Annotated in this window: 52 protein-coding genes, 4 tRNA genes and 1 pseudogene (2 of these 57 cut by a window edge); 29 read left to right on the top strand and 28 right to left on the bottom strand. The window is 61.4% G+C overall.

Features of this window, described 5'->3' with window-relative positions; translation table 11 throughout:
• On the bottom strand, positions 1-608 hold the 5' portion of the coding sequence (locus tag SA496_RS02500) for a type III PLP-dependent enzyme (protein ID WP_120652940.1). It extends 556 nt beyond the left edge of the window; 608 of the gene's 1164 nt are visible here — the first part of the coding sequence; it begins with the start codon at positions 606-608; the stop codon falls past the left edge of the window.
• A 559-nt stretch (positions 609-1167) separates the two neighbouring features.
• On the opposite strand from SA496_RS02500, the gene SA496_RS02495 reads away from it, so the two are divergent.
• Positions 1168-2751: a peptide chain release factor 3 gene (locus SA496_RS02495; RefSeq protein WP_120652941.1), complete on the top strand. Its 1584-nt coding sequence runs from the start codon at positions 1168-1170 to the stop codon at positions 2749-2751.
• Between the two features lie 140 nt (positions 2752-2891).
• Complete coding sequence (locus SA496_RS02490) at positions 2892-3344, top strand: REP-associated tyrosine transposase (RefSeq protein ID WP_330115014.1); 453 nt, start codon at positions 2892-2894, stop codon at positions 3342-3344.
• A gap of 65 nt (positions 3345-3409) precedes the next feature.
• Here SA496_RS02490 and SA496_RS02485 read toward each other — a convergent pair whose 3' ends face one another.
• A complete protein-coding gene (locus SA496_RS02485; protein WP_330115013.1) occupies positions 3410-4423 on the bottom strand; it encodes a succinylglutamate desuccinylase/aspartoacylase domain-containing protein in 1014 nt (337 codons plus the stop codon).
• Positions 4424-4521: 98 nt separating this feature from the next.
• Here SA496_RS02485 and SA496_RS02480 point away from each other — a divergent pair, with 98 nt between their 5' ends.
• Positions 4522-5145: a TetR family transcriptional regulator C-terminal domain-containing protein gene (locus SA496_RS02480; protein ID WP_120652944.1), complete on the top strand. Its 624-nt coding sequence runs from the start codon at positions 4522-4524 to the stop codon at positions 5143-5145.
• Positions 5146-5263: 118 nt separating this feature from the next.
• Here the strand turns inward: SA496_RS02480 and SA496_RS02475 are convergent, their stop codons facing one another.
• The 4 genes from SA496_RS02475 to SA496_RS02460 form a co-directional block, all read right to left on the bottom strand.
• Positions 5264-5959 (bottom strand): ABC transporter permease, encoded by a 696-nt coding sequence (locus tag SA496_RS02475; RefSeq protein WP_120652945.1) that lies wholly within the window; start codon positions 5957-5959, stop codon positions 5264-5266.
• A gap of 13 nt (positions 5960-5972) precedes the next feature.
• Complete coding sequence (locus SA496_RS02470; RefSeq protein WP_153921512.1) at positions 5973-6683, bottom strand: ABC transporter permease; 711 nt, start codon at positions 6681-6683, stop codon at positions 5973-5975.
• Between the two features lie 60 nt (positions 6684-6743).
• Positions 6744-7529: a transporter substrate-binding domain-containing protein gene (locus tag SA496_RS02465; RefSeq protein WP_120652947.1), complete on the bottom strand. Its 786-nt coding sequence runs from the start codon at positions 7527-7529 to the stop codon at positions 6744-6746.
• A gap of 67 nt (positions 7530-7596) precedes the next feature.
• A complete protein-coding gene (locus tag SA496_RS02460; protein ID WP_330115012.1) occupies positions 7597-9600 on the bottom strand; it encodes an aminotransferase class I/II-fold pyridoxal phosphate-dependent enzyme in 2004 nt (667 codons plus the stop codon).
• Between the two features lie 229 nt (positions 9601-9829).
• Here SA496_RS02460 and SA496_RS02455 point away from each other — a divergent pair, with 229 nt between their 5' ends.
• On the top strand, positions 9830-10612 hold the full coding sequence (locus tag SA496_RS02455; protein WP_153921517.1) for a TatD family hydrolase: 783 nt from the start codon (positions 9830-9832) through the stop codon (positions 10610-10612).
• 131 nt (positions 10613-10743) lie between these two features.
• Here the strand turns inward: SA496_RS02455 and SA496_RS29090 are convergent, their stop codons facing one another.
• From SA496_RS29090 to SA496_RS02435, 5 genes and pseudogenes are all read right to left on the bottom strand, one after another.
• Complete coding sequence (locus SA496_RS29090) at positions 10744-11448, bottom strand: methyl-accepting chemotaxis protein (RefSeq protein WP_442965087.1); 705 nt, start codon at positions 11446-11448, stop codon at positions 10744-10746.
• Positions 11449-11601: 153 nt separating this feature from the next.
• Positions 11602-11949 (bottom strand): annotated as a pseudogene (locus tag SA496_RS29085) (HAMP domain-containing protein); the annotation flags it as partial.
• Positions 11950-13024: 1075 nt separating this feature from the next.
• Positions 13025-13861 (bottom strand): regulatory signaling modulator protein AmpE, encoded by an 837-nt coding sequence (gene ampE / locus SA496_RS02445; RefSeq protein ID WP_120652951.1) that lies wholly within the window; start codon positions 13859-13861, stop codon positions 13025-13027.
• A gap of 15 nt (positions 13862-13876) precedes the next feature.
• Positions 13877-14425, bottom strand: a complete 549-nt coding sequence (ampD, locus tag SA496_RS02440; RefSeq protein WP_120652952.1) for a 1,6-anhydro-N-acetylmuramyl-L-alanine amidase AmpD — start codon at positions 14423-14425, stop codon at positions 13877-13879.
• Positions 14426-14765: 340 nt separating this feature from the next.
• Positions 14766-17042 (bottom strand): DUF1631 domain-containing protein, encoded by a 2277-nt coding sequence (locus SA496_RS02435; protein WP_330115010.1) that lies wholly within the window; start codon positions 17040-17042, stop codon positions 14766-14768.
• Positions 17043-17358: 316 nt separating this feature from the next.
• On the opposite strand from SA496_RS02435, the gene nadC reads away from it, so the two are divergent.
• Both nadC and SA496_RS02425 read left to right on the top strand, forming a co-directional pair.
• Positions 17359-18207, top strand: coding sequence for a carboxylating nicotinate-nucleotide diphosphorylase (gene nadC / locus SA496_RS02430; protein ID WP_330115009.1), 849 nt, complete (start codon positions 17359-17361; stop codon positions 18205-18207).
• 402 nt (positions 18208-18609) lie between these two features.
• A complete protein-coding gene (locus SA496_RS02425) occupies positions 18610-18837 on the top strand; it encodes a hypothetical protein (protein WP_330115008.1) in 228 nt (75 codons plus the stop codon).
• An 87-nt stretch (positions 18838-18924) separates the two neighbouring features.
• Here SA496_RS02425 and SA496_RS02420 read toward each other — a convergent pair.
• Positions 18925-19000 (bottom strand) — tRNA-Thr (locus SA496_RS02420).
• Positions 19001-19285: 285 nt separating this feature from the next.
• On the opposite strand from SA496_RS02420, the gene SA496_RS02415 reads away from it, so the two are divergent.
• From SA496_RS02415 to yacG, 6 genes are all read left to right on the top strand, one after another.
• Positions 19286-19738 (top strand): pilin, encoded by a 453-nt coding sequence (locus SA496_RS02415; RefSeq protein WP_330115007.1) that lies wholly within the window; start codon positions 19286-19288, stop codon positions 19736-19738.
• Between the two features lie 117 nt (positions 19739-19855).
• Complete coding sequence (pilB, locus tag SA496_RS02410; RefSeq protein WP_330115006.1) at positions 19856-21562, top strand: type IV-A pilus assembly ATPase PilB; 1707 nt, start codon at positions 19856-19858, stop codon at positions 21560-21562.
• Positions 21563-21564: 2 nt separating this feature from the next.
• On the top strand, positions 21565-22782 hold the full coding sequence (locus SA496_RS02405; protein ID WP_330115005.1) for a type II secretion system F family protein: 1218 nt from the start codon (positions 21565-21567) through the stop codon (positions 22780-22782).
• 3 nt (positions 22783-22785) lie between these two features.
• Entirely contained in the window at positions 22786-23658 is an 873-nt protein-coding gene (locus SA496_RS02400) for a prepilin peptidase (RefSeq protein WP_330115004.1), read from the top strand.
• Positions 23655-24266, top strand: coding sequence for a dephospho-CoA kinase (gene coaE, locus SA496_RS02395; RefSeq protein ID WP_120652962.1), 612 nt, complete (start codon positions 23655-23657; stop codon positions 24264-24266). Before SA496_RS02400 ends, coaE begins: the two co-directional genes overlap by 4 nt.
• Positions 24263-24463, top strand: a complete 201-nt coding sequence (gene yacG, locus SA496_RS02390; protein ID WP_120652963.1) for a DNA gyrase inhibitor YacG — start codon at positions 24263-24265, stop codon at positions 24461-24463. Before coaE ends, yacG begins: the two co-directional genes overlap by 4 nt.
• A gap of 120 nt (positions 24464-24583) precedes the next feature.
• On the opposite strand, the gene SA496_RS02385 is transcribed toward yacG, so the two are convergent.
• The 4 genes from SA496_RS02385 to SA496_RS02370 form a co-directional block, all read right to left on the bottom strand.
• Complete coding sequence (locus SA496_RS02385; RefSeq protein WP_330115003.1) at positions 24584-24799, bottom strand: hypothetical protein; 216 nt, start codon at positions 24797-24799, stop codon at positions 24584-24586.
• Between the two features lie 278 nt (positions 24800-25077).
• The gene (locus SA496_RS02380) at positions 25078-25767 is read right to left on the bottom strand and encodes an energy-coupling factor ABC transporter permease (RefSeq protein ID WP_330115002.1); all 690 of its coding nucleotides are present in this window, start codon (positions 25765-25767) and stop codon (positions 25078-25080) included.
• Positions 25764-26231 (bottom strand): FAD/FMN-containing dehydrogenase, encoded by a 468-nt coding sequence (locus SA496_RS02375; protein WP_153921520.1) that lies wholly within the window; start codon positions 26229-26231, stop codon positions 25764-25766. Before SA496_RS02375 ends, SA496_RS02380 begins: the two co-directional genes overlap by 4 nt.
• 4 nt (positions 26232-26235) lie before the next feature.
• Complete coding sequence (locus SA496_RS02370) at positions 26236-26658, bottom strand: GNAT family N-acetyltransferase (RefSeq protein WP_120652967.1); 423 nt, start codon at positions 26656-26658, stop codon at positions 26236-26238.
• Between the two features lie 135 nt (positions 26659-26793).
• Here SA496_RS02370 and SA496_RS02365 point away from each other — a divergent pair, with 135 nt between their 5' ends.
• From SA496_RS02365 to SA496_RS02355, 3 genes are all read left to right on the top strand, one after another.
• The gene (locus SA496_RS02365) at positions 26794-27420 is read left to right on the top strand and encodes a DUF1780 domain-containing protein (protein WP_120652968.1); all 627 of its coding nucleotides are present in this window, start codon (positions 26794-26796) and stop codon (positions 27418-27420) included.
• An 88-nt stretch (positions 27421-27508) separates the two neighbouring features.
• Positions 27509-27682: a DUF3094 family protein gene (locus SA496_RS02360; protein ID WP_120652969.1), complete on the top strand. Its 174-nt coding sequence runs from the start codon at positions 27509-27511 to the stop codon at positions 27680-27682.
• Between the two features lie 60 nt (positions 27683-27742).
• On the top strand, positions 27743-29041 hold the full coding sequence (locus tag SA496_RS02355) for an NAD(P)/FAD-dependent oxidoreductase (protein WP_330115001.1): 1299 nt from the start codon (positions 27743-27745) through the stop codon (positions 29039-29041).
• A 154-nt stretch (positions 29042-29195) separates the two neighbouring features.
• Here the strand turns inward: SA496_RS02355 and SA496_RS02350 are convergent.
• The 3 genes from SA496_RS02350 to SA496_RS02340 form a co-directional block, all read right to left on the bottom strand.
• Positions 29196-29271, bottom strand: a tRNA-Lys gene (locus tag SA496_RS02350).
• 10 nt (positions 29272-29281) lie between these two features.
• Positions 29282-29358 (bottom strand) — tRNA-Pro (locus SA496_RS02345).
• Between the two features lie 8 nt (positions 29359-29366).
• A tRNA-Asn gene (locus SA496_RS02340) sits at positions 29367-29442 on the bottom strand.
• 205 nt (positions 29443-29647) lie between these two features.
• Between SA496_RS02340 and SA496_RS02335 the strand changes: the two genes are divergently transcribed.
• Both SA496_RS02335 and SA496_RS02330 read left to right on the top strand, forming a co-directional pair.
• Positions 29648-31963, top strand: a complete 2316-nt coding sequence (locus tag SA496_RS02335; RefSeq protein WP_330115000.1) for a DUF1631 domain-containing protein — start codon at positions 29648-29650, stop codon at positions 31961-31963.
• A gap of 19 nt (positions 31964-31982) precedes the next feature.
• Positions 31983-32324 carry a PilZ domain-containing protein gene (locus tag SA496_RS02330; RefSeq protein WP_120652972.1) on the top strand — a complete coding sequence of 114 codons (342 nt, stop codon included), beginning with the start codon at positions 31983-31985 and terminating at the stop codon, positions 32322-32324.
• 57 nt (positions 32325-32381) lie between these two features.
• Here SA496_RS02330 and clpB read toward each other — a convergent pair whose 3' ends face one another.
• The 3 genes from clpB to rluD all read right to left on the bottom strand — a co-directional run bounded on the left by clpB (position 32382) and on the right by rluD (position 36846).
• The gene (gene clpB, locus SA496_RS02325) at positions 32382-34946 is read right to left on the bottom strand and encodes an ATP-dependent chaperone ClpB (RefSeq protein WP_330114999.1); all 2565 of its coding nucleotides are present in this window, start codon (positions 34944-34946) and stop codon (positions 32382-32384) included.
• A gap of 203 nt (positions 34947-35149) precedes the next feature.
• Positions 35150-35875: a peptidoglycan editing factor PgeF gene (pgeF, locus tag SA496_RS02320; RefSeq protein WP_330114998.1), complete on the bottom strand. Its 726-nt coding sequence runs from the start codon at positions 35873-35875 to the stop codon at positions 35150-35152.
• Entirely contained in the window at positions 35872-36846 is a 975-nt protein-coding gene (rluD, locus tag SA496_RS02315) for a 23S rRNA pseudouridine(1911/1915/1917) synthase RluD (protein ID WP_120652975.1), read from the bottom strand. Before rluD ends, pgeF begins: the two co-directional genes overlap by 4 nt.
• A gap of 147 nt (positions 36847-36993) precedes the next feature.
• Between rluD and SA496_RS02310 the strand changes: the two genes are divergently transcribed.
• Positions 36994-38013, top strand: coding sequence for an outer membrane protein assembly factor BamD (locus SA496_RS02310; RefSeq protein ID WP_330114997.1), 1020 nt, complete (start codon positions 36994-36996; stop codon positions 38011-38013).
• Positions 38014-38074: 61 nt separating this feature from the next.
• Here SA496_RS02310 and SA496_RS02305 read toward each other — a convergent pair whose 3' ends face one another.
• The gene (locus tag SA496_RS02305) at positions 38075-39706 is read right to left on the bottom strand and encodes an NAD+ synthase (protein WP_330114996.1); all 1632 of its coding nucleotides are present in this window, start codon (positions 39704-39706) and stop codon (positions 38075-38077) included.
• A gap of 172 nt (positions 39707-39878) precedes the next feature.
• Between SA496_RS02305 and SA496_RS02300 the strand changes: the two genes are divergently transcribed.
• Genes SA496_RS02300 through SA496_RS02290 form a run of 3 tightly spaced genes read left to right on the top strand, consistent with a single transcriptional unit; the run spans position 39879 to position 43046 of the window.
• A complete protein-coding gene (locus SA496_RS02300) occupies positions 39879-40115 on the top strand; it encodes a PP0621 family protein (protein WP_153921621.1) in 237 nt (78 codons plus the stop codon).
• The gene (locus SA496_RS02295; protein WP_330114995.1) at positions 40105-41706 is read left to right on the top strand and encodes a sensor histidine kinase; all 1602 of its coding nucleotides are present in this window, start codon (positions 40105-40107) and stop codon (positions 41704-41706) included. The genes SA496_RS02300 and SA496_RS02295 overlap by 11 nt, the downstream gene beginning before the upstream one ends.
• Positions 41707-41708: 2 nt before the next feature.
• Positions 41709-43046 (top strand): sigma-54-dependent transcriptional regulator, encoded by a 1338-nt coding sequence (locus SA496_RS02290; protein ID WP_330114994.1) that lies wholly within the window; start codon positions 41709-41711, stop codon positions 43044-43046.
• Between the two features lie 125 nt (positions 43047-43171).
• Here SA496_RS02290 and thiO read toward each other — a convergent pair whose 3' ends face one another.
• Complete coding sequence (thiO, locus tag SA496_RS02285; RefSeq protein WP_330114993.1) at positions 43172-44266, bottom strand: glycine oxidase ThiO; 1095 nt, start codon at positions 44264-44266, stop codon at positions 43172-43174.
• A gap of 114 nt (positions 44267-44380) precedes the next feature.
• Between thiO and SA496_RS02280 the strand changes: the two genes are divergently transcribed.
• From SA496_RS02280 to SA496_RS02245, 8 genes are read left to right on the top strand one after another with little or no spacing between them, the layout of a single operon-like run.
• The gene (locus SA496_RS02280; RefSeq protein ID WP_330114992.1) at positions 44381-44893 is read left to right on the top strand and encodes a GspH/FimT family pseudopilin; all 513 of its coding nucleotides are present in this window, start codon (positions 44381-44383) and stop codon (positions 44891-44893) included.
• Entirely contained in the window at positions 44887-45504 is a 618-nt protein-coding gene (locus SA496_RS02275; protein ID WP_330114991.1) for a GspH/FimT family pseudopilin, read from the top strand. Before SA496_RS02280 ends, SA496_RS02275 begins: the two co-directional genes overlap by 7 nt.
• Before the next feature lie 6 nt (positions 45505-45510).
• Positions 45511-46113 carry a type IV pilus modification protein PilV gene (pilV, locus tag SA496_RS02270; protein ID WP_330114990.1) on the top strand — a complete coding sequence of 201 codons (603 nt, stop codon included), beginning with the start codon at positions 45511-45513 and terminating at the stop codon, positions 46111-46113.
• 4 nt (positions 46114-46117) lie between these two features.
• Positions 46118-46927, top strand: a complete 810-nt coding sequence (locus SA496_RS02265; RefSeq protein WP_330114989.1) for a PilW family protein — start codon at positions 46118-46120, stop codon at positions 46925-46927.
• Between the two features lie 9 nt (positions 46928-46936).
• Positions 46937-47434, top strand: coding sequence for a pilus assembly PilX family protein (locus SA496_RS02260; protein ID WP_330114988.1), 498 nt, complete (start codon positions 46937-46939; stop codon positions 47432-47434).
• Positions 47435-47445: 11 nt separating this feature from the next.
• On the top strand, positions 47446-47757 hold the full coding sequence (locus tag SA496_RS02255) for a hypothetical protein (protein ID WP_330114987.1): 312 nt from the start codon (positions 47446-47448) through the stop codon (positions 47755-47757).
• Positions 47758-47769: 12 nt separating this feature from the next.
• On the top strand, positions 47770-52059 hold the full coding sequence (locus SA496_RS02250) for a PilC/PilY family type IV pilus protein (RefSeq protein ID WP_330114986.1): 4290 nt from the start codon (positions 47770-47772) through the stop codon (positions 52057-52059).
• Positions 52056-52496 (top strand): type IV pilin protein, encoded by a 441-nt coding sequence (locus SA496_RS02245; RefSeq protein WP_330114985.1) that lies wholly within the window; start codon positions 52056-52058, stop codon positions 52494-52496. Before SA496_RS02250 ends, SA496_RS02245 begins: the two co-directional genes overlap by 4 nt.
• Before the next feature lie 42 nt (positions 52497-52538).
• Here the strand turns inward: SA496_RS02245 and ispH are convergent, their stop codons facing one another.
• The 4 genes in view from ispH to ileS are tightly spaced (at most 28 nt apart) and all read right to left on the bottom strand, a layout consistent with a single transcriptional unit that may run on beyond the window.
• Complete coding sequence (gene ispH, locus SA496_RS02240) at positions 52539-53483, bottom strand: 4-hydroxy-3-methylbut-2-enyl diphosphate reductase (protein WP_330114984.1); 945 nt, start codon at positions 53481-53483, stop codon at positions 52539-52541.
• 28 nt (positions 53484-53511) lie between these two features.
• Entirely contained in the window at positions 53512-53949 is a 438-nt protein-coding gene (fkpB, locus tag SA496_RS02235; RefSeq protein ID WP_120652994.1) for an FKBP-type peptidyl-prolyl cis-trans isomerase, read from the bottom strand.
• Complete coding sequence (lspA, locus tag SA496_RS02230; protein ID WP_330114983.1) at positions 53942-54445, bottom strand: signal peptidase II; 504 nt, start codon at positions 54443-54445, stop codon at positions 53942-53944. The genes fkpB and lspA overlap by 8 nt, the downstream gene beginning before the upstream one ends.
• On the bottom strand, positions 54438-56753 hold the 3' portion of the coding sequence (ileS, locus tag SA496_RS02225) for an isoleucine--tRNA ligase (RefSeq protein WP_330114982.1). It continues 519 nt past the right edge of the window; only the last 2316 of its 2835 coding nucleotides appear in the window; the start codon falls outside the window, past its right edge; the stop codon is at positions 54438-54440. The genes lspA and ileS overlap by 8 nt, the downstream gene beginning before the upstream one ends.

The raw sequence follows: 56753 nt of genomic DNA, 5'->3' as shown, positions 1-56753 counted from the left end.
TTGGCGATGGCGGCGTCCCAGACGTCGATGTCGCGCTGCTGCGAGCCAACGTGGAAGGACACGCCGTAAGGCACCAGGCCCAGTTGCTTGGCGAGGATCAGCAGGTCGAGGGCCATGTCCGGGTTGCAACCGAATTTGCGCGACAGCGGCCAGTCGGCCGAGGTGGAGCCCTCGGTGAGGATACGGACATAGACCTTGGCGCCCGGAGCGGCCTTGGCGATGTTGCGCAGGTCAGCTTCGGAGTCGGTGGCAAACAGGCGCACACCCTTCTCATAGAAGTAACGGATGTCGCGGGCTTTCTTGATGGTGTTGCCGTAGCTGATGCGTTCCGGGCCAACGCCGGTCTTCATCACCTTGTCCAGCTCATAGATGGAGGCGATGTCGAAGTTGGAACCCTTGTCGCGCAGCAGTTCGGTAATCTCGGTGGCCGGGTTGGCCTTCACCGCGTAGTAGACCTTGGCGAAGGGGAAGCAGCTGACCAACTGATCGTAGGAATCAGAAATGGTCTGCTTGTCGATCACCACGAACGGGGTTTCTTGCTTGTCGGCGAATGCCTTCATGCGCTGGAAAGTTTCGGGCGAGAAATAGTCTTCGACCTTGATCGACATGCGAGGGACTCCATATGGCAAAACAAACGAAAGTTGTTAGGGGTGGCCAGTGTTGCGTTGGACAACAGGCCTGAACGTCTGATCAGTTTCCCCACTTTGGTTCGCCTACTTCCCAAGGCATGTCGCCGAGGATCTTCAGTCGTTTCCGACATCAAACCTCTCGTCGTCAGTACTTGAGCCGGATGGATCGTTGCCAGCATGGACGTTCGGGCGCGAACTTTAGGACCACAGGAAGCGCAGATCAATCAAAAATTGCCGCTTTCTTGCATCCCTTTGTCGCATCACCAGTTGACTGTTTCGAATCTTCAACAAAACGTCATGGAATGCTGCACACATGCGGGTTTCAGGGTGATGACAGGGGGACGGAATCAGGAATGGGACTGCCCCTGTCCAAGCGAATTCATTCGCAAAGGGCTGTTCAGCAGTCCCGTACGATGGCGCAGAGCGAAGCGAAGCCCGACATGCCCGGCGGCGCTGATCGACCGTCCATTTCCGGCTATAATCCCGCGCTTTTCCGGGCCGTCCGCTGCCCGTCACACTTCCAGCCAGGCACGCACCCATGACCATCCAGGCCGCCGAAGTCGCGAAACGCCGCACTTTCGCCATCATTTCCCACCCCGACGCCGGTAAGACCACCATTACCGAAAAGCTGCTGCTGATGGGCAAGGCCATCGCCGTAGCCGGTACCGTGAAGTCGCGTAAATCCGACCGGCACGCCACCTCCGACTGGATGGAGATGGAAAAGCAGCGCGGCATCTCCATCACCACCTCGGTGATGCAGTTCCCTTACCGCGAGCACATGATCAACCTGCTCGACACCCCCGGCCACGAAGACTTCTCCGAAGACACCTACCGCACCCTGACCGCGGTGGACTCGGCACTGATGGTCCTCGACGGCGGTAAAGGCGTAGAGCCGCGCACCATCGCCCTGATGGAAGTCTGCCGCCTGCGTGACACCCCCATTGTCAGCTTCATCAACAAGCTGGACCGCGACATCCGCGACCCCATCGAGCTGCTCGACGAGATCGAAGCGGTATTGAAGATCAAGGCCGCGCCCATCACCTGGCCGATCGGTTGCTACAAGGACTTCAAGGGTGTCTACCACCTGGCCCAGGACAAGGTCATCGTCTACACCCCGGGCCATGGCCACGAGCGCACCGAGATCAAGGTGATCGACAAGCTCGACTCCGACGAGGCCCGCGCCCATCTGGGCGATCTCTACGACAATTTCGTCGAGGAGCTGGAACTGGTGCAGGGCGCCTGCCACGAGTTCGACAAGGAAGCTTTCCTCCAGGGTCATATGACCCCAGTGTTCTTCGGTACCGCCCTGGGCAACTTCGGCGTCGATCAGGTGCTCGACTGCATCGTCGACTGGGCGCCGAAACCGCTTTCCCGCGCCACCCATGAGCGCAGCGTCGAACCCACCGAAGAGAAATTCTCCGGTTTCGTGTTCAAGATCCAGGCAAACATGGACCCGAAACACCGCGACCGTATCGCCTTCATGCGCATCTGCTCGGGCAAGTACGAGAAGGGCATGAAGATGCGCCACGTGCGCCTGGGCAAAGACGTGAAGATCGGCGACGCCCTGACCTTCTTCTCCAGCGAGCGCGAGCAACTGGAGGAGGCTTTTGCCGGCGACATCATCGGCCTGCACAACCACGGCACCATCCAGATCGGCGACACCTTCACCGAAGGCGAAGCGCTCGGTTTCACCGGCATCCCGCACTTCGCCCCGGAACTCTTCCGCCGCGTACGCCTGAAAGACCCGCTGAAGTCCAAGCAGCTTCGCCAGGGCCTGCAGGAGCTGGCTGAGGAAGGTGCCACCCAGGTGTTCTTCCCCGAGCGCAACAACGACATCATCCTCGGCGCCGTGGGCGTGCTGCAGTTCGATGTGGTCGCCAGTCGCCTGAAGGAGGAATACAAGGTCGAGTGTGCCTACGAGGCGATCAACGTCTGGTCGGCACGCTGGATCGAATGCAAGGACGAGAAGAAGCTCAAGGAGTTCCAGGACAAGGCCTTCGAAAACCTTGCCGTGGACGGCGGCGGCCACCTCACTTACCTGGCCCCGACCCGCGTGAACCTCAGCCTGATGGAAGAGCGCTGGCCGGACGTGAAATTCCGCGCCACCCGCGAGCACCACTGAAGATGTAAACCTGTAGGAGCCAGCTTGCTGGCGAATCGGAACATCCCTTTCGCCAGCAAGCTGGCTCCTACATCGGGCTCCCTTGCCCCTCTTGAAGCCCTGAGCAAACCTCCGTGTTTTCTTCGTAGGGAGCGCAATGGATGCGCTATCAAGGAAGGAACCTGCGCAAAGGCCGCTTCTCCGAGCCCGGCCGAATCTACCTGCTGACAACCGTCACTCATGAGCGAACGCCCGTGTTCGCACATTGGAGTTCCGGCTGCCTGGTCGCCCGGGAGATTTATGCCATGCGGAATGGACACTCGCTGGAAACCCTCGCCTGGGTATTGATGCCTGACCATCTACATTGGCTCGTCCAGCTGCAGTCCGGAACCCTGGAACAGCACGTCAGGCGACTGAAGTCCCGCTCGGCGATTGCCTTGAATTCAATGAAGAAAAGTAGCGGGCGTGTGTGGCAGAAGGGTTTTCATGACCATGCCCTTCGCAGAGAGGAAGACGTGCGGACCGTGGCCCGCTATGTCGTTGCCAATCCCTTGCGTGCTGGTCTGGTGGAGAAGTTGGCGGACTATCCGTTCTGGGACGCAATCTGGTTGTAGGAGCGAGCTTGCTCGCGAACCGGAGTCCCTCTTTCGCCAGCAAGCTGGCTCCTACGACAGGGCTGTTACGGGTCGAGGGGGCCTGAGGTCCAGGTGCTCGACGGCAGTAAACCGGTGAACTTGGCCACTATCGCGCCCTCAGGGACCAGCCGGTCGCGATAGCGGGTGACCATCAGGCCCGCCTGGGGCGCCAGCAGCCGGTGTTCGCTGGACGGGTCGCCAGGAATGGCGATGACACGCGCGAAGCACTCACCGGCCTGCACCGCATCACCAAGCTCCCGCTCGAAAACCAGCACCCCGGCGGTCGGCGCGAACACGGTTTCCATATGCCCGATAGGCACTGCCGTACCCTGCCATACCGGTAATTGCGCCGGCTCGGCGACAACGCCGCGGCCACAGAGGAAGGTATAGAGGCCATCGGCATCCTGCTGAGCCAGGGCGTCACTGACATCCCCCTGCCCGCGCAACTCGACGGTGGACACTAGCCGCCCCTCGACACGACCCTCCGCAAGCCAGGGCGCAATCACCATCTCCTCGAAGGCGCCATCTCCGTCTCCCTCCCAGATGATCGCCACCTCGGCCCCAAGGGCTGCCGCAAGGTCCTGCCCTGCTGGCCAGAAGCACTGGTGCAGGTAGACGTATTGCAACGCTTCGTCGTCCGTGTGCAGGTCCAGGACGATGTCGGCATCGGCCGCGAGCCCGGCCAATGCCTTCTGCCAGACCGCCAGGTTGCCAACTGGCCGGGCCTGCGTCGCTGATGCGATGAAGCCGCGATTGAAATTACGACTGCTGGACTCGTGCACCCGACCCAGGATGCGCCCATGACGAAACTGGCCGATGCCTAGGGGATTGGCCTGGGGCACCACGGTCACACAGCCGCGAAGCAGGCCGTTGTCAGCAGCCTGGACCAGGCGCGGCAAGAGTTTGTGCAGCACCAGCATGCCGGCGATCTCGTCGGCATGGACCCCGGCCTGCAAGTGGACCCTGGGGCCCGGCTTGCCGCTGTCCAGGCGCCATGCCGGCACCCGCAGGCGTGCGCCGGAATCCCCTGGAATATTCAGGGAGACATCTTCGATCATGTCCTACCTCCTCTGGGCCGCCGGACGAGTCCGGACGGTTGGTTTGTCGCCGGGCCAGGCGGTACTATCCCGGCCCATCGAGCGAAGGAAATCGCCCCTTGGATACGCCCCGCGAAAGACAGCCACGCACCAACCCCGACGAGCGCCGCGAGCATCTGGTGCGCGCCGCCCTGCGCTGCCTGGTTGCCGAGGGCCACGCCGGTATTTCGGTGCGCCGCATCGCCAAGGAGGCCAACGTCGCCGTTGGCCTGATCAATCACTATTTCGGCAGCATCGATGCGCTGGTCGCGCAGGCCTACGAGACCCTCGCCAGCGAGGTCAACCAGGCCCTGGTGGCTCGCATCGACGCAGCCGGCCCGAAACCTGCCGCGCGTCTCGAAGCCTTCCTGACCGGCTACTTCTCGCCGGTCACCCTGGACCCCGACCTGCTCAGCCCCTGGGTTGTGTTCTGGAGCCTGATCCGCCATTCCCCGCAAGTGAACGAAGCCCACGAACGCACCTACGGCGGCTCGCTGGTACTGCTGGAAAAACTGCTCTCCGAGTTGGCCCGCGAAGAAGGCTTTTCCATCGCCAAGCCGCGCCTGGCGGCCATCGGCCTCTCTGCCATGCTCGATGGCCTATGGCTGGAGTGGTGCCTCAATCCCGCCAACTTCAGCGCCGAAGAAGGCCTTGAGATCAGCCGCCGCTGGGTCGACAGCCTGCGACGCGGGGCCTATGCCTGAGCGGCATGGAGAATCTGTAGGAGCGAATTCATTCGCGAAGCAAGCCACAGGCCTGCCCTATCGCAAACGCGGTCGCCCGTTCGGGACGATTCGCGAATGAGTTCGCTCCCACATTTCCTTAATTCGCCCGACGAAACATGCTTCGTCGCTCCGCCAGGCCAAACCCGGTCTCGATCATGAACGTCAGGCAGACGTAGATACCCGCGACAAGCAACAGCGGCTGGTAGATCTGGAAGGTCTGGGCACGCACCACGTTGGCGGCCCCCAGCAGATCAACCACGGCAACGGTGGAGGCGAGGGCGGTGGACTTGAGCAGCATCACCGTTTCGCCGGCCAGGGTCGGTAGCAACAGGCGAATTGCCCTGGGCAGCCAGACCCGGAACAGCACCAAGCGCTGGCGCATGCCGAAAGCCGCCGCGGCCTCCAGTTCGCCCCTGGGCACGGACTTCATGCCGCCACGAATGACTTCGCCGACATAGGCTCCCACCGAGAGCACAAGAGCGAAGACGATGTACCAGAAGCCATCACGCAGGTAGGGCCAGAGGAAGCTGCCACGAATCAACGGGAACTGGGCAAACAGGCTGCCCAGTCCGTAGTAGAAGATGTAGATCTGCACCAGTAGCGGCGTCCCGCGAATCACGCTGGTGTAGGCAAGGCTCGTCCCCGCCAGCAACGGATTGCGCGACATCCGCGCCAACGCCACCAACAGCGCCAGGACAAAGCCCAGCCCCGCGGAGATGACGAGGATGAGCAAGGTGGTGCCAAGGCCGCTGAGCAGCAGTTTGCCGTAGTCGAATATCCAGGTAGCGGTCATCACACGCCCTCGCTCACACCGACGGGGTCCAGCGGCGGAAGCGCCGTTCGAGCCAGCCGGAAAACAGGTTGGAGAGCACCGTCAGCAGGTAATAGAAGGCTGCGGCGGTGAGGTAGAAGGTCAGGTAGTGGCGAGTCGAGCCAGCTGCCTGCTTGGCGGTGAAAAGCAGTTCGTTGGTGCCGACGACGCTGATAAGGGCACTGTCCTTGATCAGGTTGACCCAGAGGTTGGCCATGCCGGCCAGCGCATTGGGCGCCATGATCGGCAAGGTCACCCGGCGGAACAGGCCGAACCCGCTCAAGCCGAAGGCCCGCGCAGCCTCGATCTGCCCATGGGGAATAGCCTGGATGGCCCCCCGGAAGATCTCCGAGGCATAAGCACCCTGCACCAGTCCGAGCACAGCGATGGCCACCACGGTGCCGTTGAGTTTGAGGTCGCCGTAGCCGAGCCAGGCGAACAGCTGGTTGAGCCCCATCGACCCCACGTAGTAGAGGAGCAGAATCAGCAGCAGCTCGGGTATTGCGCGGCAAAGGGTGGTGTAGCCACGCATCAGCTGCGCCACTGGGCGCGGGCCGTTGAGCTTGCCCATGGCAACCGCCAGGCCGATCAGCATGCCCACCAGGAAGGCGCCGACGGAAATCTGCAGGGTTACCCACAACCCTTTGAGCAGCGCCGGTCCCCAACCCTGGGCACCGAAGCCGACCAGTTCAAAGTAAGACTGCATTGCAGGCCCTCATCGAGGCGGAAATGCGCCACCCCGGCAGGGCCGGGATGGCTCCGGAGGTCACTGCTTCGGCGCGACGCTGACGTCGAAGTACTTGGCGGAGATGGTCTTGTAGTCCTCACTGGCCAGCAGCTTGCCGATGGCTTCGTCGAGCTTCGCCTTGAGGGCGACGTCGTCCTTGCGCAGGCCGGCCCCCACGCCGCGACCGAACAACGGATCGTAGGGCACCTCGCCCTTGTTCTCGATTCCGGCAGCCTGGGCATCGGGAGATTTGACGAAGGCGCTGACGGCGATCCCGTCGGCCATCATCAGGTCGATACGTCCTGCCACCAGATCAGCGTTCACCGAATCCTGGGTGTCGTAGTAGCGCACGTCGGCGATGCCTTCGTAGTGCTGCTTCAGGTAGTTGGAGCTGACAGTGGAGAGCTGCACGCCGACCACCTTTCCTTTCAGACCTTCGGGACTGACGGTGACGTCCAGCGCAGCAGGCGCGGCCACTGCAACCGGGGTGTCGTAGTAGGCGCGGCTGAAGGCGATCTGCTTCTCGCGCTCCTCAGTGACGGACATGGAGTTGAAGATCACATCCACCTTCTTCGCCATCAGGGCTGGAATCAGGCCATCCCAGGCCACCTCGTCGATCTCGCACTGGGCCTGCATCTGCGCGCAGAGGGCGCGGATCAGGTCCGGTTCGAAGCCTGCCCACTGGCCGTCGGGCTGCTTGCTGGAAAACGGTGGATACGGTTCCGCCGCCATCGCGAACCTCAGGGTTTCGGCCTGCGCGCCCGCCGCGCCAGCCATGAGCATTACCGCACCCGCCATCCAACGTGCCAGTTGAGACTTCTTCATGGTTTCTGCCCTGCTTGATGTTGTTGTGGTTAGAGCTTGTCGAGCTGGCCGCGCCCGGCGGCCGGAATCAGCGATTCTGGTGGGCTGTGACGAACTGTCGGCAGCGCTCGCTGCGCGGTCTCAGGAAAACCTCCTGCGGAGACCCTTCCTCTTCGATACGCCCCTGGTGGAGGAAGGCGACGTGGCTGGAAACGTCACGAGCGAAGGCCATTTCGTGGGTCACCAGGATCATGGTGCGACCCTCTTCCGCCAGAGAACGGATCACCCGCAGCACTTCACCCACCAGTTCCGGGTCCAGCGCCGAAGTGGGCTCGTCGAACAGCATGACCTTGGGTTCAACCGCCAGCGCACGGGCAATCGCCACACGCTGCTGCTGGCCACCGGACAGGAAAGATGGATACTCGTGGCGCTTGGCGGCGAGCCCCACCCGCTCCAGCAGTGCCTCGGCCCGCTCGATGGCTTCGGCGCGGCTTTCCCGCAGCACCTGGATAGGCGCTTCGATCAGGTTCTCCAGCACAGTGCGGTGGGGCCAGAGGTTGAAGCTCTGGAACACCATGCCGAGGCGGGAGCGAATCCGGGTCAGTTGCTTCTGGTCTGCCACCATCGGTTCGCCGATTCGACTGGTAGTGAGACGAATGCTCTCGCCATCTACCGTGACAGTCCCCTGGTTGGGAATTTCCAGCATGTTGATGCAGCGCAGCAAGGTGCTCTTGCCCGAGCCGCTGGCGCCAATCAGGGACACCACGCCGCCCTCCCGGGCGGTCAGCGAAACGCCCTTGAGCACCTCGAACTGGCCAAAGCGCTTGTGGATCGAATCCACCTCCACCATTTTTGGCCGCTCCACTTTCGCAGACTGGATATCGACAGAAGCGGCCGAGCGCACCTCGATGATCGAACCAGTCCCCAGGGTGGAGGCAAAGCGGCGGATGCGTGCGCACGCATCGGCTAGCTGGGCTTCACCCAGGCTATAGGACAGTCGCACGAAGCCGGCGGCGGATGGACCGAAGGCCGCAGCGTCCAGAACCGAGACGCCGGTTTCGCGGAACAGTCTCCAGGCAAAGTCCAGGGAACTGAGGCCACTGGCGCGAACATCGAGCAGGACGAACATGCCCGCTTCGGGCTTCAGCACCTTGAGCGGCGCGCATTGCTGCAACGCATCGACCACCAGGTCGCGACGACGCCGATAGAGCTCGCGCATTTCCCCAGTCACCTGGTCGTAGGCGCGCACGGCGGTCAACGCCGCCTCCTGCACGAAGCCAGGAAGTCCATACAGCACGTTCAGCGCCAGGTTCTCGATGTGCGCCACCAACTCGGGGGCAGCGACCACCCAGCCGGTACGCCAGCCGGTCATGGCGTGGGATTTGGACAGGCTGCCGATGCTCACGGTGCGCTCGTGCATGCCCGGCAAAGTGGCGAAGTATTGGTGCGGCTGTTCGAAGGTCAGGCTCTCGTAGACCTCATCCACAACGACCCACAGGTCATGCTGCTGCGCCAGTTCGGCGATAGCCTGCATTTCCTCGGTATTGAGCACCACGCCGGTCGGATTGTTGGGGTTGGCGAAGAAGATCGCGCGGGTACGTTCACTCATGGCTGAGCGCAAGGCGTCGAGGTCAGGCCGGAAACCGCCCTCCGCCGGACACGGAACCCGCACCAGGGTAGCCCCGGTAGCCTTCAACGTAGCTTCGTAGGTGACGTAGACCGGATCGAAGACGATGACTTCATCACCGGCTTCCAGCAGGCACATGGCCGCGGCATAGAGTCCGTTCTGTGCGCCGGCCACGAGGATCGCGCTGTCTGCCGACACCGGTCGGCCGGTCAGGCGACCGTGCAGATCGGCGATGGCCTGGCGCAGCTCGGGGCGGCCGGCGACGTCACAGTAATGGGTGTCACCGGCCTGCAAGGCCTGGATGGCAGCTGTAGTGATGGGTTCTGGCGTGGCGAAATCCGGGTCGCCAATGCTGAGAACGATGACGTCCTCGCCTGCACGTTGAGCGGCGATGGCCGCGTAGTGAATATCCCAGGCGGCGGTGCCTGGCCCTGCCATTCTCTCCACAAGCGAAGCGAAACGCATGTTCGGGCCCCATTGCTAAGGGTGGAATCCGGGTCACGGGACTGCATCGGCGAACCGGCGGGTGGGCCCAACCATAGCCCAGCATGAACGAGTGTTCAATAGCGTTTTCAGCCTTGTTTTCCCAGCCCTTGGCGATGCCCCGGGGCAGAGCGGATGCACCGAAAAAAGCCGCCCGAACGCCCCGGAAATGGGCGTGTCGGACCGGGAAAGAGCGGTATATGCTGGCGCCATGCTGATCGATACCCACAACCACCTGGACTTCCCCGACTTCGACGCCGACCGCGACGAGGTACTGGCGCGCTGTCGCTCTCTGGGTGTGCGACGCCAGGTACTGCTCGGCGTATTCCGTGAGAACTGGCGTCGAGTCTGGGACATGGCCCACGCGGGAGATGATTTCTACACCGCCCTCGGCCTGCATCCGATCTACCTGGCGCAACACCGGGACGAGCACGTGCTGGAACTGCGTGAGTGGCTGGAACGCCATGCGGACGATCCCAAGCTCTGCGCAGTGGGGGAAATCGGTCTGGATTACTTCGTCACCGAGCTGGACCGCGATGCCCAGCAGCGTCTGTTCGAGGCGCAGCTGGCGTTGGCGGCGGAATTCGAGCTACCGCCACTGCTGCACGTAAGGCGCAGCCATGCGGCGGTGATCGCAACGCTGAAACGCTTTCGCCTCAAGCGCCCCGGCATCGTCCACGCCTTCGCCGGCAGCCTCGAGGAAGCGAAGGAGTACCGCAAACTGGGCTTCCGCCTGGGTCTCGGTGGCGCCCCCACCTGGCCCCAGGCCAACCGCCTGCGCAAGGTCGTGGCACAGCTGCCACTGGAAGACATCGTGCTGGAAACCGACTCGCCGGACATGGCCCCCGCCATGCACCCTTACGGCCGCAACAGTCCGGAGTTCCTGCCAGACATCTGCGTAGCCCTGGCGGAGATTCGCGGTGTTACGCCCGACGAGCTGGCCGAAGCCAGCACGCGGAATGCCTGTGAGGTGTTTGGCTGGGAGTCGATATGAGATGTGCTGACAGAAGCGCGATTCTGCTCCTGTAGGAGCGAATTCATTCGCGAAGGGCAGCGCAGCTGCCCTCGTCTTGTTCCGCAATCGCGACTGAAGTCGCTCCTGCAACAGAACCGTCGGTATCTCACTCAGACCCGGAACGCACCAATCAGCTGCTTGAGCTGCGCAACCTGCCCGGACAGCTCGCGGCTAGCCTTCTCGGTCTGGTTCGCCCCTTCGGCGGTGCGCTCGCCAGCGTGATTGATCTCCACGATGTTCTGGTCGATATCGTGGGCCACCGCGGTCTGCTGTTCAGCGGCAGCGGCGATCTGCTGGTTCTGGTCGACGATCATGCCTACCGCACCGAGGATGTTCTCCAGGGCCGCCTGCACCTTGCCGGACTGGTTGACGGTGCCGTCGGCCATCTGATGGCTGACATTCATCGCCTTGACTGCGGCGCCGACACCGCCTTGCAGCTTGACGATCATCTGCTCGATTTCTTCGGTGGACTGCTGGGTACGCTTGGCCAGCGTACGTACCTCGTCCGCCACCACGGCGAAGCCGCGCCCCTGCTCGCCGGCACGCGCCGCTTCGATGGCAGCGTTCAGGGCCAGCAGGTTGGTCTGCTCGGCAATGCCCTTGATCACCTCCAGCACGCGGCTGATTGAGGCGCTGTCCGCAGCCAGCTGGTTGATCACATTCACCGACTGGTCGATCTCGCTGGCCAGTTTCTCGATGCTGCCCAGCTGGGACTCCACCAGGGCGCGGCCACTGACGGTTTCCTGGTTGACGCTCTGGGCGCTGTCCACTGCCGCGGCGGCGCTGCGTGCCACTTCCTGTGCGGTGGCGGACATCTGATTCATGGCCGTGGCCACCTGTTCGATCTGGCTGCGCTGCCCGGCAACGGCGATGTTGCTTTCACCCGAAACCTGCTCCACGCGGCCAGCCTGGCGCTCCACTTCAGACACGGTGTGGCCAACCAGTTCGATCAGGTCATGGATCTTCGCCACGGTGCCGTTAAATACCTGGCCCAGCTCACCCAATTCATCACGGCTTTCAGCCCGGAAGCTCACGGTCATATCGCCGCCGGCAACCTGATCCATCACCTTGCCCAAGCTCTTCAGCGTTGTGCGCGTGGACACGTAGAAGCCGCTGTAGAGGTAAACGATGGCGAGGAACACCACCAACAGCGCCACCACCAGCAGCACGGTCTGCACGCGCTTGCCGGCCAGCCGGCTTTCCAGCTCAGCCTTGAGGAAGCCCAGGGAGCCGTCGTTGAGCTGGTAAGTCTTCTCCAGTGAGGCACTGACCTGGTCGTAGAACTGCTGCCACGGCGTGTCGAGGGTATCGGCCATGATGACCTTGTCCTCGAACAATGTGGCGTTCTGCTTGATGGTGTCGCGGCTCGCGGCGGTCAGGGCGTCCAGCGCCTGGTGCGCGCGCGGGCTGCCGTCGAGGGCGTCGGCGATCTTCAGGCCATACTCGGCGTTGAGCTTGTCCAGGTCCAGCAGCAGGTCGTCCAGCTTCGTGCTGGCTGCGGAGTTGAGGAAGCCCTGGCCAAGGGAATAGGCGCCAATGGCGCGCCCTTTGCCAAGCGCCATGGTGACTTGCGGCGTGGTGGTGGTAATCAGTTCGGTGATCTGGCGAACGTCAGCCTGGTCGTCCTGGCTGAGCCCGGCCTGGCCGGAGACGAATTTCATGAAGACCTGGGAGTTGCCCAGCAGCTTCTCGATCATCGCGCTCTTGCTCTGCAGCGACGTCTCGCCCTTGGCGGCCTGCAGGGCGGCAATCAACTCGTCGCGCTTGGTATTGAAGGCCTCTACCTGCTCAGGCTCGGAAGCCACCGGCGCGAGTCCTTGCAGGGTCGCGAGCACCTCCTGTTCGAGACTGGAAATGCGCTTTTCCAGGTCACCGGCCTGACCCGACTGGCCGATCATCGAGTTGATCATGACCAGGTCGTTGAGGCTTTCGAGATTGCGCCGTACGTTCAGGCTGGCACCCAGCAGGTCCAGGCTCTGCAGCTCAGAGCGGGTACTGACGAACTGGCGGTAGGAGTCGCGCACCAGATAGAAATTGGTGATCAACATCGGCAGGAAGAACAGAACACTGATCAGACTGAACTTCATGCCGAAGCTGAGTCGGTTCATCAGGGCGATGGCAGGATACAACAGGGTCTTCACGAGACGTCTCCTGTTCTCATTTATTGTTATGGGCGCGTTCCGAATACCTGACAGCGCTCGGCCAGAGCCTTGCAGCTTCTCCCCTCCGCAAGGCGGCCGTCGGATTTCAATCAGCCGCTTCTGTGAGCTGTGTCAGAAAATTCTGGCGCGCTCATCTGTGTACCCGATATCGGCAGGAGTTTCTGTAACTAAAGGTTAAGCAGGGCGGGACCTGCCCGACGGTTGCGTCGGGCAGGCGATGGAGCTGGGATCAGAACAATAGAGCCCACACAGCGAAGCCGGCGTACCAGAGCACAGCGGCGCGAACCAGGAGTTGCCAGAGTGCGTCCAGGGTTGCCACACCGGCATCGCCACTGACGGGCTCCGGCAGTTCGGCGGCAGCGCGACCGGCCAGATCGATGTACTGGCGCGCCGAAATGTCCCAGTTCAGCAACTCATGCAGCAGCACCCTGCTGACTCCGACGAAATTGCCGACCAGCGAGAAACTCGCTGCCAGCACCCGCACGGGCAACCAGTCGAAGGCATGGCGGATCGATTCCGCGCGCTCTTGCAGTGCGGGTGCAGCGGCATTCTCGGCCGCCAGCGCGAACAGCCGGTAGGCCAGGGCCGCCACGGGACCCAACAGCGCATACCAGAAGATCACAGCAAAGAAGCCCTCATAGGCTTGCCAGAGCTGGTAACCCTGCACCTGTTGCAACAGATCGCCGCCCTCCTCCGCCTCCAGGCCGAGGTCGCGTTCGGCGACGTGATAGGCAGCCTGGGTATCACCACGCCGCCAGGCATCGCGGAAGGGGCCGAGGTCGGCCAGGACGTCTCCGCGCCCAAGGCTGTAGATGATCACCAGCAGGTGCACCGGCAACGCCAGCCAGCCGTAGGCTACCGGCTCCAAGACCAGAAGCAGGAGTGCCAGCAACACCAAGGGAGGCAATACCAGTAGCGCCAGAATCGCCCAAGGGCGCTCGCTCAGACGCGGATTGGTCTCTGCCTTGGCCAGTTCGCGCAGCCAGAAGCCGTCTTGCTGGATATGCCGACGCCAGGCGGAGAACTTCTCGATCCAGAGCACCAGCAACAACACCAGAAAATACATGGGTTCCTCCTCTTCCTAAGGTTTCAAGGCAGCCCGCAGGCGATCCCAATCGAATGCCGGCCCCGGATCGGTCTTGCGCCCCGGGGCGATATCGCTGTGGCCGCAGATCCGCTCCGGCGTGATGGCCGGGAATGCCAGCCGTAACTGCTCCACCAATGCGATCAGCGCAGCGTACTGAGGTTCCGTGAACGGCAGATCATCGGTGCCTTCCAGTTCTATTCCCAGGGAGAAATCGTTGCAGTTGTCCCGCCCATCGAACAGGGAAATGCCTGCGTGCCACGCACGCTCATTGCAGGAAACGAACTGGGTGACGGCGCCATCCCGCTCGATCAGGAAATGCGCGGACACCTTGAGATCGCGAATGCCCTCGAAATAGGGATGCTCGGCGGGATCGAGGCGATTCTGGAAGAACTCCTGCACCTTCCCCGTGCCGAACTGCGCGGGTGGCAGGCTGATGTTGTGAATCACCAGCAGGGACACCTCCCGCTGCGGGCGACAGTTGAAGTTGGGTGATGGGCAGTGGCTGATGCCCTGGCACCAACCGGAAGCGAGGTCCAGCTGCATGTCGGCTCCTTGGTCTTCTGCCCACTTTAGGCGCAGCGAAGCCATTTTAGCGAGAGGCGGGTCAGGGAACGAAACCGCGGCGTGCTACTCGGCTCAGGGCCTCCCCCTGGTTGCGCCTGACGATGCGGCACCTTGTGTCTGCATTAGGTGTTGCAGGCAGTTGCATTGCCCGTAGGAGCTGGCTTGCCAGCGAATGGCCCCGTTTCGCTGGCAAGCCAGCTCCTACAAGGCGCTTGGCCGGAGGGTAAATCGCTCGCAACAGCTGACGCAGACATAGCGATTGAAATCGCCCCCCACAGAACAGCGCCCACCCGGATCAGCCTGGTGCGCACTGCGCACCCTAGGCGCCCTTGAGCCGACGCAGGTTGCCGATCACCGACTCCAGGGCGCGATCGAACAGCAGAGCATCGTCCAGCAGGCGGATCGCCTGGCGGCGGAACTCCACGGCGAGCCCCATGCGGGTCTTCTCCAGCACCTTCATGCCAGTGCGGTTGACGAAGATGTACTTACCGGTGGGCTTGATCAGCGCTGCCAGCTTGCAACGCAGCTTGTGCTCTTCGTCTTCCTGGAATTCGACCCAACTGCCGACCCGCAGGTTGTCGACGAAACCAAGGGCCTCGTCGTCATCCGCCAGGCTGACCTCGGGCTCCTGAACTGGGGTTTCACCAGGTGCGGCCAGGACGATTTCCTCGACAACGGCGACCATGGCCGGTGCAGACTCATCTTCCGATTCATCCTCGTCCGGCAGGTCGAGCAGCAGGGGCGGCGACTCCAGTCCGTCGTCGGCAACCACTTCCACCGGCTCGGGCTTGCGGAAACGCTGGAAGGCCTGGACGTGCAAGGCCTCCAGCTGGCTGAAGAATTCACTGGTGGAGAAGGGATCGAACGCAGCGCTGGCCAATCCTTCGCGCAGGGCCTTGAGCAGACCCGGCACCAGTTCCAGCAGGCGGGCACGCGCCTCGGGCGCCTCGTGGGGCTCCACGCTCCAGATCAGGTCGTCCATGGTCTGCTGGCTGGCCTGCCATTCAGACGACTCCACGCCGTGCTTGAGGCAGCTCAACAGCATGACCTTGCTCCAGGCTTCCTGCAGCAGGCGCACGACCACTTCCGGCAAGGTGCGACCCAGAAGGCGCTGATTGAGCGCCTCCTCAACTCGCCGGCGAGCCAGCTCCGCCTTGGCGCGGCCTTCTTCGGCATCGCGGGTGCGCTGCTCCAGCAGTTCGCTGCGACGACGCTCGTCACCGGTGTAGGAAAGGAATTCGGCCAGCAGCTCGGAGAAGATCGCCGGATCATCGACGAAGTCATTCAGCAGGCGTTGCACCACCTGCTCGATACGCTGGTAGAGGTTGTCGCGCTGGGCATCGTCCTGGTCCACCCAACCCAGGGCAGCAGAGGCGATTTCGTTGAGCAGGCGACGCGCGGGATGGCTGCCACGGCTGAAGAAGGTCTTGTCCAGCAGGGCGACCTTGAGCATGGGAATCTGCATCCGGCCAATCAGGGCCTTGAGCGAATCCGGCAGGGTGCGGTCGTCGAGAATGAACTCGAAGAGCATGGAAACCAGGTTGATGACGTCATCGTCCACCTGCCCCACCACCCGTGCACGGCCACTGCGGGCGCTGGCGCGGGTCAGCAACTGGTCGAGGCTCACGCGCAGGTCGTACTCATCGCTGTGCTGCTGTGGCAGGTGCTGCTGCAGGTGGGACAGCAGTCGCATCAGGTCGACACTGCTGACCGGCACTGCATCGGCAGGATGCTGGCGGACAGGCAGCGCAGTACCGCGAACCTGGGACAGCAGGTCCTGGAGAACACTGAAGACTTCTTGAACACTCTCCTCATGCACCTGGCCAGCGCCCCCGGTCGCAGCACCAGGCTGGGCCGACGGTGCGCCGGTCGCAGAACGCTCCGGCTGACGCCGCGCTGGAGCCGAACGCAGGTCCGGCAGCACACCGGCCGCCACCAACTGCTGGTTGGCTTCGGCATAGATCTGGTCCAGCTCGGTGAGTACGTATTTCTCGAACAGCTTGAGGATGATCAGCTTGACCTTGATCTCGACGCCAAGACTGCGGCATGCGTCGAGGAAAACCTCGCACAGCAGGCGCGGGCCCAATGGGTTGGACTTGTCCTCGACCTTCTTGCTGACGAGCGTGTTGAGACGGGTAGTGAGATGGCCCAGGGCAATGCCATCGCGGGCCATCACCTTGGCGACCATGGCATCCAGCGCCACGGCCTCCTCGAGTTCGTCGTTCTGCACCAGCGACAGACTGTCGAAGGACACCGCGTCCAGCTGCGCTGCCTTGCCTATCTCGTACTGGTTGAGGGACGAGAATGACTCGAAGACCTTCTGCAGGAAGGTCCGCTCGATGCTCTTGCGCTTGAGCCGCAGGTCGCGCATCGCCTCGAAGAAGGCGTTCTGCTCGGCGTTGCTGGTGGCACGGTCCGCCATCTCGAAGAGGGTGTCGTCCGCATTGTCGAACAGCACCTGAAGCGCCTGCTTCAGCTGCAATGCCACTTTGTCGCGCACCTGGATCAAGGCCACGGGCAGCCTTCCTACCGGCGAGGTTGGCGATTGCTGGGCGGCCCCCTTGTTCAGCGGCACCACCTTAGCGTCGGTCTGCATCACAAGCCTCCCGCAGGCCGAGCCCATTCACAGGGCCTATCGGACCACGATTCGAACATGGGGAGTCATCCATAACGTCAAGCAACTGGCGTCAAAAATAGAAATTTCCGATGTCATTATATGGATGATGCTGTGACAACCAAGCGGAGATTTCCTACAGACATGAATCAAGTCACAGATGCAGGAACACCGACCGACAAACGCACAGCATGTCCTCCTGACTGTCTAGCAGAAAGCGCGAGCCGGTTGTTGATCAGCACTGCGCCGGTCGTCGGCAGCCTTTATAATCGCCGCCATCCTGCCTGCGGAGCCCACCATGCCCAACCTTCTACTCGCTGACCTCACCGCTGAAATCGAGGCCAACGTACGCACCGCCCTCAAGGAAGACATCGGCAGCGGCGACATCACCGCCCAGCTCATCCCCGAGGATCGCCAGGCCCGCGCCACCGTAATCACCCGCGAAACCGCCATCGTCAGCGGCACCGCCTGGGTAGACGAAGTGTTCCGCCAGATCGACCCACGCGTGAACGTGGAATGGCGGGTGCAGGACGGCCAACGCGCCGAAGCCAACCAGGCGCTCTTCCATCTGGAAGGCCCGGCCCGCGCCCTGCTCAGCGGCGAGCGCAGCGCCCTCAACTTCCTCCAGTGCCTGTCAGCTGTCGCCACCCGCGTTGGCCACTATGTGGAGCTGGTGAAAGACACCCAGGTGAAGCTCCTCGACACCCGCAAGACACTGCCCGGCCTGCGCCTGGCGCAGAAGTACGCCGTGACCTGCGGCGGCGGCCACAACCACCGCATCGGCCTGTACGACGCCTTCCTCATCAAGGAAAACCACATCGCAGCCTCCGGCGGCATCGCCCAGGCCATCGAAGCAGCCCACCGCATCGCCCCCGGCAAGCCCGTGGAAGTCGAAGTGGAAAGCCTGGAAGAACTCCAGCAGGCATTGGATGCTGGTGCCGACATCATCATGCTCGACGAACTCAGCCTCGACGACATGCGCACCGCCGTCACCCTCACCGCCGGCCGCGCCAAGCTCGAAGCCTCTGGCGGCGTCAACGAAACCACCCTGCGCACCATTGCCGAAACGGGCGTCGACTACATCTCCATCGGCACGCTGACCAAAGACATCAAGGCCATCGACCTGTCGATGCGGCTGAGCCTCTAAATCCCACCTCGCCGAACCCCGGGCGTTGCCATGCGCCCCGGGCAAGGCTATGGTGCGGCCGTTCTGGCAAATTCCAGGACCGGGTTTGGCGACCCGAAATTCAAGTTGGCGCTCAGGCGCCCCAGACTATTGCAGGCGCTTTTTTTGTGCCCGCAATGCTGTGTCATGGCGGCTGTGCGCGGGAGACCGAAAGGTCTGCCGGGAGCCAACTTGCCCGGTTCGCCAACCTGCGCACAGCTGTCACCTCTTATCGTTTGGCGACGATTTGTGTGACAGCTCCATTTCGCAAGTTGGAGCCTCACCCATGAACATTGGAAGTCCGTACTCACAAAAGGCCACGAGCACTCCCCACACCTGGCAAACCACCATCACCCCGACCCGGAGAACCGCCGGAGGTGGGCTATGAATAACGTCGCCCACATTGCCGACCTCCAGGGCGACCGCCTCCTGACAGCCAGCTACGCCCTCAACACCATCGCCGACCTGCTGGGCTGCGACGGCCTCGAACACCACCTGAGCGACAAGGACCTGAAAGGTCTGCACCACGCCATCAAGAGCATCTCCGACCTGATGAAGTGCTCAGCCATGGACCTGTACAACGTTGCGGAAAAAGTGGGCAGAAAAGACTGAGAAGCGAGCGGCACGCCGCCACACAGCGAGCCGAACCCCGAAAAACAAAAAGCCCCGCAGAACCTGCGGGGCTTTTTGCTTGGATCATGGTGCCGGTAAGAGGAATCGAACCCCCGACCTTCTCATTACGAATGAGCTGCTCTACCGACTGAGCTACACCGGCGGCGGGGCGAAGGCTAGCACCCGGGGCAGGGCGATGCAACGCGCTTCGCGCTACGCCTAGATTGCGACTTCTACTTCAAGCTTGAGCTCGACACGCCGCAATCAAACGACACCAATCAACGCCCAAGGATAGAAATTGACATTTTTCGTCACCTAACTAATCAGGATGAATCGTGGAGTGGCTGATTCCGTGGATTCAGAGAACTGGCATGCGCCCTGCATATCTCCAATTGTGGAAAGCACCAACACGGCTATACAGCCACTAAAAACACGCAAGGAGAACATTATGAAGAAGAATCAACAGGGCTTTACGCTCATCGAATTGATGATCGTTGTAGCAATCATCGGCATTCTGGCTGCCATTGCCCTGCCGGCCTACCAGAACTACACGCGAAAAGCAGAGTTCAGTGAAACTGTCGTAGCGACCGGTAACCTGAAGACTGCTGTTGAAGTTTGCGTTCAGACTCGTGGAGTTGCCCTTGCAGGCGATTGCGATCCTGGTGCCAACGGCGTGCCTGCTGACGTTACCGCTGCCTCGGAAATTGTAGGCATGGCTCTGACTGGCACCGGCCCTGCCAAAACCGGCGCTGCTGCTGCGAACGACACCTTCATTATCACCGCAACCGCTCCGACCACCTCTCCCAGCACTGGCGCAACCTACACTCTTACCGGCACTCTCCAAGCTGACGGCAGAATCGTGTGGAACAACGGTGTTTGCAGCGTAGCCACGCTCTGCTAATCAGCAGCACAAGCTAGTACAAAAAGCCGCTTGCTCAAGCGGCTTTTTTGTCACTCGTGCACGAATGGTGTTTCTCGGTTATAAGACGACGACTATCTTTATCGTCTTGGCGCTCCAATGACAGAAATTGCCCAAACCCTTTCAGGCCTAGCCAAGCAATTGGTAGTGGCCAATCTGTTGGATGAACGAAGCGCCCTACAGGCTCATACTCAAGCGCAGCGCAACAAGATTCCTCTGATCACTTATCTCGTTCAAAACAAGCTACTGAAAAGCCGCGACCTAGCGGAAATGGCGGCAGAGCAGTTCGGGGTAGCCTTCCTCGATCTTGGCAGCGTCGACAAGGATAGCCAGCCCAAGGACCTCGTCAGTGAAAAGCTGATTCGCCAACACCGCGCCCTGCCCCTCTGGCGTCGCGGCAACAAGCTCTTCGTCGCCATTTCCGACCCCACCAATCACCAGGCTGTTACCGACATCCAGTTCAGCACCGGCCTCAATACTGAGGCCATCCTGGTTGAGGATGACAAGCTGGGCGATGCCATCGAGAAATTCTTCGACAGCGCCACCAGCGGCATGGAGGATCTGGGCGATGTCGATCTTGATGGCGTAGATGTTGAAGCGGTCGATGATGACAAAAAGGACAGCGCGGGAGGCGTGGACGCCGACGATGCCCCCGTGGTGCGTTTTGTCAACAAGATGCTGCTGGATGCCATCCGGGGCGGCTCTTCCGACCTGCACTTCGAACCCTACGAACGCACCTACCGCGTACGCTTCCGTACCGACGGCATGTTGCATGAAGTGGCCAAGCCACCGATCCAGCTGGCCAGCCGGATTTCCGCCCGCCTGAAGGTAATGGCCGCCCTGGATATTTCCGAGCGCCGCAAGCCGCAGGACGGCCGGATCAAGATGAAGATTTCCAAGACGAAATCCATCGATTTCCGCGTCAACACCCTGCCTACACTCTGGGGCGAGAAGATCGTGATGCGGATTCTCGACCCCACCAGTGCGCAGATGGGGATCGATGCATTGGGCTATGAGGAAGAACAGAAAGAACTCTACCTCTCAGCTCTGAAGCAACCCCAAGGTATGATCCTGGTAACCGGCCCTACCGGTTCCGGCAAGACGGTTTCCCTGTATACCGGCCTGAACATCCTCAACACCGTTGATATCAACATTTCCACGGCTGAAGACCCCGTGGAGATCAACCTCGAAGGCATCAACCAAGTCAACGTCAACCCCAAACAAGGCATGGACTTCGCCCAGGCTCTTCGCGCCTTCCTGCGCCAGGACCCGGACGTGATCATGGTGGGTGAGATTCGTGACCTGGAAACTGCCGAAATCGCCATCAAGGCGGCCCAGACCGGCCACATGGTGCTGTCCACCCTGCACACCAACAGCGCTGCTGAAACACTGACGCGCATGCGCAACATGGGAGTGCCCGCGTTCAACATCGCCACCTCGGTCAACTTGATCATCGCCCAACGCCTGGCACGCAAATTGTGTAGCCATTGCAAGAAGGAATTGGACGTCCCACACGAAACACTGATCAAGGAAGGCTTCCCTGAGGCCAGAATTGGCACCTTCAAGCTCTATGGGCCGGTCGGCTGCGAAAACTGCAACCAGGGATACAAAGGCCGAGTGGGTATTTATGAAGTGGTTAAAATCACGCCGGCCATGCAGCAGCTTATTATGGAAGAAGGTAACTCCATCCAGATCGCCCAGCAGGCGCGCCGCGATGGCTTCAATGACCTGCGAACCTCGGGCCTGGTGAAAGCCATGAATGGCATCACCAGCCTGGAGGAAGTCAACCGCGTGACCAAGGATTAAGCATGGCGGACAAAGCGCTAAAAAACAGTACCTTCGCCTGGGAAGGTACCGATAAGAAAGGCTCCAAGATCAGAGGCGAAATCAGTGGGCAGAACCCCGCCTTGGTCAAGGCGCAGCTGCGCAAGCAGGGCATCAACCCTACCAAGGTGCGCAAGAAGTCGGCCTCTCTGCTGAGCGCAGGGAAAAAGATCAAGCCCATGGACATCGCCCTCTTCACGCGGCAGATGGCGACCATGATGAAAGCTGGTGTGCCACTGATGCAGTCTTTCGACATCATTGGCGAAGGCTTCGAGAAACCGGCCATGCGCAAACTGGTCGAGGAGGTCAAACAGGAGGTTGCTGCGGGCAACAGTCTGGCTAACTCTCTGCGCAAGAAGCCTGATTACTTTGACGATCTCTATTGCAACCTTGTCGACTCGGGCGAACAAGCCGGCGCCCTGGAAACCTTGCTGGACCGGATCGCTACCTACAAGGAAAAAACCGAGGCGCTGAAAGCCAAGATTAAGAAAGCCATGAACTACCCCATTGCAGTGATAGTAGTGGCCATCATCGTCACCGCTATTCTACTGATCAAGGTCGTCCCCCAGTTCCAATCGGTGTTCGCCAACTTTGGCGCCGAACTCCCCGCCTTCACCTTGTTTGTAATTGGAATATCCGAAATCCTTCAAGAGTGGTGGTTCATTGTACTTGCTGGACTATTTGCATTCGCCTACGTCGCGCAGCAAGCACATAAGAAATCGCAGAAGTTTCGCGATTGGGTTGATCGTACAGTTCTCAAGTTGCCTATATTCGGTGACATCCTCTACAAATCAGCGGTAGCTCGCTTTGCACGGACGCTTTCCACAACATTCGCGGCAGGGGTTCCACTTGTAGATGCCCTGGACTCCGTAGCCGGCGCCAGCGGTAACGTGGTTTTCAAGAATGCTGTAATCAAGGTCAAATCAGACGTCTCCACCGGCATGCAGCTGAACTTCTCCATGCGTACCACCGGCATATTTCCGGCTATGGCCGTTCAGATGACCGCCATCGGCGAAGAATCCGGCGCGCTGGATGAAATGCTCGACAAGGTCGCCAGCTTCTACGAAGCCGAAGTGGATAACGCCGTTGATGGCCTGACATCCCTAATGGAGCCAATGATCATGGCCGTCCTCGGCGTACTGGTCGGCGGCCTGATCATCGCGATGTACCTTCCCATCTTCCAATTGGGCGCCGTTGTCTAAACCATGCAGTTGATCGATTTTCTGGCCAGCCACGCGCTGGCCTTTGTTTTATCCGTGCTCCTGCTTGGCTTGCTGGTAGGCAGTTTCCTCAACGTTGTGATCCACCGCCTGCCTGCGATGATGATGCGCGACTGGCAGGAGCAGGCCCGTGAAGCGCTGAGTCTGCCGGCTGAGCCGAAAGGCCCGGTGTTCAATCTCATTCTTCCGAACTCCCGCTGCCCCCATTGCAGCCATGAGATTCGCGCCTGGGAGAACATCCCGGTGGTGAGCTACTTGGCGCTGGGCGGCAAGTGCTCGTCCTGCAAGGCCCCCATCAGCAAGCGCTATCCCTTGGTTGAGCTATTTTGCGGCGTGCTGTCTGCCTATGTGGCATGGCATTTCGGATTCAGCTGGCAGACCGGAACTTTCCTGGTGCTGACCTGGGGCCTGCTGGCGATGAGCATGATCGACGTCGACCACCAGCTGTTGCCGGACGTGCTGGTCCTGCCTCTGCTCTGGCTTGGCCTCATCCTCAACAGCCAGGGCCTGTTCGCCAGCCTGGAAGACGCGCTCTGGGGAGCGGTTGCCGGCTACATGAGCCTGTGGTCGGTTTACTGGGTGTTCAAGCTGGTGACTGGCAAGGAAGGTATGGGCCACGGCGACTTCAAGTTGCTGGCGATGCTCGGCGCCTGGGGTGGCTGGCAGGTACTGCCGCTGACTATCCTGCTGTCATCCCTCGTGGGTGCGGTGCTGGGTGTGATCATGCTGCGTCTGCGCAACCAGGACACGGCAACCCCTATCCCCTTCGGTCCGTACCTGGCGATTGCCGGCTGGATTGCATTGCTCTGGGGTGATCAAATAACGGCGACCTATCTGCAATTCGCCGGTTTCAAATGAACAAACCCTGGATTCTTGGCCTCACGGGCGGTATCGGAAGTGGCAAGAGCGCTGTCGCTGCCCACTTCAGCGAGCTTGGTGTGCACCTGGTGGATGCCGACCATGCTGCACGTTGGGTAGTCGAGCCCGGCCGCCCTGCCCTGGCGAAAATCGCCGAGCATTTCGGTAGCGACGTGCTGCAAGCGGATGGCCAACTGGACCGCGCTGCATTGCGGCAACGCATTTTCGAGAACGCGGACGAACGCCGCTGGCTGGAAACTCTGCTGCATCCACTGATTGGTCAGGAAATTAGCCAGTACCTGGCGCGCGCGGAATCCCCCTACGCCATTCTGGTCTCGCCACTGCTCATCGAATCCGGCCAGCATCGCCTCACCCAGCGCGTGCTGCTGGTGGACGCGCCGGAAGCCATGCAGGTTCAGCGCACCATGCAACGGGACAAAGTGCCCGAAGAGCAGGTCCAAGCCATATTGAAAGTGCAGGCCAGTCGCGAGCATCGCCTCAAGCATGCCCACGACGTGCTGCTCAACGACCGCGGCCTGGATTGGCTGCGTGCCGAAGTGGAGCGCTTGCACAACTTCTACCTGACCCTGCGAGGAGGCCAGCCATGAGTCAACCCGTCACTGTGGAGTGCCCCACTTGCGGCGCCCCGGTGGAATGGGGCCCGCAAAGCCCGTCCCGTCCTTTCTGTTCCGAACGCTGCAAGCTGATCGACCTAGGGGCCTGGGCCGCCGAAGAACATGCGATTCCCGGCGACAATACAGAAGACGAGCTCTTCTCCGGCGACCTGCCGCCGCGGGAGCACTGAAGCGGCAGTGCGTAGGATGGCGTTGAGCGAAGCGAAACCCATCGATTGCAGACCAAGAACTCGCTCGTTGGGCTTCGCTACGCGCTGCGCCAACCTACGCAACGCGGGCGCCAAGCCCACTCAAGGCCGCATGAAGCCGTAGTCCCGCTCCGGGTCGAGGTTGTCGGCCAGGAAGGTCAGCTCCTGAGCCAGATCATCTGCCGGGCGCAGCATTGCACTGCGCTCGACGACTGCACTCAGCAGGGCGCGTAGTGCCAACTCGTCGCTGAAGCCCTCACGTTTGGCTGCCTCCAGGCTCTGTTCCAGGGCGGTTCTTGCCCAGTCGTGAATCCCCATGTCGTCTGCCCCTTATGTTGGTGGATGGAAACGCTACGTCTGCGTTAGCTGTTGCGAGAGATTGACCATCGGGCCAAGAGCCTTGTAGGAGCTGGCTTGCCAGCGAAACGCCGCCATTCGCTGGCAAGCCAGCTCCTACGGGCAATGCAGCTGCCTACAACACGTCCTGCGGACATAGCCGATGGAAAAGCACCATCCACGCTACGAAACCGAGCGGCATGAGTTCCTTGACGCAAATCAGGTGTCATCCGGGAATAAGGCGAGCGAATCCTGGGAGATCAACGCGACGTGTCGTCATCCTTCCAAGGTGCCTGGAGGTAACGGGTGCGGTTGAAGGTCTCCAGCCAATCCGGGCAGAACACCACCAGGGCAGTCACGGCCGTGCCGTTGATAAAGGCTTCAGGGAACATCACCAGCCAGAGGTAGCCAATGAAGTCTTCCAGCCAGGGCGGCATCGGGAAGACGCCATCCATCCACAACAACCCCAGCCCGATCAGCACGCAAAACAGTGCTGCCAGGGCTGCCGGAAAGAATCCACAGCAGAAGATGTATACGAACAGATTGCGTGGCTGGTAGTGCTCAACCCACTTGGCGCAAAGCTCGGTAACCAGGACCGGCAGCAGCACCAGCAGGGCGCCGTTGATGCCCACGGCTGCCAGATCCTGCTTGCCCAACGCCAACAGGCCGAGTTGTGCGACCAATCCACCCAGCACTGCCAAAGGCCAATCCAGCAACAGGGTAACCGCGGTTAGTCCGATGAAGTGATAAGACAAGCCCGACTCGAAATCCCGTCGCATCAGCCAGAGCAGGAAGAGCACCATCACAGTGCCGAACACCAGGTGCTGACGGCGGGAGTCACTGAACAGTTCGAGCCAAGGCGCTCGCCAGATCGCCCAGGCAATCACTGGGAGGTAGATCGCCCAGCCAAGCGTCAGGGTTTCGGGGGAGAGAAGTTCTGCGGCAATCACGGCACCAGCGACTCCAGCGCGGCGCGAAGTACCGCAGCGTCACTGAACGCCTTGCGCTCCGTCAGCGTACCGTGGTCCAGCTGCAGCCAGAGCACGTGCGACTCGTCGCCCGGATAACGGCTGGCAACGCGGGACTCGCGATCCAACAGGACGCGATAGTTGTACTCCTGCATGGCGGGCACCGCAAAGAGCGAGGAAACAAGCGATGGCATACGACTGATGTCTGCCACGAACACCGCATGACGCGCTTCCAGATACCCCTTGGGCTTACCGTCCAGTGCTGACTTCACCAGCTTACCGCCGTCCATGCCACGCGCCACCAGCAGCACCTTCAGCCCGTCGTCAAGGCTATAGGGCTGATCGAACTGGTCCAGAAGTGTCCATGGGGCGAGTCGCTCCCCGACTTCCAGCGCTTGACTGAAAGTGGTGAGCAGGCAAAGCAACAGGCCAACGTAGATCCGCATCGATTCAATCTCCAGTGGTCGAGTAGACCCGAATGTCTTCGCGCTCCGACCAGCCCCGTTGCATCTGCCAGAACGCCAGCGCCTCAGGCGCATCTTCCAGCACGAACACATGGGACTTGCGGATACCCAGTGCAGTCAGCCGACGTAATGCTTCCTGCAACAAGGCGCGCGCCCAACCCTTGCCCCGAAATGGCCGGTCTACCACCAGGTGCTGCAGGTAACCGCGGCGACCGTCATGCCCTACGAGCAGGCTTCCAACCAGATGTCCGTGGTCATCTTCGAGCAGCAGGGAGAGGGCTGGGTTGCGCTGCAAGTAGGTGCAGAACGGTTCCAGCTCATCTTCTGCGCGTACGCGAACTCCGGGCGTGCGACGCCAGAGCTCGAGCAGGGAGGCGTGGTCGGCGGCAGTGACGGGACGAATGTGCATGGTGAACTCCAGGCAATTGCTGGAAGTTTACACCGCACCGGCGCCGGTCAAGCTGTGCGCATTTGTCGCGATAGCCTCTCCGCTGGCGCGTCAGGGGGTACCCAGGGGCCCGACTGGAAGGCTAAGCTGCGGATCATGAACGAGTCCGACTACCTGCGCCTGCTGACGCGGCAGGCCGAGCAAGCCAACGACTTTCTGTCGAATGCGCGCAAGTGGGAACGCGAACGCTGGGTCTGCCAGCGGCTCCTGCAGGCGCTCAACCTGCCCTATCGACTCGACGAATTCACTACCAGTCAGGAACCGCCGGACGTGCAGTTCCGCGAAGCCAACTTCGAGGTGTTCTTCGTATTGGACGAAGGGCGCCGCCTCAACGAGGAATGGCGCGCCGAACTGGAACGGCGGCGCAGCGCCTTTTCCCTGGCACAACTGGTGCGCCGGGAAAGTCGCCCAAAGCGCATCGCCGCCGCCGAGCTCCAGGCACGCCTGGCGCCAACCCTGCGCAAGAAGGCCCGCAATTATAATGAGCGGGGCCTCGACCTGGGCGAGCTCGACCTGCTGGCCTTCGTCAACCTCAAGCGCGCCACACCCGACTTCAACAGCCCGTTTCCACCTCCCACCGAATACTTGCGCCAAGGCTGGCGCTCGCTGTCGCTGGTGGGGTCGAATTTCGCCCGGGTGCTCTTCGCCCATGGCGACGCACCGGACTTCCTGCGCAGCAACCTCGGCCGAACCATTCTTTTCGACGTAGGAGTCGGACTTTGACCGGCTTCGTTCAAATTTCCCCCGCCGCGCGTTGAGCGCCTGTGAATTCGCCGGCTAGAATGCCCACCACTACAAAGTCGAGGCCCCCATGCCCAGCCGCCTGACGCCCGAAGACCAGCAAAAGGTCGACCAGTACCTGAATCTCCCCCAGCACCAGGTGGAACGCCAGCCGTTCCGCCCGTGGCGCCTGCTGTGGATTGTGCTGGCCATCGTCGTCGTGCTGGGCCTCCTCAGCCGCCTCCTGAGCCGACTGGTGCTATGAGCTGCCTCCTGCGCTCGCCCTCGGCGAACACGAATTCCTATAGCCTTGCGAGACTTTCCCATGTCCCATCGTATCGTGATCGTCGGCGGCGGCGCCGGCGGCCTGGAGCTCGCTACCCGTCTGGGTAGAACCCTCGGCAAGAAAGGCCTGGCCAAGATCGTCCTGGCCGATGCCAACCTCACCCACATCTGGAAACCCCTGCTGCATGAAGTGGCCGCCGGCTCGCTGAACTCCACGGAGAATGAGCTGAACTACGTGGCCCAGGCCAAGTGGAACCACTTCGAGTTCCAGCTCGGCCGCATGAGCGGGCTAGACCGCAAGCGCAAGGTCATCCAACTGGCCGCGACCCATGACGAGGACGGGCGCGAGTTGGTGCCGGCCCGCGAGCTGGCCTATGACAGCCTCGTCCTTGCCGTCGGCAGTACCACGAACGACTTCGGAACCGAAGGCGCGGCGCAGCACTGCATTTTCCTCGACACCCGCGAACAAGCCGAACGCTTCCACCGGAAGCTGCTCAGCCACTACCTGCGCGCCCACGCCCAGCAGAACGCCCACGATCAGATCAGTGTCGCCATCGTCGGAGCCGGTGCCACTGGCGTCGAACTGGCCGCTGAGCTGCATCACGCGGCCCATGAACTGGCCGCCTACGGCCTGGATCGCATTCAGCCGGAAAACATGCGCATTACCCTGATCGAAGCCGGCCCGCGCGTTCTTCCCGCACTGCCGGAGCGCATCAGCGCGCCGGTGCATCGCACCCTGGAGAAGCTGGGAGTCACCGTGATGACCGGTGCGGCAGTGAAGGAAGTGACAGCCGAGGGCCTATTGACGGCACAAGGTGAAACGATTCCCGCCAGCCTCAAAGTCTGGGCCGCCGGCATTCGCGCCCCGGCGTTCCTCAAGGACCTGGATGGGCTGGAGAGCAACCGTATCAACCAGCTCGTTGTGCGCCCGACCCTGCAAACGACCCGAGATGACGATATCTTCGCCTTCGGCGACTGCGCGGCCTGTCCTATGGGGGACGGCACTGAACGCAACGTGCCGCCTCGCGCGCAAGCGGCGCACCAGCAGGCGTCGCTTCTGGTGAAGTCGTTCAAGTCACGCCTGCAAGGCCAGCCACTGCACGACTATCAGTACAAGGACTACGGTTCGCTGATTTCGCTCTCGAGCTTCAGTGCCGTCGGCAACCTGATGGGCAATCTGATGGGTAGCGTGAAGCTGGAAGGCTGGCTGGCACGGATGTTCTACATCTCGCTCTACCGCATGCACCAGATGGCACTTTACGGCGCCTTCCGCACTGGCCTGCTGATGCTGAGCGATCGCATCGGCCGCAGCACGGACCCGCGCCTGAAGCTTCACTGACGCACTCAAGGCAAGGTGGGATTTCGAGTACCGGAGTCCGCCTTGCCTAACTCATCGCGATCCAGCCCAGCAGCGACGCAAAGAATCGATGCAAACAAAAAAGCGGTAAGGCTTTCGCCTTACCGCTTCTTCGGACCTCCCGAGAGGTCTTGTATGGTGGGTCGTGTAGGATTCGAACCTACGACCAATTGGTTAAAAGCCAACTGCTCTACCGACTGAGCTAACGACCCAAATGTGAGGTGGTCGGGGTAGAGAGATTCGAACTCCCGACATCCTGCTCCCAAAGCAGGCGCGCTACCGGACTGCGCTATACCCCGTAGGAAGTTGGCTCCGCGACCTGGACTCGAACCAGGGACCCAATGATTAACAGTCATTTGCTCTACCGACTGAGCTATCGCGGAACTTCGGTCTTCCAACTCTTCTTCGCTTCACCGCTTTGGTTTAGCGCTTCAGAGGCGCGCCATTTTACGGATAGCGAACAGCCTGTCAACCCCTAAAAAAACGAATTCCTACAATGATTTGCAGATAGCCGCCCGAGTGCTATACCTGAGCCGTGGAGAGATCGTTACAGGTCGTGGTCGCGGCCTGTCTCCCTACAGGACAGCTATGAGCAATCAGGATCGCCCCCCACCCCCTTCCGGCCCCGTGACGACCCTGGCCAGCCGCGGCATACAGCCGCGCTTCGGTGAATTGGTACAAAGCTGCCGCAAGCTGGTGATGAACCGGCTGGCGGAACGTCTGACCGGCGTTTTCGGCCAGGTCGACGATACCCTCTTCGAGTGCGCCGAGAAGGCCGAGAACAATCAGGTCCAGACCCTGTTCTTCGACAGCATGCGGGATATCCGCAAGCAGCGCCCACAGATAGAGCGCGCTTACCACCAACGCATTGCCAAGACCTTCGAAGACTTTCTCAGCGGAAAACTCAAACCCGAGCTGAAGGCCAGTGAGCTGGATGCCGACCATCTTCAGTTGATGGGAAACGACGAATACGAAGAAAGCCTGCTCGTCACCAATATGGTCAGCCGGGTCAAGGCGCGCTGTGCGCAGTCCCTGTTCGCTCTGGACCAGCGTCTGGCTGTGCTCAACGGCGGGCGCAAGCTGGGTGACGATGAGAACCCGTTCGGTCCGCAAGCTGTGGCATTGGCCTTCCGTGAAGCATTGGAACCTTGCCCCTTCCCGCTGCGAATAAAGACCATTCTCTACATGCTTTTCGACCAGCATGTAATGCACGGCCTGGACAGCGTCTATGAGGCCCTCAACCAACGTTTGATCCAGGCCGGCGTGCTGCCCAACCTCAAGTACAGCGTGCAGCGCTCCACCAGTGTGCCCCATCCGCCCTCATCGGCAGCGGGTAAGACACCACCCGAGGACCAAGCGGCGCAACCGCCAACTCAATCGCCGCCCGCTCCCCAGGCAAGCGGCCCACTGGACCTGACCGGCGCACCACCCAGCGACCCCGGCCAGTTGTTCAGCGGACTGGCCGCCCTGCTGGGCGAGCGCCGCATGCACCACAGCGACGCCCCGCTCCCCGGCGGAACCCCGAGCATCTCGAGCTTTGCCCCGCGAGGCGCAACCCGCACCTATAGCGCGGCGGAACTGCTCGAAGCTCTGAACCGCCTGCAACAACAGTCCGCCCAGGACCTTGCCAGCAAGCTACGCCAGCCGCAGCGCGTTGAAGGTCTGAAAGCCGACCTGCAACAACAACTGGAAAGCCACAGCAACCTGCCCGGACAACAGAAACTGTCCGATTACGAAGCGGACGTGATCGACCTGGTGGGCATGCTCTTCGATTTCATCCTCGACGACGACAACCTGGCCGATGTCTACAAGACCGCCCTCTCCCACCTGCACACGCCCTATTTAAAGGTCGCCCTGCAGGACAAGGCACTCTTCACCCAGCATCACCACCCGGCCCGCCGACTACTCAACTGCATGGCACAAGCCGGTGTGCTCTACGCCGGTGAAGGTGAGGAACGCGGGCTGCTGGCGAAGATGCACTGGGTCGTCGAGCGTGTCGTGCATGGCTTCAGCGGAGACCTGCTGCTGTTCGACAGCCTGCTGGATGAGTTCAACGAGTACGTCGGCACATTGAGGCATAAGGTGGAACTGCGCGAACAGCGCGCCGTGGAAGCCGCCAAGGGCCGCGACAAGCTGCTCGGTGCCCGTCAGCAGGCAGTCAACACAGTGGGCCGGTTCCTGGCCGGTCGCGAACTGCCCGGCATCATCCAGCACTTCCTCGAACTCACCTGGACCGACGTACTGGTCTTCGTCCTGCTCCGCCATGGCGACCGCAGCAACGAGTGGCAGCGCTCGGTGGAGGTCGCCGAGCAGTTGGCGTGGAGCGGAACCCCGCTGGACGCCGACGGCCGTGCCCGCCTTCAACAACTGCGTGTTCCAATGCTGGAAGACCTACGCAAAGGCCTGGAATTGCTGGGTGGCTATCACGAAGACGGTATTCGCCGCCTACTTCAGGATCTCGTCGCTTGCCAGCATGCCGTTCAGTCGCAGCAGCCGCAGGTGGCTGCACGTATCGACAGCCCGCTGCCGGAAAGCAAGCTGGGCGAGATGCTCGGCGAGGACTCGGAGCTGGCCAACACACCGAGCCCTGTCAGCCTATCCAATCGTGCCCAAGACTTGATCCGGGAACTCTCGCGCCTGGAGTTCGGTACCTGGTTCGAATTCATCGACGGCCCCGACACCCGAGCTCTCAAGCTGTCCTGGTACAGCCCTACCACGCGCAACTATATGTTCGTCGACCACAGCGGCCAGCGAGTGGCGATCGTGCCCATTACCCAGCTGGCCATGGACATGGAGCAAGGGCTGGCCCGCCTGGTTCCGCCGGAACGCAGCGCCCCACTGGTGGACCGCGCCCTGGGCGCTATCTACCGGGTACTGCAGCGCTTTACCGGCCGCACCACCTAGCCCGCCGTAGGAGTTCGCCATGGAAGAACGTCGCCAGCACAGTCGTCATGCCACAGAGCTACAGCTGGAAGTATTCGATCTGCATTCGGGACAGCGCCTGGGACGCATCGTCGACTTGTCGATGGATGGCTTCATGCTGCTGAGCGAGCTGCCACTGGTCGCCGACTCGGTGTGGGAGTGCAGGCTCGTCCCACTGACTTGGGTGGAAGGCCTGGAGGAAATCCGACTGGGCGCCGATTGCCTGTGGACGCGCAAGGGCGAAGATCAGCACAACTGCTGGGCAGGCTTCCATATCATCGACCTGGCAGAAGACCAGGCAACCGTTCTTGAAGACCTGCTGCAGTCCATTCGCACGCCCTGACTACACAAGAACCACAAAAAAGCCCCGCATAGCGGGGCTTTTTTGTGTCGCCGGAGATTAGCTGAAAACGATCTCGTCGCCTTCCACCTTGGCGGAGATGCTGCTGCCAGGCGCGAACTGGCCGGCAAGGATCTGCTGGGCCAGCGGGTTCTCGATCCAGCGCTGGATTGCCCGCTTCAGCGGGCGGGCGCCGTAGACCGGGTCGTAACCCACGGCAATCAGCTTGTCCAAGGACTCTGAACTCAGCTCCAGGCTCAGCTCGCGCTCGGCCAGGCGTTTGCGCAGTCGCTGCAGCTGGATCTCGGCGATACCACCGATCTGGTCACGGCCCAGGGGCTCAAACACCACCACTTCGTCGATACGGTTGATGAACTCGGGACGGAAGTGCGCACTCACCGCGTCCATCACCGCCGCACGCTGAGCTTCCCGATCCCCCACCAGCTCCTGAATCTGCGAGGAGCCCAGGTTGGAGGTCATCACCACCACCGTATTGCGGAAATCCACGGTGCGACCGTGACTGTCAGTCAGACGGCCATCCTCCAGCACCTGGAGCAACACGTTGAACACGTCTGGGTGAGCCTTTTCCACTTCGTCCATCAGCACGACAGAGTACGGTTTGCGGCGAACGGCTTCGGTCAGGTAGCCGCCTTCCTCGTAGCCGACATAGCCCGGCGGCGCACCGATCAGGCGAGCCACGGAATGTTTCTCCATGAACTCGGACATATCGATGCGCACCATCGCCTCTTCGGTATCGAAGAGGAACTCAGCGAGGGCCTTGCACAGTTCGGTCTTGCCCACCCCGGTCGGCCCCAGGAACAGGAAGGAACCGCTGGGGCGATTCGGATCGGCCAGGCCGGCGCGGGAGCGGCGCACGGCGTTGGCCACGGCGACGACCGCCTCGTGCTGGCCGATGACGCGCTTGTGCAGCCCTTCTTCCATATGCAGCAGCTTCTCGCGTTCGCCCTCCATCATCTTGGCAACCGGGATACCGGTCCATTTGGAGACGACCTCGGCGATTTCTTCGTCAGTGACCTTGTTGCGCAGCAGCTGGTTCTCGGTCTTGCCGTGCTGATCAACCATTTGCAGGCTGCGTTCCAGGTCCGGGATCACGCCGTACTGCAACTCAGCCATGCGCTGCAGATCGCCCTTGCGCCGCGCGGCGTCCATATCCTGGCGAGCCTGCTCGATCTTCTGCTGGATCTGCGCCGAACCTTGCACCTCGGCCTTCTCGGACTTCCAGATTTCCTCCAGGTCGGCGTACTCGCGCTCGAGCTTCTGGATGTCCTCTTCCAGCTTGGCCAGACGCTTCCTGGTGGCTTCGTCCTCTTCCTTCTTCAGGGCCTCGCGCTCGATTTTCAGCTGGATCAGGCGACGATCGAGCCGATCAAGGGCTTCCGGCTTGGAGTCGATTTCCATGCGGATCCGGCTGGCGGCTTCGTCGATCAGGTCGATGGCCTTGTCCGGCAATTGGCGGTCAGTGATATAGCGGTGCGACAGCTTGGCGGCGGCGATGATGGCGCCATCGGTGATGGTCACACCGTGGTGCACCTCATAGCGCTCCTTCAGGCCCCGCAGGATGGCGATGGTGTCCTCCTCGCTCGGCTCGTCCACCAGTACTTTCTGGAAACGACGTTCCAGCGCCGCATCCTTCTCGATGTACTGGCGGTACTCGTCCAGGGTGGTCGCGCCGACGCAATGCAGCTCGCCTCTGGCAAGAGCCGGCTTGAGCATGTTGCCTGCATCCATGGCGCCCTCAGCCTTGCCGGCACCAACCATGGTGTGCAGTTCGTCGATGAAGAGAATGACCCGACCTTCCTGCTTGGAGAGCTCGTTGAGTACGCCCTTCAGGCGCTCCTCGAACTCGCCGCGGAACTTGGCGCCGGCGATCAGCGACCCCATGTCCAGGGCCAGCAGGCGCTTGTCCTTGAGTCCATCCGGCACCTCGCCATTAACGATGCGCTGGGCCAGGCCTTCGGCGATGGCCGTTTTGCCGACGCCGGGCTCGCCAATCAGCACGGGGTTGTTCTTGGTGCGGCGCTGCAGGACCTGGATAGTGCGGCGGATTTCGTCATCACGACCTATAACCGGGTCCAGCTTGCCTTCTTCGGCGCGCTTGGTCAGATCGACGGTGAACTTGTCCAGCGCCTGGCGGGACTCCTCGACATTGGGATCATTCACGGCCTGGCCACCACGCAGGTTGGCGATGGCATTCTCCAGCGCCTTGCGGGTCACGCCCTGGCCGAGCAGGAGCTTGCCGAGACGGGTGTTCTCGTCCATGGAAGCGAGCAGCACCAGCTCACTGGAGATGAACTGGTCGCCCTTTTGCTGGGACAGCCGATCGGCCTGGTTGAGCAGGCGCGCCAGGTCCTGGGACAGGTTCACATCGCCAGTGGGGTTCTGGATCTTCGGCAGATGGTCAAGCTCACGGGTCAGGCCCTGGCGCAGGGCCGCCACGTCGAAGCCCACCTGCATCAGCAGAGGCCTGATGGAACCGCCCTGCTGATCGAGCAGGGCCAGTACCAGGTGTACGGGTTCTATAGCGGGGTGGTCGTGGCCAACCGCCAGGGACTGCGCATCAGAAAGCGCCAGTTGCAGCTTGCTGGTCAAACGGTCAATTCGCATGGGTTCGTCCTTCCTTCAGATAGCGGGCGGCACGATGAAGGCGCCAGATACGAAAACCCGCCGGGATGAAGCTTAGATAGGGACGATTCTGTGTGATTCAACCTTTGTGCGATTGACCGAAATCAAGAGACGTTGCGGCGGGCTTCCAGACTGGAGGGAAATCGCCCGTAATTCGATTCGCTCCGGCCAGGGCGCGAAATCTGTCAGTCGGTCAGCCAGACCAGGCTGGCGAAACGGCCGGTGCGAGAGGCGCGACGATAGGAATAGAAGCGGGGATCACTGACGGTGCAAAAGCCTCCGCCATAAACGGCATGCACGCCCCGCGCGGCCAAGCGAATGCGCGCAAGTTGGTAGATATCGGCCATGAACTTGCCAGCATTGGCACTGGGCCGGAAGGCCTGTCCAGCCTCCTGATGGTTAGCCACGAAAGCTTCACGCACTTCGGGGCCGACTTCGAATGCAGCGGGGCCAATGGCCGGACCTAGCCAGACCAGCACCTCTTCAGGCGGCAAGGCCAGCGCATCCAGGGTGGCCTCCAGCACACCGTTGGCCAGTCCACGCCAGCCGGCATGGGCAGCGGCAACCTTGGTACCGGCGCGATCGCAAAACAGCGCGGGCAGGCAGTCTGCGGTCAAAACAGCGCTGGCAACGCCCGGCTCGTCGGTCCAGCTGCCGTCCGCTTCGTCCACTCGGGCCGGGTCGGCCCTGGAAACCTGAACGCCATGCACCTGGCTAAGCCATGCAGGACGGCAGCCCAGGCTGGACATCAATAGAAGACGGTTCTGTTCCACGGCCTGCGGATCATCGCCGACATGGCTGCCGAGGTTCAGGCCTTCATACGGCGACTGGCTGAATCCGCCCTCGCGAGTGGTGACGCACGCGTTCACCCGCGCCGAGGCGGGCCAGTCAGGCGTCAGCCAGGTGTTCATTGCTCGAAGGACTCGCGATCCTGGCGCAGGAGGCTCAGCAGCCAGACGAAGTCGTCAGGCAACGGGGACTCCCACTTCATGCGCACGCCGCTCACGGGGTGGTCCAGTTCGAGGAACCGCGCATGCAGAGCCTGGCGCGGAAACTCCTTGAGGGTCTGGACCAGCGTCGGACTCGCGGCTGGAGGAATGCGGAAGCGACCGCCGTAGACCGGATCACCCACCAGCGGGAAGTTCACATAAGCCATGTGCACACGAATCTGGTGGGTACGGCCGGTTTCCAGCTTCACGCGTGTGTGCGTATGGGAACGGAAGCGCTCCAGCACCCGGTAATGGCTGACGGCGGGCTTGCCCCCGGCGACGACGGCCATGCGCTGACGCTGCTGGCCATGACGGCCGATAGGCGCATCTACCTTGCCACCGGAAGTGATCACCCCGACCACTACAGCCTCGTACACGCGACTCACGCTACGCGCCTGCAGCTGTGCGACCAGGCTGGTATGAGCCTCGAGGGTCTTGGCGACCACCATCAGACCGGTGGTGTCCTTGTCCAGGCGATGGACGATGCCGGCACGCGGCACGTTCTCGAGCCCCGGCACATGGTGCAGCAGGGCGTTGAGCAGTGTGCCATCGGCATGCCCAGCAGCTGGATGCACCACCAGTCCGGCGGGCTTGTCCAGCACCAGCAGGTGATCGTCCTCGAAGACGATATCCAGCTCGATGTCCTGGGCTATCCACTCGCCCTGCGACTCCTGCTCGGCATTCAGCTCCAGCAGAGCGCCGCCGTGCACGATGTCGCGCGGACGCAGCACGCTGCCGTCAACGGTGAGGAGCCCGTCCTTGATCCAGCCGGAAAGGCGGGAGCGGGAGTGCTCGGAAAAGAGTTGCGCAGCGATCTGGTCGAGACGTTGCCCGCCCAGTTCGGAAGGCACTTCGGCGCTGAGTTGAATGACGTGCTTGGTATTGGAAGGCATGCTCGGGAACGGAGGGGGCGCAGCCTTTGGTTTCAGTTGCGCGCTTGTGGTTAAATACTGCGTCTTTGTCCCGGGGGTTCCGGGGCGCCCATCATAACAGGACGGCTCCAGCCAAGACAGCCAGCCGTCACAGGGACGCAAGCCGCCATGCAAGTGAAACACCTGCTGCTGATCGCCACTCTCGCCCTCACCGCCGCCTGTTCCTCCAACAAAGAAGTGGTGGACGAGAACCTGAGCGAAGCCGAGCTGTATCAGCAGGCCCAGGCCGATCTGGACAACAGCAGCTACACCCCCGCCATCGCCAAGCTCAAGGCCCTCGAATCCCGCTATCCGTTCGGCCGCTATGCCGAACAGGCCCAGCTCGAGCTGATCTACGCCTATTACAAGAACGTCGAGCCGGAGGCCGCCAAGTCCGCTGCGGAGCGTTTCATCCGCCTGCACCCGCAACATCCGAACGCCGACTACGCCTACTACCTGAAAGGTCTGGCGTCCTTCGAGCAAGACCGCGGCCTGCTGGCGCGCTTCCTCCCGCTGGACATGACCAAGCGTGACCCGGGTGCCGCCCGGGATTCCTACAACGAGTTCGCGCAACTCACCAGCCGCTACCCGAACAGCCGTTATGCCCCGGATGCCAAGCAGCGCATGATCTACCTGCGCAACCTGCTGGCCGCCTACGAAATCCACGTTGCCGACTACTACCTGACCCGTCAGGCCTATGTCGCCGCTGCCAACCGCGGCCGCTACGTAGTGGAAAACTTCCAGGAAACCCCCGCTGTCGGCGACGGTCTGGCTGTGATGGTTGAGGCTTACCAACGCCTGGGCCTGAACGACCTGGCTGCTTCCAGCCTGGAAACCCTGAAACTGAACTACCCGGAGCACCCGCAACTGGTAGACGGGCAGTTCGTGGCTCGCGAAGAAGAAGCCGACAACCGCTCCTGGCTGGCCAAGGCTACCTTGGGCCTGATCGAGAGCGACGCGCCGCTGCCCCCGGGCGAAACCCGCGCTGCCCAGGATGTGATCAAGCAGTACGAAAACGCCAAGGAAGAAATTCCGGCAGAACTGCTGCCGGAGAATCAGGATGAAGTGCAGGAAGAACAGCACGAGTCCGAAGCCAACCAGAATGACCGTTCCTGGTTCAGCTACATGACTTTCGGCTTGTTCGATTGAGCAACGCCAAATGCAATGAAGAAGGGAGGCCAATGGCCTCCCTTCTTCGTTTTAGTCTGCATCAGTCTCCCAGCCGCCATCCGGAAGTAACCGGATAACGCCGATCCCTGCCGAATCCCCGCTGGGTCACCCGGATGCCGATCGCTGCCTGGCGCCGCTTGTGCTCGTTACGATCCACCATACCCAGCACCCGATTCACCGTATCCTCGTCGAATCCTTCGGCAATGATGGCGTTGGCTGACAGGTCGTGCTCAATGTAGAGCTTGAGAATCTCGTCCAGCACTGGGTAGGGCGGTAGCGAATCCTCATCCTGCTGCCCGGGTGCCAGTTCCGCAGACGGCGGCCTTTCGATCACCCGCGGCGGAATCACCGGCCCAAGACTATTGCGGTACTCGGCAAGACGGAACACCAAGGTCTTGGGCACATCCTTTAGCACATCGAAGCCGCCAGCCATGTCGCCATACAAAGTCGCGTAGCCCACGGCCAGTTCGCTCTTGTTGCCAGTGGTCAGAACCAGGCTGCCCTTCTTGTTGGAAATTGCCATCAGGATCGAGCCGCGACAGCGTGCCTGCAGGTTTTCCTCGCTGGCATCGTGCGAATGACCATCGAACACCGGCGCGAGAATCTGCTGGAAAGCATCCAGGGCCGGGGCGATGGGGAGTACGCGATAGGCCACGCCGAGTAGACGCGCCTCGGTCTCGGCATCCTCCAGACTGATCTGCGACGTGTAGTGGTAGGGCATCATCACCGCTTCCACTCGTTCGGCGCCCAAGGCATCCACGGCCACCGCGAGGGTCAGAGCCGAGTCGATACCACCGGAAAGCCCCAGCACCACGCCCTTGAAGCCATTTTTTTGCACATAGTCGCGAACCCCCACCACCAGCGCCTGGTAAACGCTCGCTTCCACGTCGGGCAGCTCGGCGCAGTGGGTCAGGCGGGGCAGCCAGCGCCCTTCCAGCAGCTGCAGATCCACCGGATACAGGCCTTCGACGAAGGCCGGCGCGCGTTGGCAAATCATCCCGCTGGCGTCCATGACACAGCTTCCACCGTCGAACACCAGCTCATCCTGGCCGCCGACCTGGTTCACGTAGATCACCGGCATCTCGCCCTCGGCAACCCGTTCGGCCAGTACTTCCTCACGCTCCAGTTGCTTGTCCAGGTGGAAGGGCGAAGCGTTCAAGCTGAGCATCAGCTTCGCCCCGGCAGTGCGGGCCTGGGCCATGGGCTCGGGGAACCAGATGTCCTCGCAGATCGACAGCGCCACCGGAACACCCTTGATATCCACTATGCAAGGCTGTTGCCCGGGCTCGAAATAGCGCTTCTCGTCAAACACTCGGTAGTTGGGCAGACATTGCTTGTAGTAGCTAGCCAGCAGCTGGCCATCGGCAATCACCGCGCAAGCGTTGTAGCGCAGCTCTTCTTCCAACCAGGGATACCCCACAACCAGGTAGATGCCACGAACCTCGTCGCGCAACTGCCGAAGCCCCTGCTCGATACGCCGCTGCATGCTGGAGCGCAGCAAAAGGTCTTCCGGCGGATATCCGCACAGGGACAACTCGGGGAAGACGATGACATCCGCTTCCCAGGCCCCACGCGCCGCGTTCGCTTCCTCGATCATCCGCTCGACATTGCCCTGGACATCACCGACTCGGAGATTGAGCTGGGCCATCACGATTCGCAGGCTCTGGCGCATGGCCGCCTCCCGGGCGTTGATCAAGACACCGAATACGTATCAACGCCAACATACTCCGCAGCGCCTGTAGCGAAAACCACGCAAGTCGCGACAGCGTGCGACCGGTCTCTGTGCGCGGACAACCGGCTTGGCTAAACTGCCAGCTTTCCATCAAGAAGAGAGCACCTTCGGCATGTTTCGCCTGCTGTTCTGGATAGTCGTGATCTTCGCCGCCATCTGGCTGTGGCGCCGCTTCAAGACCCCTTCGAAGCCCCGCCCCGAGCCGCGCCAGCAGGACGACAACAAGCCCATGGTCCGCTGCGCACAATGCGGCGTGCACGTCCCCCGTAGCCACGCCCTGTCCCAGGACAATCGCTGGTACTGCAGCCGGGCCCACCTGGAACAGGACCAGAGTACTGGTGAGCACTGATACCCTCCCCGCCCCCGCCGTACTCAGCGCCCAGGGGCGGCGCATCTTCCGCCTGTACAGCCTGTATCGACTGCTGATCGGCCTTGCGCTGGTCCTCCTGATCTCCAGCGAGCTGGACGACAACCTCCTGGATCTGACGCGACCGGAGCTGTTCCGCAATGCCAGCTGGTTCTACCTGATCCTCAATGCCTTGATCGCCGCTCTGGTGCCTCGGCCACGGAGCATGGTGCAGGTCTTCAGCCTGGCAGTGGTGGACGTGTTGCTGCTGTGCTGCCTGTTCCTTGCGGCGGGCGGCACACCCAGCGGTATCGCCAACCTCATAGTGGTTTCGGTGGCCATCTCCAATATCCTCCTGCGCGGACGCATTGGCCTGCTGGTGGCGGCGGTGGCGACGATAGGGCTGATCTACCTGACCTTCTATCTGAGCATCAGCCATCCGCAGGCCGCCAGCCAGTTCGTCCAGGCCGGTGGCTTTGGCGCCCTGTGCTTCGCCGCGGCGCTGTTCATCCAGGGGCTGAGCCGACGCCTGCAACTCAGCGAAACCCTCGCGGAGCAGCGCGCGGCGGACGTAGCCAACCTGGAGGCCCTGAACGCGCAGATTCTCGAGCGCATGCGCACTGGCATCCTGGTGCTCGACCCGCAGAACATGATTCTTCTTGCCAACAATGGCGCGCAGTCTTTCCTGGGCAAGGAGTCGCTGGCCGGACGCCCCCTGGACGCCGAGTGCCCGGTGTTGCTGGAAAGCCTGCAACAGTGGTTGGCCAACCCCACGTTACGCCCACAGAGCCTCCAGGCGTTCGTCAACGGCCCAATGTTGCAACCCAGCTTCGTCAACCTGCAGCGCGGCAATCAGCAGAACGTTCTGGTCTTCCTCGAAGACATCTCGCAAATCACCCAGCAGGCCCAGCAGCTGAAGCTTGCCTCCCTCGGCCGTCTGACCGCTGGCATTGCCCACGAGATCCGCAATCCCCTGGGCGCCATCAGCCATGCAGCCCAGCTCCTGCAGGAGTCGGAAGAGCTCCAGGGACCTGATCGGCGACTGGCTCACATCATCCAGGACCATTCGCGGCGCATGAACCTGGTGATCGAGAACGTGTTGCAGCTGTCCCGCCGCCGCAAGTCCGAGCCACAGCTGCTGGACCTCAAGTACTGGCTGACCCGTTTCGCCAGCGAGTTCCGCACATCTTGCGGCCCCGACCAGACCCTGCACCTGGCAACCCTCGGCAGCACCTTGCAGACCCGCATGGACCCGCACCAGCTAACCCAGGTACTGACCAACCTGGTCCAGAACGGCCTGCGCTACAGCACCCAGAAGAACGCCCGGGGCCAGGTCTGGCTCAAACTCTTCCGCGACCCCGAAAGCGACCTGCCTGTACTGGAAGTAGAAGACGACGGGGACGGCGTCCCGCCCGGGCAGGTGCACAATATCTTCGAGCCCTTCTTCACCACTGAAAGCAAGGGCACCGGACTCGGCCTGTACATCTCCCGTGAACTCTGCGAGAGCAACCAGGCCCGCCTCGACTACAAACCGCGCGAACACGGTGGCAGCTGCTTCCGCATCACCTTCGCCCACCCGCGCAAACTGAGCTGACCATGACCCGACAGAGAGCCCTGATCGTCGACGACGAGCCCGATATCCGCGAATTGCTGGAGATCACCCTCGGGCGGATGAAGCTCGACACGCGTAGCGCCCGCAACCTCAAGGAAGCCCGCGATTGGCTGGCACGCGAACCTTTCGACCTGTGTCTCACCGACATGCGCCTGCCCGACGGCACCGGCCTGGAACTGGTGCAGTACATCCAGCAGCGCCACCCCATGGTTCCGGTGGCGATGATCACCGCCTACGGCAGCCTCGACACTGCGGTGAATGCCCTGAAGGCCGGCGCGTTCGATTTCGTCACCAAGCCGGTGGACCTCGGCCGCCTGCGCGAACTGGTCAACACCGCTCTGCGCCTGAGCACCCCGGATGACTGCGAAGCCCCCGTGGATGGCCGCCTGCTGGGCACGTCGCCACCCATGAATTCCCTGCGCAAACAGATCCAGAAGCTCGCCCGCAGCCAGGCCCCCGTGTACATCAGCGGCGAATCGGGTAGCGGCAAGGAGTTGGTCGCGCGACTGATCCACGAACAGGGTCCGCGTACCGAGCGTCCCTTCGTGCCGGTCAACTGCGGCGCCATTCCATCCGAGCTGATGGAAAGCGAATTCTTCGGCCATAAGAAGGGCAGCTTCACCGGTGCGGTGGAAGACAAGCAGGGCCTGTTCCAGGCAGCCAATGGTGGCACCCTGTTCCTAGACGAAGTAGCCGACCTGCCGCTGGCCATGCAGGTCAAGCTTCTACGGGCCATCCAGGAAAAGGCCGTACGCGCCGTGGGGGGGCAGCAGGAAGTAGTCGTGGACGTGCGCATCCTCAGCGCCACCCACAAGGACCTCGCCGCGGAAGTCGCCGCAGGCCGATTCCGCCAGGATCTCTACTACCGCCTCAATGTGATTGAACTCAGCGTGCCGCCACTGCGCGAGCGCCGGGAAGACATCCCGCTGCTGGCCGAAAGCATGCTCAAGCGCCTGGCCCAGCAGAGTGGGCTGCCGGCCGCGACCCTGGCGCCGGAAGCCCTGGACAAGCTCAAGTGCTACCGCTTCCCCGGCAACGTGCGCGAGCTGGAGAACATGCTCGAACGGGCCTACACGCTCTGCGAAGACGACCAGATCCAGGCCCGCGACCTGCGCCTGGCCGACGCCACCGGCCCAGCCGAGGGGGGCGAGGCCAGCCTGGCACAGATCGACAACCTGGAAGACTACCTGGAAGACATCGAGCGCAAGCTGATCATGCAGGCACTCGAAGAAACCCGCTGGAACCGCACGGCGGCGGCGCAACGCCTGGGCCTGACGTTCCGCTCCATGCGCTATCGTCTGAAGAAGCTGGGCATCGACTGAATCGCGCCCTTCGCCAGCAAGCTGGCTCCTACGGAAACGCTATCACCCCGCCTGTAGGAGCGAGCTTGCTCGCGAACATCGACTCCTGTAGGAGCCAGCTTGCTGGCGAAAAGACCGCGGCTCGTTCAGCCCAGGCGCCCTGCCGGCGCATAGGGCGCCGGGTCGATAATCGCCTCGCGCCCCAACATAAGGTCCGCCAGCAGTCGGCAAGAGGCCGGCGCCAGCACCAGGCCATTGCGGTAGTGGCCGCAGTTCAGCCACAAGCCATCCGCTCCCGGCACCGGACCGATAAAGGGAATGCCCTCTGGCGAGCCAGGACGCAACCCCGCCCAATGCCCCACCAGCTCGGCGTCCGCCAGTTGCGGCAGCAGCTCGAAGGCCGAGGCCTTGAGGCTCTCCAGCGCCGCGTCGGTGGGCGTCTTGTCAAAACCGGCATATTCCAGCGTGCTGCCCACCAGGATATGACCGTCCCGGCGCGGGATCGCGTAACGCCCCTTGGCCAGCACCATGGCGGGCAGAAAGTCGGCCGCGCACTTGAAGAGGATCATCTGCCCCTTCACCGGCTCCACCGGCAGCGACATTCCCAGTTGCCCCAGCAACTCGCCACTCCAGGCACCCGCGGCCAGCACCACGCGGTCGGCCAGCACTTCACCCTCGACCGTATCCACCCCAACCACACGCCCATCCTCACGGACAAAACCGCGCACCGCGCAGTTCTCCCTGACCGACACATTGGGCATGCGCAGCAGCGCTTCACGCAGGGCACGGGTCAGGCGCGGATTGCGCACATTAGCCACACCGGACATATAGATGGCTCGCTGGAAACCGACTCCCAGCGGCGGCACGGCGGCATGCACTTCATCCATATCCACCGACGACAGCGGCCGCCCTTCTCGCGCAGCCCAGGCCAGGGCCTCGGCTTCGTCATCCAGATCCAGCCAATAGAGGCCCGTCTCGTGGACCTCGGGATCTATCCCGGTTTCAGCGAGTAAACGCTGACCGAGCTGTGGGTAAAAGTCCTGGGACCAATGCGCCAACGCCGTCACTGCATAGCTATATCGCCATGGATACAACGGGGAAACGATACCGCCACCCGCCCAGGAGGCTTCGCGCCCCGTATCACCACGCTCCAGCAGACAAACCTGCATCCCATTGCGCGCCAACTCGAGCGCACTCAGAAGACCTATGGCACCGCCCCCCACCACACAAACACTTCCCAACTTTCTTGCCCCTATTCAGCTCGTTCCACATTCGTTTAGGAATGGCTTGCCGACTCACCCCATCCCTAGCCCGGTACCCTTTCCCGCTTTGCCAGGATGCCAAGGAGATGGCCCATGAAGCTCAGCCAGCAAGCCGCAGTCACACTTACGGAATTACTGATCGTCCTCGTGATCATCTGTGCAACCGCGATGTTGGCGCCTTCCTTTATCGAATTCGCATCCAAGGCCAGGGTCAGGCACTACGAACAGCAGCTGTTCCTGCTGGTTCAGCAAGCTCGCATACACGCTGCCACCCATCGAGCCAGAGTAACGGTGTGTCCTCTCGATGATAATCAGATGTGTCATCGGAACTGGAACGCTCAAATCAGTGCATTCGAGGATCCAACCGGAAAGCGACACCTGAATCACGATGACAAGCTGATCGCCACCCTCCCTGCGCTACCGCTGATAGTCGTCGACTGGAAGGGAATGGGAGGCAATCGTGCAATCCATTTCAATCTCCACGGACACACCGCGGTTACCAATGGACGCTTTCGACTATGCAGGCAGGGCAAGGTGATTCGTGAATTGGTGCTCAATCGACAAGGACGATTGAGGCGCAGCGTGACCGAAGACTCGCAATGCTGACCGCTCGCCCTTACGATCCTTCCGACTATCTAGAGAGCATTGAGACGATAATTAGCCTGCTTATGCTCACCCCTAGGCTTATCAGCATGGATCAGCAAATGCCTGAATCTCGCGGCTTTACGCTAATCGAACTCATGATAGCGATCGCGCTCCTCGCAATCATCATTTCCCTTGCAGTTCCCTCGATGGGAACCTTCCTCCTGAATCAACGAGTGGCTGGCCAGGCCACTGCACTGACGACGGCCCTGCAGTTCGCTCGATCCGAAGCAACAGCGAAGAATCGGCGCATACGCGTAGTGCCGGTAGCCAACAGCACCAATGGCTGGAACCAGGGCTGGTGTGTGGTCCTCGGAGAGCTGAGCAATTGCAATGGCGACGTGTTGCGAAGGTATGACGCCGTACCTGCGGGAGTGGAAATAGAAAGCGACTATATCCAGACGGGCAACGTCCTCACTTTCCGGCGCGACGGGACTCGCGATCCGGCAGTATCCGGTGGAATAAAGGTCAGCGCAGACAATCTTTCCACAACTGGTAATCGTGCGCGTTGCTTGACCCTGGACGCGATCGGTCGCGTATCGGTAGCTGCAATCAATCCTGGCGATGACTGCTAAGGGCCTATGATGAACTTCACATTCAAGCATTCGGGATATCGGCAATCAGGAATCACCATGATTGAGGTCCTGGTAACCCTCCTGGTTTTCACCATTGGTCTACTCGGCCTTGCTGGGCTACAGCTCAAAGCCCTTCAAGGCACCAACGATGGCGTTCAACGCGCCCATGCGACCTGGCTTCTGCAGGATTTCGCGGATCGCATATATGCCAACAACAACGCAACCATCGCCGACTACAGCGGGGCTGCCCCGAACTGCAATGCGTTGCCGAACCCCGCCTGTGCCGATTTCTATAACGCCGTGACGGGTGCGAAAGTCAACGGAAGCAGCTGCACAGCAGCTCAGATGGCCAGTTTCGATCGCTGGGAGGCGGTTTGCCGTTATCGGGACACCGCGACCTATCAGGCCAACGACACCGCCAAGCTTGTCCGCAGTAATAGCCGCGATTTCATTAACATCCAGGCGCTCAACATTGCCGCCCGCGATTCCAATGGCGACACAGTGAATGATTCGCTCGACCTGACGCTCTCCTGGAGAGGCAAAGGTGGGCAGAACGCCGCCAACAGTGATGGTGACAACCAGTCTGCCCAGATGACGATCAGGAAGTGATTGCATGAAACACATCGACTATCGGCATCAGGCCGGCGTGACCATCGTAGAGCTGATGATCTCGCTGCTGCTGAGCACGATTCTGATCGGCGGCGTACTTCAGGTATTTCTCTCCAGCAGCCGCACCTACTCCATGGCCGAAGCCTTGGCGCGGACCCAGGAGAACGGCCGGTTCGCCCTCGAATTCATATCGCAAAGCGCCCGCCAGGCCGGTTACTTGGAGCCCTACCTACTGACCAGCAAGCGCCTGCCGCTGGCTGAACCCAACTGCAACTGGCCGAGCACCGCTGACGCGAACTGCACGAGCAACGGTGCCACCAGCGACAAAGTCACCTTCATTCTCCAGCCACCGGAGATGAAGGACGACCCGGCCAGCGCCGCCCGGCGCAGGGACTGCGCTGGCAATGACGTGGCGGAAGATACCGTGATCGCCAACGTATTCCATATCGCTGCAGCGGATGCCAACAACCCCTATTCGTCTCTGGCCTGCACAACCTTCAACGTGACCGATCCTTCAGCTTTCCAGACGGTGCGCCTGGTAGATGGCGTGGAGAACCTGCAACTGCTCTATGGCATGAGCACCAGCGGCGATCCGCAAAGCGTGAACCAGTTCGTATCAGCAAACCGCGTTACCGATTGGTCCAGCGTCAGCGCCGTTCGTATTGCCGTACTCGCAAGCTCCATGAACCGGGCCTCGAACGATGCGGCCAACCCACAGGAGTTCACCCTGCTAGATGCCCGGATAACCGCCCCGAACGACGGACTGGCGCGCCAGGTGTTCACCACTACGGTTCGTATCCACAATCTCGACTAAGGACCAGCAATGGCCATTCTACGCAGCCAGAAGGGCTCCAGCCTCATCATCGCCCTGGTATTCCTGGCAGTACTCACAGCCGCAGGCATCGCAGCGTTCACGATGTCCACCACCGAAGAACGGATGTCCAGCAATGCCCAATTCCGTGGCGCTGCATTTCAGACCTCGTATAGCGAGATCCGAGCTCAACTCGATTTTCTGCGCAAGGACGCGACCCGCATCGACAGCGTCCGGGCATTCGACCGCCCGCGTGTCTCCCCTGTGGATTCACGGCTCCCCGAGAAACGGCAGCCACTGGCGAACCTGACCGCTCGGCTCAACAGCAGCAGTGTCCCTGCGGGAAACACATCCGTGAATCTAACCTACCTCGGCGAGCGCATCGCCGAAAGCAGCAGCCTGGACAAGTTCTACAACTACGCCTTCGAGTTGAACGTCAAGCGCGAACTCAGTAGTGGTGCGTATTCGGACCAGGTTCAGGGGTTCAATATTCAGATGCCGAAACCATGAGGAAGACTGTCATGAAGACCTATCTCGCAATCGGCCTGCTCCTCCTCTCCTCGATGGCGATGGCCGCCTTTCCGGACGACGGTGCGGTTATCTACGAGGGTGCAACCGTCCTCACTGTCTCGGCACCGCAGGAGCAGTACTTGCTGGTATACGAGTGCGAAAGCTGCACCCCAGTAAAGATGTCGATCGCCGCAACTTCGGTGATCCGGATTAATGGCAGTACCTCCACCCTTGAGCGACTGTTCACACAGGCCCGCTGGCGTGCTGACGTATTCGCCGAAGCGGGCACCCCGACAACCATCTCGCGCATCAGCACCTACTGAGAAGCCCCCACAATGAAGCCATTTACCCGATCTCTACTCAGCGCTGGTGCGGCCTTCCTGTATGTCAGCCTCTCGACATCCGTCGCCATGGCCGACGACACCGAGATCTACGTCGGCCTCACGCCGAAGGCCGACAAGAAGACCAATCCCAACGTCTTGCTGGTGCTGGATACATCCGGCTCGATGTCCAGTGGCGTAACAGGTACCAGTTGCACAGCCGGCAGCACCATTATCGATCTTTGTGACGGAAGCGGAAAAAACGCAAAACTTAGCCGGCTTGGTGTCGTCAAGCTGGTAACCGCAGAGCTCGTCAATGAACTTAAAGCGGATGGAAAGATCAACTTCGGCCTGATGCGCTTCGACATGCAGGCCCAAGGTGGCATGATCACCTACCCCATCGCCCCGATCACCGACGGCGCCGACACCATCATCCAGCGCCTCAACAGGTATCGTGCGAACGGCAACACCCCCCTTTCGGAAACGCTGTACGAAGCCGCGCGCTACTATCGGGGAGAACGCGTCTACTACGGGCTTACCAGCTCGACGAAGGACACCGAGGGCTCCAACCCCCCAACAGTCTTCACGCCCAGCGTGCAGCAGTCGTATTCCGGCAGCAACATCGTCGAATACAGCAATCTCAGCACGTCCTATAACAGGAACAATGCCAAATACATTTCGCCAATCGAGAGTTCCTGCCAGAAGAACCACATCATCTATCTGACTGACGGCGCCCCAACCGGTGACACAGATGCTGCGAGCGCAATTCGAACCCTTACTGGCAAGAGCTGTGGTAACAATAACGGCGAATGCATGGACGAACTCTCCGAGTTCCTGTTCGAGGAAGACCAATCCAGCGTCCAAGACGGCAAGCAGACCGTTACTACCCACACCATCGGTTTCTTCGAAGACAGCCCGCTGCTGGAAAGCACAGCGACGCGCGGCGGCGGCAAGTACTACACCGCCGATGACGTTTCCGGCCTGATCAAGTCACTGCGTACCATTCTCAACGAGATCCTCGCGCAGAACACAACGTTTACGACGCCCACCGTCTCGGTTAGCGCCTACAACAACATCGGCTACCGCAACGAGCTCTACTATGCCTTGTTCCGCCCGGCCCAAGGCAGCCGCTGGCCAGGCAACGTCAAGCGCTACAAACTCGGTAAAGACGCCAACGGTGCTGCAGAGATCCAGGACGTCAATAGTCGGGCAGCGATAAGCTATGACGGCGATGACGCCGGCTTCTTCAAGACCACAGCCCAGAGCTGGTGGAGCCCCACCGTGGATGGCGCTGACGTCAGCAAGGGTGGCGCATCCAGCCAGCTGACCAACCCAGCCACACGTAAACTCTATACTTATACCGGCGCAGAATTGCCGCCAGGGTCCACCTCGGCGACCTTGAGTAGCTACCCTCTGGTCACAAGCAGTGCGGGCAGCCATGTCACGGCTGCCATGCTGGGCGACCAGAACATGACTGCACAGATGCGCACCCAGATCATCAACTGGGCGCGCGGAAACGAGCTGGACAAGGATGGCAACGTCATCGGCAATAACCTGTTCATCGGGGATCTGCTGCACAACGAGCCCAAGCTGGTTTCCTACCGAGTAGACAATTCCACGAGCACTCCCCAGGAAACCCTTTATATGTTCTTCGGCACCAACCAGGGTGGACTGCATGCGGTCAATCCCACGAATGGTGCGGAGAAATTCGCCTTCATACCGAAGGAGTTGCTGCCCAACCTGAAGGATTACTATCAGGATCCCCAAGGCGTAGACACCAAGCGCTACGGACTCGATGGCCATATCACCGTCTGGGTCGAGTACGCCGATGCCGTTGCGAACGTCCGGCAGGCTAACCGGGTCGATATCGTCGCGGGCATGCGCCGGGGCGGCAGGAATTACTACGCGCTGAATGTGCTTGACATCGACACGCCGAAGCTGAAATGGGTCATCAAGGGTGGTACTGGCGGCACCGCCGGGTTCGAGAAGCTGGGCCAGACCTGGTCGGCCGCCAAGCTGGCCAAAGTCAAATGGAATGGCACCATCAAGCCCGTCCTGTTCTTCTCTGGCGGCTATGATCCGACTCAGGACAATGACAGCCCCAACCTGCCGCGCAACGACAGTTATGGCAACGCCCTCTACATGGTCGATGCCGACACCGGCAGCCTGCTGTGGCGTGCGGGACATACCACCGAAACAGGTGCCGACCTCACTATCGGCACCATGACCAACAGTATTCCCGGCGGCCCGACGCTGGTCGACATCACCGGTGACGGCCTCGTAGACACCATGTTCATGGCTGACATGAGGGGGCAGGTTTTCCGCTTCGACATTCGCCAGAACAATACCGGCGCGGCGAATTTCGCCACCGGAGGCCGCATCGCACGACTGGGCGATGACAACGCCGTCACCAGTGACGACAGTGCTTCGAGCAACCGTCGGTTCTACTACGCTCCAGACGTTTCTCTGGTCCGCGAGCGCGGCGGCAATACTTACTACACCATCGCCCTGGGTAGCGGCTGGCGTGAGCACCCTCTGAACGAAACTACTGTAGACCGCTTCTATGCCTTGCGTGACCGAAATGTCCTCACCACGCCCAGCACCTACACCACTATGACCGAGGCAAACATGGTGGACGCGACCGGCATCAACCTGAGCGATGCGGAGTACGAACAGACCAAACAGGAGATCGACGAGAAGCTCGCGCTGATCGAGCAGTACAACAATGCGGTGGTTACCGCGGAGACGAACTTCGACCAGTACAAGGTGAGCATCGGCCACACCGCTAAACGCGATGCCCTTTTGACCAAGAACGCTGAGATAACCATCCTGCGCCAGGAACTCGATACCCTGGGCGCCACCATCGATGCACTCGAATCAGAGTTGGCGCGCATCGCTCCTGCCAATGACCAGCAGATACAGGTCGTAGAAACCCAAGGTCTGCTCAAGGACCTCACCGGTAAGCTGTCAGGTCTGCAGGACAGCGCACAGATTGCGGCGATCACAACCATTCAGAACCAGTTGGCCTCGCTGTACAACACGCAACTGTCCATCCAGGGCGTGATAGCGACCAAGGAAGTGGCTATACAGCAGAAACAACAAGCCATTGCTAGCGCTGCTGCAGCCGGTCAACCCACCGCAACGCTGGAGCAGGAACTGGTTGCCTTGCGGGAAGGACTCTATGGCCGACCCGACGATCCGGATACCACTGAGGACGATAGCTCGCCGGCCGACCCGAATCTGACCATGCGCTCCGCATTGACCGCCGACACCATCAGCACTGAGCTGAGTACGCTACAGAACAGTCTGGTTACAACACTGAATGACCTGCTGGTGGCAATGCAGAATGACGATCAAGCCCTGATCGGCCAGAAGCAGACAGAACTGACCACAGCCTCCAACGCCTTGAACGACAGACTGGACAGCCTGGGCATCAGCAACCTTTCCGGCAGCAACCTTCCCGTAAGCGACCTGCTGGCACGTGACGAGACGACCAGACAGCAGGAACTGGCTGTGCAGGAACAGAATCTCAACACTTCGATCAGCAACCAGACCGCCACGCTGGACACTCGCACAGCAGCCCTGAACACTGCCCTTTCCGAAAGGGACACCATCCAGACAGAAATGGATTCCCTGGCGGCCCAACCGTACGACACGACTAGCAACCTGCTCAATTCGGCCCAGCTCGCCGACGCCCGGACCAATGACTCGGACGGCACTCTCACCTGGTTCGAGGCGTACAACTACCTACTCCTGGCTTCCCGCGGCATCGCCCAGAGCCATATCCCTACATTGCGTGATGAAATCAACCAGCTCTACGAGAGCCTTTCCCCGGGCAACAGCTATACCGTCAACTCAGACCTTCTGAATGGCAGCGATGGCTGGTTCATCCGCCTGGCACCTGGAGAGAAGGTCCTATCCGGCTCCATCACTCTGCAAGGTGCGCTGTTCTTCAATACCTTCCTACCGACCGGACAGACCTCAGGTTGCGCACCAGACGTCGGCACCAGCCGTCTCTATGCCACCAATCTGGTGGACGGATCGGCGCTGTACCAGCAGACGGTTGACGGCGAAACCGTCCCGATTCGCAGCGTCAACCTCGTACGCCCCGGTATCGCACCCAGCCCGACTGTGATCCCGACCACCGATGGCTCCGTCCTGATCAGCGGCACCGAGGTAGATCCGTTCAAGAAGTGCGCGCTGACCAACAGCTGCGTTGATGATGTACCCATTGAATGCCGTCAGGACGTACCCTTCTGCCGACCTGGCAACAACGTTCAGCCGACTTACTGGAGAGAGCAGTGAATAAGTCGAAGAATCGGGGCTTCACCCTGATCGAACTGATGATAACTGTGGCGATCATCGCGATACTCGCGGCGGTCGCCTACCCCTCATATCAGAGCTATGTCCTGCGCGGCGGCCGTACTGACGGCCATGCCAAGCTGCTCGAAATTATGCAATCGCAGGAAAGGTATTACTCCCAGAACCAGACGTATGTGACCAACCTGGGAGCCGGAGGCCTCGGCCTGGGCGTTGCCGCAAACGCCGCAGTCCCGTCGGCCGAAGGCCGCTATACCGTTCAAGCCGCAGCCTGCGCCGGGACGACCATCGCCAACTGCGTCGCGCTGACGGCCACACGGGCAGGAGCCCAGGCCTCGGATAGTGCTTGCGGCAACCTCACGCTAAACAGCCGTGGCGTAAAAGGCATCAGCGGGACGTCCAACGTGGACAGCTGCTGGTAACGCAGAAATTAAAAGGCCGACATCAAGTCGGCCTTTTAATTTTCAAACCGCCTTCACCCGCAATTCCTTCGGCATGGAGAAGGTCACGTTCTCTGGCCGACCGTCCAACTCAACCGCAACCTCGGCGCCCCACTCCCGGAGCTGGTCAATCACGCCTTGCACCAGCACTTCCGGCGCGGAAGCGCCGGCGGTGATGCCGACACGCTGTGCCTTGTCGAACCATTCGCGTTTGAGGTCCTCGGCGCCGTCGATCAGGTAGGCGGGGGTGTCCATGCGCTCAGCCAGCTCGCGCAAGCGGTTTGAGTTGGAGCTGTTGGGGCTACCGACCACCAGGACGATGTCGCTCTCGTTGGCCAGTTGCTTGACCGCATCCTGGCGGTTCTGGGTGGCGTAGCAGATGTCGTCCTTGCGCGGCCCACCGATGCTGGGGAACTTCGCGCGCAACGCGTCGATGACGCGACTGGTGTCATCCATGGACAGGGTGGTCTGGGTTACGAAGGACAATGCTTCCGGATTGCGGACCTGCAAGCGCTCCACGTCGGCCTCGTCTTCCACGAGGTAGATTGCGCCGCCATTGCTGGCATCGTACTGCCCCATGGTGCCTTCCACTTCGGGGTGGCCGGCGTGGCCGATCAGGATGCATTCGCGGCCGTCGCGACTATAGCGCGCGACTTCCATGTGCACTTTGGTCACCAGCGGACAAGTGGCGTCGAACACCCTCAGGCCACGGCGGGTGGCTTCCTGGCGCACGGCCTGTGAAACGCCGTGGGCGCTGAAGATGACGATGACGTTGTCTGGCACCTGGTCCAGTTCTTCGACGAATACGGCACCACGGGCGCGCAGGTCCTCGACCACGAACTTGTTGTGCACCACTTCATGGCGCACGTAAATCGGCGGGCCGAAGACTTCCAGGGCGCGGTTGACGATCTCGATGGCGCGATCGACGCCGGCGCAGAAGCCGCGCGGATTGGCGAGTTTGATTTGCATGGCAGTTACCTCGTCCGGCCGCAGGAGATCAGGCCGGCTTGACCGACAGGATCTCTACCTCAAATGCGAGTGGCTTGCCGGCCAATGGGTGATTGAAATCGATGGTCACATGCGTGTCGTCGATCAGCTTGACCACCCCAGGCAACTCGGCATTGGCCGCGTCATTGAAGATGATCAGCAGGCCTTCGGAAAGCTCCATGTCCTGGAAGTTGCCTCGAGGCATCACTTGCACGTTCTGCGGATTAGGTTGACCGAATCCCTGCTCGGGCTCGATGGCCAGGACGCGTTTGTCGCCGCTCTTGAGGCCGAAAAGCACGCTCTCGAAACCTGGAAGCAGATTGCCATCGCCCACTTTGAAGGTGGCTGGTTTCTTCTCGAAGGTGCTGTCCACCACGTCGCCGTTATCCAGCTTGATGGCGAAATGCAGGGTGACTTCCATGTCCGGCCCTATGCGATGTTCAGTCATGGGCAGGTTCTCCGGACTTCTTCGCTTTGAACATGTCCAGCGCCAGCATTACGGCGCCGACGGTGATGGCGCTATCGGCCAGATTGAACGCCGGGAAGTACCAGCGGTTCTGCCAATGCACCAGGATGAAATCGACCACGTGGCCAAGCACCACGCGGTCATAGAGGTTGCCAAGGGCGCCGCCCAGGACCAGCGCCAGCGCAACAGCCAGCCAGGTTTCCTCAGGCTTCAGGCGCTTGAGCCAGACCACCAGGACGCCGCTGACCACCAGGGCAATTGCAGCGAACAGCCAGCGCTGCCAGCCGGAGCTGTCAGCGAGGAAGCTGAAGGCCGCGCCGGTGTTGTAGGCCAGCGTCCAGCTGAAGTAGTCGGGAATGACCACGATCTGCTGGTAGAGGTTGAGTTCGGTTTCGAAGAACCATTTGCTCGCCTGGTCCAGCACGAATACCAGGGCAGTCAGCCAGAGCCAGCCGAGTCGGCCGTATGCCTTAGGCATAGTGACGAACCTCGCCGGCTCCATCGATATTCTCGACGCAACGACCGCACAGATCCGGATGCTTCACGAACTGGCCGACATCGGCTCGGTGGTGCCAGCAACGACCGCACTTGGTGTGGGCTGACTTGTGGATCTTCAGCTTGAGACCGGCAACTTCGGTCTCCACGGCATCGGCCGGCGCGCTGGCCAGGGGCTGGACGTCAGCAGCCGAGGTTATCAGCACGAAGCGCAGTTCATTGCCCAGCTTGGCCAGGCTCGCCACCAGGGCGTCCTCGGCGAACAGGGTGACTTCGGCCTGCAGGTTGCCGCCAATCGCCTTGTTGCTACGCAGGTTTTCCAGCTCCTTGTTGACCGAGGCCTTGACGGCCATGACCTGCTCCCAGAACTCGCGGTCCAGCTCAGTGCCTTCGGGCAGTTCGGACAGGCCCTGGTACCAGGTATTGAGCATGACGGACTCGTTACGCTCGCCCGGCAGGAACTGCCAGATTTCCTCGGCGGTGAAGGCCAGGATCGGCGCAATCCAGCGCACGAGCGCCTCGGCGATGTGGAACAGCGCAGTCTGGCAGGAGCGGCGCGGTATGCTGTCAGAGGCTGTGGTGTACTGACGGTCCTTGATGATGTCGAGGTAGAAGCCGCCCAGCTCTTGCACGCAGAAGTTGTGCACTTTCGAGTAGACGTTCCAGAAACGGTACTCGCCGTAGGCTTCTTCCAGTTCGCGCTGCAGAAGCAGGGCGCGGTCCACGGCCCAGCGGTCGAGGGCCAGCATGTCTTTGGCAGGCAGCAGGTCCTTGACCGGGTCGAAGCCGTTCAGGTTGGCCAGCAGGAAGCGCGCGGTGTTACGGATGCGGCGATAGGCATCGGCGCTGCGCTGGAGGATCTGCTGGGAAACGGCCATCTCGCCGGAATAGTCGGTGGCCGATACCCACAGGCGCAGGATGTCGGCACCCAGGCTGTCGGTAACCTGCTGCGGGGCGATGACGTTGCCGAGGGATTTGGACATCTTGCGGCCGCTCTCGTCCACGGTGAAGCCGTGGGTCAGAAGCTGGCGGTAAGGGGCATGGCCGTCGATGGCGCAGCCGGTCAGCAAGGACGAGTGGAACCAGCCACGGTGCTGGTCGGAACCTTCCAGGTAGAGGTCGGCAGCCGGGCCGCTGGCGTGGCCCAGTTCGGCGTGGGATCCGCGCAGGACGTGCCAGTGCGTGGTACCCGAGTCGAACCAGACGTCCAGGGTGTCGCTGATCTTGTCGTACTGGCCAGCCTCGTCACCGAGCAGCTCGGCAGCGTCCAGCTTGAACCAGGCTTCGATACCTTCCTGCTCGACGCGTTGAGCAACCTGCTCCATCAGCTCGACGGTGCGCGGATGCAGGTCGCCGGTGGCCTTGTGCAGGAAGAACGGGATCGGCACGCCCCAGTTGCGCTGACGGGAGATGCACCAGTCCGGACGGCCGGCGATCATGCCGTGCAGGCGGGCCTGCCCCCAGCCGGGGACGAACTCGGTCTGCTCGATGGCGGTCAGCGCACGCTCGCGCAGAGTCGCGCCCTGCTGTGGCTGCTTGTCCATGCCGACGAACCACTGTGCAGTGGCGCGGTAGATCAGCGGGGTCTTGTGGCGCCAGCAGTGCATGTAGCTGTGGCTGATGGATTCGTGCTTGAGCAACGCACCCACTTCTTCCAGTTTGGCGACGATAGCCGGATTGGCTTTCCAGATGAACTGGCCGCCGAAGAACGGCAGGTCCTGGACGTAGACGCCATTGCTCTGTACAGGGCTGAGAATGTCATCGTTGCTCATGCCGTACTGCTTGCAGGTACGGAAGTCATCCTCACCGTAGGCCGGCGCGGAATGAACGATGCCAGTGCCGGCACCCAGCTCGACGTATTCGGCCAGGTATACGGGGGACAGGCGCTCGTAGAACGGATGACGGAAACGGACCTGGTCCAGCGACTCGCCCTTGGTGGTGGCGATGACCTGACCTTCCAGGCCGTAGCGCTGCAGGCAGGATTCAACCAGTTCTTCGGCCAGCACCAGCAGGCGCGCGCCGGTATCGACCAGCGCGTAGTCGAACTCGGGGTGGACGTTCAGCGCCTGGTTGGCCGGAATGGTCCAGGGGGTGGTGGTCCAGATGACGATGGCAGCAGGCTTGGCGAGGCTGGACAGGCCAAAGGCGGCGGCCAGCTTATCGGCATCTTCGATGGGGAAGGCGACGTCGATCGCATCGGACTTCTTGTCGGCATACTCGACTTCCGCCTCGGCCAATGCCGAGCCGCAGTCGAAGCACCAGTTCACCGGTTTCAGGCCCTTGAACACGAA

The organism is Pseudomonas sp. JS3066 (assembly GCF_036328175.1).
Classification (GTDB): Bacteria; Pseudomonadota; Gammaproteobacteria; order Pseudomonadales; family Pseudomonadaceae; genus Metapseudomonas.
Note: the sequence above shows the minus strand (reverse complement) of the source record. Positions and strands in the feature narration are given on the sequence as shown.

Bases quoted from the DNA above. Each gene is read 5' to 3' on its own strand.
- SA496_RS02495 (WP_120652941.1), top strand. From the start codon at position 1,168: ATGACCATCCAGGCCGCCGAAGTCGCGAAACGCCGCACTTTCGCCATC.
- SA496_RS02490 (WP_330115014.1), top strand. From the start codon at position 2,892: ATGCGCTATCAAGGAAGGAACCTGCGCAAAGGCCGCTTCTCCGAGCCC.
- SA496_RS02485 (WP_330115013.1), bottom strand. From the start codon at position 4,423: ATGATCGAAGATGTCTCCCTGAATATTCCAGGGGATTCCGGCGCACGC.
- SA496_RS02475 (WP_120652945.1), bottom strand. From the start codon at position 5,959: ATGACCGCTACCTGGATATTCGACTACGGCAAACTGCTGCTCAGCGGC.
- SA496_RS02470 (WP_153921512.1), bottom strand. From the start codon at position 6,683: ATGCAGTCTTACTTTGAACTGGTCGGCTTCGGTGCCCAGGGTTGGGGA.
- SA496_RS02465 (WP_120652947.1), bottom strand. From the start codon at position 7,529: ATGAAGAAGTCTCAACTGGCACGTTGGATGGCGGGTGCGGTAATGCTC.
- SA496_RS02460 (WP_330115012.1), bottom strand. From the start codon at position 9,600: ATGCGTTTCGCTTCGCTTGTGGAGAGAATGGCAGGGCCAGGCACCGCC.
- SA496_RS02455 (WP_153921517.1), top strand. From the start codon at position 9,830: ATGCTGATCGATACCCACAACCACCTGGACTTCCCCGACTTCGACGCC.
- SA496_RS29090 (WP_442965087.1), bottom strand. From the start codon at position 11,448: ATGTCCGCCACCGCACAGGAAGTGGCACGCAGCGCCGCCGCGGCAGTG.
- ampE (WP_120652951.1), bottom strand. From the start codon at position 13,861: ATGTATTTTCTGGTGTTGTTGCTGGTGCTCTGGATCGAGAAGTTCTCC.
- ampD (WP_120652952.1), bottom strand. From the start codon at position 14,425: ATGCAGCTGGACCTCGCTTCCGGTTGGTGCCAGGGCATCAGCCACTGC.
- SA496_RS02435 (WP_330115010.1), bottom strand. From the start codon at position 17,042: ATGCAGACCGACGCTAAGGTGGTGCCGCTGAACAAGGGGGCCGCCCAG.
- nadC (WP_330115009.1), top strand. From the start codon at position 17,359: ATGCCCAACCTTCTACTCGCTGACCTCACCGCTGAAATCGAGGCCAAC.
- SA496_RS02425 (WP_330115008.1), top strand. From the start codon at position 18,610: ATGAATAACGTCGCCCACATTGCCGACCTCCAGGGCGACCGCCTCCTG.
- SA496_RS02415 (WP_330115007.1), top strand. From the start codon at position 19,286: ATGAAGAAGAATCAACAGGGCTTTACGCTCATCGAATTGATGATCGTT.
- pilB (WP_330115006.1), top strand. From the start codon at position 19,856: ATGACAGAAATTGCCCAAACCCTTTCAGGCCTAGCCAAGCAATTGGTA.
- SA496_RS02405 (WP_330115005.1), top strand. From the start codon at position 21,565: ATGGCGGACAAAGCGCTAAAAAACAGTACCTTCGCCTGGGAAGGTACC.
- SA496_RS02400 (WP_330115004.1), top strand. From the start codon at position 22,786: ATGCAGTTGATCGATTTTCTGGCCAGCCACGCGCTGGCCTTTGTTTTA.
- coaE (WP_120652962.1), top strand. From the start codon at position 23,655: ATGAACAAACCCTGGATTCTTGGCCTCACGGGCGGTATCGGAAGTGGC.
- yacG (WP_120652963.1), top strand. From the start codon at position 24,263: ATGAGTCAACCCGTCACTGTGGAGTGCCCCACTTGCGGCGCCCCGGTG.
- SA496_RS02385 (WP_330115003.1), bottom strand. From the start codon at position 24,799: ATGGGGATTCACGACTGGGCAAGAACCGCCCTGGAACAGAGCCTGGAG.
- SA496_RS02375 (WP_153921520.1), bottom strand. From the start codon at position 26,231: ATGCGGATCTACGTTGGCCTGTTGCTTTGCCTGCTCACCACTTTCAGT.
- SA496_RS02370 (WP_120652967.1), bottom strand. From the start codon at position 26,658: ATGCACATTCGTCCCGTCACTGCCGCCGACCACGCCTCCCTGCTCGAG.
- SA496_RS02365 (WP_120652968.1), top strand. From the start codon at position 26,794: ATGAACGAGTCCGACTACCTGCGCCTGCTGACGCGGCAGGCCGAGCAA.
- SA496_RS02360 (WP_120652969.1), top strand. From the start codon at position 27,509: ATGCCCAGCCGCCTGACGCCCGAAGACCAGCAAAAGGTCGACCAGTAC.
- SA496_RS02355 (WP_330115001.1), top strand. From the start codon at position 27,743: ATGTCCCATCGTATCGTGATCGTCGGCGGCGGCGCCGGCGGCCTGGAG.
- SA496_RS02335 (WP_330115000.1), top strand. From the start codon at position 29,648: ATGAGCAATCAGGATCGCCCCCCACCCCCTTCCGGCCCCGTGACGACC.
- SA496_RS02330 (WP_120652972.1), top strand. From the start codon at position 31,983: ATGGAAGAACGTCGCCAGCACAGTCGTCATGCCACAGAGCTACAGCTG.
- clpB (WP_330114999.1), bottom strand. From the start codon at position 34,946: ATGCGAATTGACCGTTTGACCAGCAAGCTGCAACTGGCGCTTTCTGAT.
- pgeF (WP_330114998.1), bottom strand. From the start codon at position 35,875: ATGAACACCTGGCTGACGCCTGACTGGCCCGCCTCGGCGCGGGTGAAC.
- rluD (WP_120652975.1), bottom strand. From the start codon at position 36,846: ATGCCTTCCAATACCAAGCACGTCATTCAACTCAGCGCCGAAGTGCCT.
- SA496_RS02310 (WP_330114997.1), top strand. From the start codon at position 36,994: ATGCAAGTGAAACACCTGCTGCTGATCGCCACTCTCGCCCTCACCGCC.
- SA496_RS02305 (WP_330114996.1), bottom strand. From the start codon at position 39,706: ATGCGCCAGAGCCTGCGAATCGTGATGGCCCAGCTCAATCTCCGAGTC.
- SA496_RS02300 (WP_153921621.1), top strand. From the start codon at position 39,879: ATGTTTCGCCTGCTGTTCTGGATAGTCGTGATCTTCGCCGCCATCTGG.
- SA496_RS02290 (WP_330114994.1), top strand. From the start codon at position 41,709: ATGACCCGACAGAGAGCCCTGATCGTCGACGACGAGCCCGATATCCGC.
- SA496_RS02280 (WP_330114992.1), top strand. From the start codon at position 44,381: ATGAAGCTCAGCCAGCAAGCCGCAGTCACACTTACGGAATTACTGATC.
- SA496_RS02275 (WP_330114991.1), top strand. From the start codon at position 44,887: ATGCTGACCGCTCGCCCTTACGATCCTTCCGACTATCTAGAGAGCATT.
- pilV (WP_330114990.1), top strand. From the start codon at position 45,511: ATGATGAACTTCACATTCAAGCATTCGGGATATCGGCAATCAGGAATC.
- SA496_RS02265 (WP_330114989.1), top strand. From the start codon at position 46,118: ATGAAACACATCGACTATCGGCATCAGGCCGGCGTGACCATCGTAGAG.
- SA496_RS02260 (WP_330114988.1), top strand. From the start codon at position 46,937: ATGGCCATTCTACGCAGCCAGAAGGGCTCCAGCCTCATCATCGCCCTG.
- SA496_RS02255 (WP_330114987.1), top strand. From the start codon at position 47,446: ATGAAGACCTATCTCGCAATCGGCCTGCTCCTCCTCTCCTCGATGGCG.
- SA496_RS02250 (WP_330114986.1), top strand. From the start codon at position 47,770: ATGAAGCCATTTACCCGATCTCTACTCAGCGCTGGTGCGGCCTTCCTG.
- ispH (WP_330114984.1), bottom strand. From the start codon at position 53,483: ATGCAAATCAAACTCGCCAATCCGCGCGGCTTCTGCGCCGGCGTCGAT.
- fkpB (WP_120652994.1), bottom strand. From the start codon at position 53,949: ATGACTGAACATCGCATAGGGCCGGACATGGAAGTCACCCTGCATTTC.
- lspA (WP_330114983.1), bottom strand. From the start codon at position 54,445: ATGCCTAAGGCATACGGCCGACTCGGCTGGCTCTGGCTGACTGCCCTG.